Source organism: Pseudomonas sp. St386 (assembly GCF_018325865.1).
Taxonomy (GTDB): Bacteria; Pseudomonadota; Gammaproteobacteria; order Pseudomonadales; family Pseudomonadaceae; genus Aquipseudomonas; species Aquipseudomonas brassicacearum.
Map to the genome: position 1 here is coordinate 228,752 of NZ_AP021900.1, position 57,671 is coordinate 286,422.

The window sequence follows — 57,671 nt, forward strand, 5'->3', positions numbered from 1 at the left end:
CGGGCATCCTGGCGTTCGCCCTGGCCGGGATGATCGGTTCGGCGCTGCTCTACATCAACGGTCACCTGGCCGGGTGGGCGTGCCTGTTGCTCAACGCGTTTTTCGCGTCCCTGACCCACGAGCTGGAACACGACCTGATCCACAGCATGTATTTTCGCAAGCAGCGCCTGCCCCACAACTTGATGATGGGCCTGGTGTGGCTGGCGCGGCCGAGCACGATCAATCCGTGGATCCGTCGCCACCTGCACCTCAACCATCACAAGGTGTCCGGCAGCGAGGCCGACATGGAAGAGCGGGCCATCACCAACGGCGAGCCCTGGGGACTGGCGCGGTTGCTGATGGTCGGGGACAACGTGATGTCGGCCTTCATCCGCCTGCTGCGGGCCAAGACCTGGGCGCACAAGCGCAGCATTCTCAAGCGTACGCTGAAGGTGTATTTCCCGCTGGCGTTGCTGCACTGGGGCGCCTGGTATGTGTTTCTCGGTTTTCATGGGGCCAACGGCATCGCCAGTCTGCTGGGGACTTCAATTGATTGGTCGTCCACAACGCTGGCGGTTATGCACGTGATCGACATCGCCGCGGTGGTGATCATCGGCCCGAACGTGTTGCGCACCTTTTGCCTGCATTTCGTCAGCTCGAACATGCACTACTACGGCGACATCGAGCCGGGCAATGTCATCCAGCAGACCCAGGTGCTCAACCCCTGGTGGCTGTGGCCGTTGCAGGCGTTCTGCTTCAACTTCGGCAGCAGTCACGGCATTCATCATTTCGTGGTGAAGGAGCCGTTCTACATTCGTCAACTGACGGTGCCGGTGGCGCATGAGGTGATGCGCGAGATGGGTGTGCGGTTCAATGATTTTGGCACGTTTGAACGGGCGAACCGGTTTGTGCGGGAAGAGGGTGTGGTGCGGGAGGAAGGGGATACGGTTCGGGTCTGATCGTTCCCATGCTCTGCGTGGGAACGCATCCCGTGACGCTCCGCGTCACACTCCAGAAGCGGAACGCGGAGCGTCCCTGGCGACGTTCCCACGCGGGAGCGTGGGAACGATCGATCTGAGGAACAGGTTAGAACTGATAACTCACCGTCGCCGCCACATTGCGCTCTTCACCCATGTAGCAATAGCTCAGGCTGGCGCACGAAGCGACGTAGGTTTCGTTGGTCAGGTTGTTCGCGTTCAGGCGCACGTCCACGCCCTTCAAGCCGACCTTGCCCAGGTCATACCCCGCCGAGGCATCGAACAACGTGTAGGACGGCACCTTCATGGTGTTCTCCGCATCGGCCCAGCTGTAGCCGACATAGCGCACGCCGCCACCCAGGCGCAGGCCGTCGAGGGCGCCGCTGTCGAACTTGTAGTCAGCCCAGACCGAAGCCATGTGGCGCGGGGCCTGGGTCGGTGAGTTGCCCTTGTTTTCGATGATGTCGGTGGTGGTGCTCAAGGTGCTGATCATCGATTTCGAGTATTCGATGTCGGTGAAGGTGTAGCTGCCCAGCACTTTGAATTGTTCGGTCAGCTGCAGGTGCGCTTCCAGTTCCAGGCCCTGGGAGCGCACGGCCCCGACGGCGCGGTAGAAGTTTTCCTGGGGCAGTTTGGTCGCCAGGTTTTCCTGGTCGATGCGAAACAGCGAGGCGGTGTACAGGTCATCGGTGCCCGGCGGCTGATACTTCAGGCCCAGTTCCCATTGCTTGCCATCGGTCGGCGGCAGTGGGTTGCCGGCGCTGTCTGCGTAGGAGTTCGGATTGAACGACTCGGAGTAGCTGATGTACGGCGCCAGGCCGTTGTCGAACAGGTACAGCGCCCCGGCGCGGCCCGTGAGCTTGGTGCGTTTGTCGTTGATCTCGGTGCCTTCCGGGCGGCCAAATTCGGCGATGCGGTTTTCATCCGAGGTTCGGACCCAGTCCTGGCGCAGGCCGAGGGAGAAGCGCCATTTGTCCATTTCCACCAGGTCTTGCAGATACACGCCGGTCTGCTCCAGGCGCCGCAGGTAACTGGTGGGGCTGAAGTAGGTGATGGTCGAGTTGCCGTAGGTCGGGTCTAAGGCATTGATCGGCGCGAGGCTGCCGCTGGTCCAGTCGACCACGGTTTTGCGCCGCTGGTAGTCGACCCCCATCAGCACGGTGTGCTTGGTCGCGCCGGTAAAAAATTCGGCTTGCAGCATGTTGTCGACGATGAAGGAGTGGAGCTTTTCTTCGGCGCCGGTGTAGTAGCGGTTCAGCTCGTTGCTGGTGGGCGTGGTCCAGCCATAGGCGTAGACCTGATCGTTGGTGACTTGGGAGTCCAGGTAGCGGAAGTTCTGCCGGGCGGTGAAGACATCGTTGAAACGGTGCTCGAACTGGTAGCCGAACGACTGCTGGTCGCGTTCGTAACCGTCGACGCCAGGCTCGCCTTCGAAGAAGCTTTCGGAGATCCGCCGGCCGTTGCGCTGATGCAAGGTGCCGTCGGCCGGCATGCCACCGTGGTAGCCGCCGTCGGGGTCATGCTGCAGGTAGGCTTGCAGGGTCAGCGAGGTGTCCTCGCTGAAGTCGATGTTCACCGTGGGCGCGAGGGCGAAGCGTTTTTCCTTGTTGTGGTCGAACTGGGTGTCGGAGGTGTCCGCCAGGCCGATCAGGCGATAGGTGATGCGTTTGTCGTCATCCACGGGGCCAGTGAAGTCGAAGCCCATGCCGCGTTGGCCCTGGGTACCGACCGTGGCCTGGATCTGGTGATAGGCCTCGTACTGTGGCTTCTTGCTGGTGAGCGCTACCAGGCCGCCGGGCGAGCTGCGGCCGTAGAGCACCGAGGACGGACCCTTGAGAATGTCGACCCGCTCCAGGAAGTACGGATCGACCTGCATCGAGCTGTAGGTGCCGCTGTCGCCCATGGACTTGAGGCCGTCGAGGTAGATGTTATCCACCGAGCCGTCGTTGAAACCGCGCATCGCCACGTAGTCGTAGCGATGGGTCGCACCGTAGGGGTTGGTCAGCACGCCGGGGGTGTAGCGCATGGCCTGGGACACGGTTTGCGCGCCCTGGTCGTCCATTTGTTCGCGGGTGACCACGGACACGCTCTGGGAGGTTTCGCGCAGGGCGGTACTGGTCTTGGTGGCGACCTGGCTGTGGGTGGCGTTGTAGCCTTCCATGCTGCCCAGGGCGTTACCCAGGGCGAAGCCCTTGATGTCGGTGGTCGGCAGTTCCAGCGTGCTGCCAGCGGTCTGGGTTTGCAGCACGTAGCTGCTGCCATCCTGGCTGACGGCAACCAGCCCCGAGCCGCTGAGCAGTTGGCTCAGGGCCTGGTCGGGCGAGTACTCGCCCTTGAGTCCCGGGGACTGGACGCCGCCGGTTTGCGCCGGCGTGCTTGCCAGGGTGATCCCGGCCTGGCGGGCGAACTGGTTCAGTACGTCGCTCAGTGGGCCGGGGGTGATGTTGTAGCCCTGACGGCTGGCGGTCACGCCGCTTTGTGCGGCGAGCGCGAGCATCGGCACGACGCTGACCCCAAGCGCAGTGGAGAACAGCGCTGCATGGATCGCCTGGCGCAACAGGCCCGGTTGCGCAGAGAAGCCGAAGGGGTTCTTGAGAAGCAAGCGCTCAGTCATTGTAGGTTCCGTTGGAGTCGCTGAAGGCAGATAAGGGGTGCTTACTGTCCTAGCCGGACGCCGGCCTGAAACCCGCCAAAAAAAATCAAGCCAGGCGCTGCACCGTGATCCACCAACGGGTTCGATAACGGACTTGCACGGGGAGCGTGCGTGGCAGGACGGCGAGCAATTTGTCGGTGTCCTCCAAACGAAAAACCCCCGACAAGCGCAGGTCGGCAATCGACGCCGCGCAGTTCAAATAGCCTGGGCGGTAGCGTCCTACTTCGTTGAGAAAGTCTGCCAGGCGCATGTTGCGCGTGACGATCAAGCCGTCGGCCCAGGCGCCTGCGTCCATGTCCAGCGGCGGCGCCAGGGTCGCCGTCGATGTGGTGACCAGGTAGCTTTGCCCGGCCTCGACCTGAATGGGTGTGCCATCGCTGTTTGGGTGCGAACGGATAACCACCCGGCCGCTGGTGACGCTCAAGCGTGTGCAGTCGCTGTCCTGGCGCACGACGAAGCGCCCTTCCAGGCCTTCGAACAGGCCATGGCGGCTTTGTACCCGCAGCGGGCGCCCCGGGTCGCGGCCACAGGTGACCATGATTTCGCCGCGGGCCAGGGTAATCAGGCGCTGCCGGGCGCTGAAATCCAGGTTGGCGGCGCTGTGGGTATTGAGCTCTAGCCGCGTGCCGTCCGGCAGCTGGAAGCCTCGGCGCTCACCGGTGGCGGTGGCGAAATCGGCATTCCACGGCTGCCAGCCCAGGTCCTTGCCCAGCCATGCCGCGCAGCCCACAAGTGCGACGCCCGACAACAACTTCAGGGCCTGGCGACGACTGAGGCGCTGGGCGCTGTTTTCCAGGGTATCCAGGGCGACATGAGCACCGGGCACGGCCCGCAGGTTGGAGGTCAATTCACTGTGCAGCGATTGCACCCGTTGCCAGGCCAGTTCGTGTTCCGGGTGGGCGGCGCGCCAGGTGTCGCACTGTTGGCGCAGGGTCGGGTGGGTGGTGTGATTGCGCAGGCGCAGCAGCCAGTTGATCGCCTGCCTGACCACCTGTTGCGACGGGCCGTTGCGTCGGCTCTGCAAGTGCTCCGCCGGCTCAGCTTTCATAGCGCAACACATAGCAGTGGTACAGCGCATCGGCGACGTAGCGTTCCACCGAGCGCAACGAAATGCCCATCTGTTCGGCAATCTGCTTGTACGTCAGGCCTTCGCACTGGGCCAACAGAAAGGCCCTGCGCACTTTTGGCTTGAGGCCTTCGAGCATCCTGGCGATGGCTTCGAGCAGTTCCAGAATCAGGGCCTGTGCTTCAGCACCAGGGGTTTCGGCTTCCGGCAGGTGAGCTATGGTTTCCAGGTAGGCGCGTTCGATTTCCGCTCGACGCCAATGGTCGATCACCAGGCCTTGGGCGATGGTGCGCAAAAAGGCGCGTGGGGCGCGAAGCTCCAGGCGTTCGCTACGCTGCAACAGGCGCATGAAGGTGTCTTGGGCCAGGTCCGCGGCATCGGCGGCGTTGCCCAGGCGGGTGCGCAGCCACGTATTGAGCCAGCCGTGATGACGGCTGTAGAGCGCCTGTACTGCAAACTCGGGAGATGACATGGACGCAACGGCCTGGATGTTACAAATGATAATAGGTCGCATTGTCATCAGCCGTCGGCGAATTTGCAACCACCGTTCGCTCGCCGTGTCCTCCCGTCGGCTATTTCTTCGCATCCCTAATTATTTGTACAGGTTTGCCGACAGACTTGTACGTGTGCACCAAAGTGGAGCGGATTGATAACCGCTCGCACTGTTACATGGAACGTTGCAAATCTGGAATGCACCCCCACTCCTTGCATAAGAAGCCTCATCAATGAATCTAAAGTTCAGCCACAAAATCCTTCTTGCCGCCTCTGGTGTGGTGGTCCTGGCTTTTGCCCTGTTCACGCTCTACAACGATTATTTGCAGCGCAACACCATCGGCAGCAGCCTTGAGTCGTCCATCGAGCAATCCGGCGACCTGACGGCCAGCAGCATCCAGAACTGGATGAGTGGCCGGATACTGGTACTGGAAAACCTGGCGCAAAACATCGCGCACCAGGGCGCTACTGCCGATCTGCCGGGGCTGGTCGATCAGCCGGCGCTGACCTCGAACTTCCAGTTCACTTATGTGGGCCAGGCCAACGGCGTCTTCACCCAGCGCCCGGACGCCAAAATGCCTGACGGCTACGACCCGCGTCAGCGCCCCTGGTACAAACAGGCGGTGACCGCCGATAAAACCATGCTGACCCCGCCTTACCTGGCGGCGGTGGGTGGCCTGGTGGTGACCGTTGCCCTGCCGGTGAAGCACAACGGCGAACTGCTCGGCGTGGTGGGCGGCGACCTGAGCCTGGAAACCCTGGTGAAAATCATCAACTCCGTGGACTTCGGTGGTATCGGCCATGCGTTCCTGGTCAGCGGCGACGGTCAGGTAATCGTCAGCCCGGATAAAGACCAGGTGATGAAGAACCTCAAGGACATCTACCCCGGTACCCCGGTGCGCATTGGCAAGGGTATCCAGGAGGTTGAGCTGAACGGGCAGGACCGTATCCTTTCGTTCACCCCGGTTACCGGCCTGCCGAACGCCGAGTGGTACATCGGCCTGTCGATCGACAAGGCCAAGGCCTACGCGCCGTTGAGCCAGTTCCGTACGTCTGCGCTGATTGCGATGTTTGTCGCGGTGGCGGCCATTGCGTTGCTGCTGAGCCTGTTGATCCAGGTGCTGATGCGTCCGTTGACCACCATGGGCCGTGCCATGCAGGACATCGCCCAGGGCGAAGGCGACCTGACCCGGCGCCTGGTGGTGCAGGGCAAGGATGAGTTCGCGGTGCTGGGTGGCTCGTTCAACCAGTTCGTGGAGCGGATTCACGCGTCGATCTCGGAAGTGTCTTCCGCCACTCGCCAGGTGCATGACCTGTCGCAGCGGGTGATGACCTCGTCCAACGCTTCGCTCGTCGGCTCGGATGAGCAGAGCGCTCGCACCAACAGCGTGGCTGCGGCCATCAACGAGTTGGGCGCCGCGACCCAGGAAATCGCCCGCAATGCCGCCGATGCCTCGCAACATGCCAGCGGTGCCAGCGAGCAGGCCGATGACGGTCGCCAGGTGGTGGAAAAAACCATCCAGGCCATGACCGAGCTATCGCAGAAAATCAGCCTTTCGTGCACCCAGATCGAAACCCTGAACGCCAGCACCGACAACATCGGCCACATCCTGGACGTGATCAAGGGCATCTCCCAGCAAACCAACCTGCTGGCCCTGAACGCGGCCATCGAAGCGGCCCGTGCCGGTGAAGCCGGGCGTGGTTTTGCGGTGGTGGCCGATGAAGTGCGCAACCTGGCGCATCGCACCCAGGAGTCGGCGGAAGAAATCCACAAGATGATTACCTCGCTTCAAATCGGCTCCCGTGAAGCGGTGACTACGATGAACGCCAGCCAGACGTCCAGCGAAGAAAGCGTGGAAGTGGCCAACCAGGCCGGCCTGCGACTGGTCAGCGTGACGCAGCGTATCGGTGAGATCGACGGCATGAACCAGTCGGTGGCTGCTGCGACCGAAGAGCAGACCGCTGTGGTTGAAACCCTCAACATGGACGTCAGCCACATCAACCTGCTGAACCAGCAAAGCGTGGCCAACCTCAATGAAACCCTGAAGGATTGCGATGCCTTGTCGCAACAGGCCAATCGACTGAAGCAACTGGTGGACAGCTTCAAGATCTGACCCAGTCGCAAGCCGACCCACCGCCATCGCGAGCAAGCTCGCTCCCACAGGGGACTGGCGGTGGGTCGGCATTTTGCATTCAACCCCGGAACCAAAACTGTGGGAGCGAGCCTGCTCGCGATGGCGGCCATCCAGTCAACATCGCCGACACAGACCCACCGCTTTCGCGAGCAAGCCCACACACATAGGTTTGGTGGTGGCCCTGAGTCTCAAGGCCACCCTGGAGCAGGTTATGCCTCGGGGAACATCCCCTGCACATTCCCCATCGCCTCATCGGCGAAGCCCTGGAGGAAATCCCGGAAGCCCGCCGGCGTGTGGGCGTCGGTGTGGTCGGCGATGATGGTCCAGGTGGCACGGCAGCGGTTGTCCGCCAGGGGTTCGACGCGCATGGCTGCCCACAGGTTGTCGATGCCCAGGGTGTTGTAGATCAGCGTCCAGGTCATGTGCATGGCCTGGTCGTCGCGGCTGTTGAGCTGTTCCACCACCAGGTTCTGCCCATCGCGGAAGAATTTCTTGCGCAGGGACCTCACACCCTCGCCGGTCATTTCGATGTGCTCCAGTGCCGGAATGAAATGGTTGAATCCGCCAAAATCACCCACCACGTCCCAGACGCGCGCCGCGTCGGCCGCGACCTCCACCGAGGTTTCGACCTGGCAGGCTTGGGGGTTTTTGATCAGGGTGTCGGGTTGAAATGCACTCATGGTCTTGCTCCTTGCTTTGGGTTGAGGGTGTTTCAGATGAAGTCGATGGCCTTGAGGTAATCGGCGCCGCGACGCAGCAGGGCCGGGGACTTTTCCGGGTAGCTGGCGCCCATCTGCCGCACGCCGGCGCGGGCGTTGTCGTGGCTGATCAGCGAGATATCGCCGATGTCTTCCTCGAAGCCGTTGAGGTAGAAACCCAATACGCCAAACAACGCGTTGTCGGCATCGACCCGAGCCAATTGCCGTTGCCACTCGGCAACGCTGACCAACGAAAATTCCCGGCCGCTGTCGCGAAACGAGGCGACGTAAGCGTCCCAGCTCAAAGGCTGCGGGTTGTGCAGGTTGAACACCGCTTGCGTCGGCTGGTAGCGGCTGGCGTGGAAGGCGATGAAGCGGGCCAGGAAATCCACCGGCATCAGGTCGAAATTGAGGGACAGCTCCGGCACCTGGCCGAGCTGGATCGAGCCTTTGAGCATCAGCATCAACCGATTTTTATGGGGCTGGCAGACCCCGGTCAGGCTGTTGAAACTGATGTTGCCGGGGCGGAACAGATTGACCGACACCCCGCGATCCCGGGCCCGTTGCAGGATCCGTTCGCCGACCCATTTGGACAGGTTGTAGCCGTTCTTGATGTAGATCGGCGGCGTCTTGGCGGCTGGCTGTTCCAGCACCTGGCCGTCGGCGTCCAGGGCACTGGAGGCGGAAAGCGTGGAGACGAAGTTGAAGATCTTCTTGCTGCGCCCTTCACACAGGCGCAGGCATTCGAAGATCGGCTCCACGTTGTCCCGCGCCAGGGACTCGTAGTCGAGCACATGGTTGACGTGGGCGGCGTTGTGCACCAGCGCGCCGAAGGTACGGTCGATGCGGGCGTAGACGTCGTCCGGCAAACCCAGTTGCGGTTGAGTAATGTCGGCGGCGTACACACTGACGCGGTCCAGGTCCAGGTGGGTCAGGTGATTGTCCTGAAGGGCTTGGGAGAAGCGCTCGGCCGCGCTTTGTTCCGCGCTCGCGCGCACCAGGCACGCGACTTCGGTGGCGCCCCAGGCCAGCAGTGCCTCGACGATGTGCACGCCGAGAAAACTGTTGGCGCCGGTCACCACCACCTTGTGCACATCGCCGCATTGGCTGATGGGCAATGGATCGAGGTTGAGCTCGGCCTCGGCATCGATGAAGGCCTGGGGGCTGAGGATCGATGCACTGTTTTGATCAGGATCGTCCAGCAACTTGGCCAAGGTCATCAGCGTCGGTGCTTCGATGAAGCGATTGATCGACAGGCTGCGGCCGAACGTCTGGCGGATGCTCAACAGCAGTCGCGACAGCAGGATCGAATGCCCACCGAGGTTGAAGAAACTTTCGTCGGTGGCGATGTCCTCGACCGGCAGTTCAAGCAGTTCGGCCCACAGTTGCTGCAGTTGTGTCTCGAGGGCGTTCTGCGGCTGCCGGCGTTGGCCGTCGACCTGCACCTGCACCGCCATGGCGAGCAAGGCCCGGCGATCGACCTTGCCGTTGCTGGTGTACGGCAGGCTCGGCAATTCGACGTAGGCGGCCGGGTGCATGTAGCTGGGCAAGCTGTTCTGCACATGCTCGCGTAACGCCTGGAGGGCGTCACCGGAGTGCTCGGGATGAACCAGGAACGCCAGGATCCGCCGCCGTTCATCGACCCCCACCGCCACTTGGCGAAACAACTGGCTATCGCGCAGGCAGTGCTCGATTTCCTCGGGCTCGACCCGAAAACCGCGGATCTTCACCTGGTTATCGCGCCGACCACACAGTTCGATGCCGTTGTCGGTCCACTGGCCGATATCACCCGTGCGATAGACCCGCAGCGTTTGCCCGGTGGGCAGCGTCAGGTCGAGGTAACGTGTCGCGGTCAGCGTCGGGTCGTTCAGATAACCCAGCCCGACGCCCGGGCCGGCGATGTACAGCTCGCCGGGAACACCCTGGGGAACCGGCTGCAACTGTTCGTCCAGGATCAGCACCCGGCCATTGGCGATGGGCACGCCGAGGTTGCGGTTGTTGTCGCCGACGCCGAACTGTCGTGTGGTCGCCAGCACCGTGGTTTCGGTCGGGCCGTAGATGTTGTGGAACTGGCATTGTGGCGCGAGCTGTTCGATCACGAACGGTTCGCAGACATCGCCACCGGTGATCAGGTGCGCCAGGCCCAACGGTGTATCAAGGGGCATGACGCTCAGCAGCGCAGGCGGCAGGAAGGCATGGCTGATGTGCTGCTGGTGAATCAACGCGACCAATTGCTGCGGATCGCGGCGCTGGTCTTCGCTGGGCACCACCAGCAGGGCGCCGTGGATGAAGGTCGGGAGGATATCCAGCAGCGACGCGTCGAAGTTGATGGTGGAAAACTGCAACGCCCGGCTGTCTCGTTGCAACCCGACGTAGTCGCCGTACCAGGCACAGAAGTGACTGAGGTTGCGGTGGCTGAGCAACACGCCCTTGGGCTGGCCGGTGGTGCCGGAGGTGTAGATCGCCACGGCTGGTTCGTCGCTGTCCACTGTGCGGCGGATCAACGAGGTCGGGATGCCGGGCTTGGGCGATGGCAGTTGCTGGACATTGAGCGTTGGCAACGACAGGTCGCCCAGATCGCTGTCGCCGTCGTGCAGCAGCAGGTCGGCCTGGGCATTTTCCAGGATGAAGCGCCGACGTTGCGCCGGGTGCTGCGGGTCCAGTGGCAGGTACACTGCCCCACAGCCCAGCACTGCCAGGATCGCCGCATACAGGTGCGCGGACTTGGGCAGGCAGACACCGATCACCTTGTGGGAGGAAGGCCTGTGGGAGGAAGGCCTGTGGGAGGAAGGCCTGTGGGAGGAAGGCTTGCCCCCGATGAACGATGACGCGGTTGGGTTGAGAACCTCGGTGTCCTCATCGCGGGCAAGCCTTGCTCCCACAGGTTCTCCAGCAGATCCTTTCTCATGTTCTGCTCGGTGCAGTATTTCCAGCATCGGTTGCTGCAACCTCAGCGCCAGGCGGCGCAAGGATTTGTAGTCGATGAGTTGTCCATCGACCCACAGGGCCGGTTGCGTCGCGTCGTCGAGCATGCGCTGTTCGATGCTGTGCATCACCGGCACATCGGCGGCGGCCAGCAGCCAGTGCACTGGCGGCCGATTGAGGCCGTGCTCGAACGCCAGCGGCTCCAGTGCATCGAGCCCGAGCAGAGGTTGGTCGACAGCGTCAGCGTGCACCGTCGGCCAGTGATCGAAGCAGGTGTCATCCCGGGATAACTGGCTGACCAGCCGTGCGCCGGTCTCGACCACGGTCGCCAGGGTACGCAACCGCAGGGACTGACCGCTGCCATCGCTTTGCGGCGCAATCACTTCCTGGCATAACAGCCGCTGCGCGCCGTCGCGGAATATCACCACCGGTTGCGGCAATACCTCGCCGGGTAGCGTGCGCAGCGCCACGCGGACCTGGAGGCATGAGAGGGCTTCAATGGCCCGCGGTGTCGTACCGTCGTCGATCAACAGGTCGACCGCGCCGTGGTTGGCCGGCGATTGCCGATCCACGATGCCATGGCCGTGCAGCTCCAGTTCCCGGGCCAGTTCGGCCATGGCCTGGCTGGTGCCAGACACTGCAATTTCGAGGCGTTTCATCGAAAGGTCCTCATGGAGTCAGATAATCAGCGAGGGCGTCGCGTACGCAGGGGGACGCGAGCATCGAGCTGCTGCGGAAAAAGCGCGTGATGTTGCCCACCAACGGGTGAAAACGATTGATGGGGTAGGCCAGCGCACTGGCCTCTTCACGCAGCGACTGGCGTACCGATTCGTCGACGGGCAGGTGGGCGATCAGCTCGAAGTCGAACGCTTGCTGCAGGTCGCTCGCCAGGTACTGGACGATGAAACCGGGCATCAAGCGCGCAATCGCCGCGCGGTCCTCTTCGGGCGCGGTGCGCCAGTAAATCTGCACCAGTCGCGTCCAGAAACCGGAGTGCCGGCCCTCGTCGAGCAAGTGATCGGCCATCAGCCCCTTGATCGAGGCCTTGACCGAGTCGTCCCGGGCGAAGGCCGCCACTTCGTTGGTGACGGTGTTCTCTGCGATGGCGATGCAGATCAGTTCCACGGCGCTGAGCAGATGTTCCGGCGCCTGGGCCAGGGTCGCCGGTATCGCGCGGCTGAGTTCGATCTGCCCCGGCAACGGGATCGGTTCGATGCCGGTCATATCGATGGTCTGCTGCATGAAGTCCATCGCCACCAGCGCGTGATAATCCTCATCCACCACCACGGTCATCGCGTCGTAGCGGCAGGCGAACGGGAATTCGATGCCGAAGCGGTTCTTGGCGATGCGGCGGGCGGTGTGGTCCACCAGTTCGGTCTCGAAAATCACCACGTCGTTGATGAACTTGTAGAGGCTCTGCACCAGCACAAAGTCGCGCAATTGCGGACAGTGGCTGAGGAAGGTCTGGCTGTGCACCAGCGGCTGGCGGCTCATGGGGAAGATCAGTTTGTCGTCGTCTTCGACCCGGCGCCGTGGCCGGGTACGGATCGTCGCGCGGCTTTCCCAGGCGTCGGCGAAAGATTGGTATTCGACAGCGTTCATGGCGTCACCTGTGCAACCGGCTGGGCCATGCTCTGGCGCAAGCCATCCCACAAGGCCGCGCGGCTGTGGACAGCGGCGAGCGCGGCGACCAGTACTTCGGTTTCGCGCTGCGGGTCGCCATCGATCAGCCGGGCCAACAACTTTTCTGCCGCCGGGCCATGGTCTTCGGAATCGACTTCGATGTGCCGCTGCAGGTAATAACGAAAGGTCGGCGCCTGATCCAGGCCAATGCCCCAAGCGTCGAGCATGCGCTGGAACATCTGCGGGATGACACTCTCGCGACCATGCACGAAGGCCGCTGCCACGCTGTGGGCCGGGGCGTGCAGGGCGGTGTGCAAGGTCTGGCGGACAAACCGTGCCGCCGCCGGTTCGACCTCGACGCTGTCCAGCGCAGTTTCGGGGCTGACGCCTTCCTGTTGCAGGGTGATGAATTGCTCGATCGCGCGGGTATCGGCACCGATTTCCCGCATGGCGTCCAGGTACAGTTCGAAGTGGCTGCAATAGCCTGCGCCGGGGCGGTCATCCGACTCTTCTCCCAGCACGATTTCATTGATCAGGCGTGCCGCGTGCGGGTCGGCCGGCGGCAGCCAGGGCAGGTGGACGCAGGTGAGCTCGCGTTGCAGCCGCTTGGTCAGCGACATGAAGTCCCAGACGGCAAAGACATGGCTTTCCATAAAGCGGCGTAACAGATCGATTGATGTAATCTCGGAAAAAACCGGGTGTTGGCCAAGTTCGTGTTTTTTTAGAGATAGTTGTTCTTTGGTTGGCTGCATCGGAACGTCCTCATCAATGATATTTTGTCCGGAAGGTTGCTCGTTATTTAATTAAGGCGAGCGGGTGCCTGAACCGGAATCCATGAATTGCCCAAGGGGCTTAAGTATTCTCTTTTAATCGTAATTTCGGCTTTGGATGCCAGTATTTGCTTGGCTTGTCGCAAGTCGAAAGGGTCGCCAGTAACGCGACGAATAAAAAACTAATACATGAAACAAGTAAGCGGCAAGTACTTTTTTAATTATTTAAAGTTAGTGTTTTATTGGGCGCGAAGAGGGCTGTTAAAACTTTTTATATAAGTTTTATTTGGGCGAAGAAGCTCCTTCCGATTTAGGGGTATCAGAATCGAATAGTTCGAGTGAATGCCTCACTCGGAGCACTTCAGGGATCGGGGAGTTAAGAAGTTTTATGTTATGGGCAGGACGTCGGTCGGACATCCGATCATCCCGCCGGTTGGACGACGCTCCTTGCGTATTGGCTTCGATTCGTCTGGCCTCAGCCAGGCGTTGACTTCTTCAGGTCTGTTTTGAATCGACAAGCGCAAGAGTGAGCCCAAATCGATGGCAGTGCCATTGAACTGATGGGACGACGAGTCGCGGCCACGGCCAAGCCGCGCCGCGCAGGCGACAAGTGAGTCGGAAGGATATGTAAGAAGTTTTTACGCCGGCTGGACCGTCGAGGTGGGATCAAAGATTCGACGACTGTTCCAGGTACCGGCGCATGGTGACCGAGGCTTTTTCCAGGTGTCGCTCCAGCAATACGACGGCGTTATCGATGTCCTTGGCACGCGCGGCGTCGAGCAGCGCGCGATGATCGTCCTGGCTCAACTTGCCCAGCCCCATGGATGACAGATGAAAACGCAGGAAGCGCTCTTCTTCATTGAGCTCGCGCTCGATCAGGTCCAGCAGCTTGCTGTTGGGTGCCTTGTGATAAAGCGACATGTGGAACAGCCGGTTGAGCTTGCCGATCTGGGCGTGATCGGTTTCCGTTTCCAGCTGTTCGATGTACTGGGCGGCCAGTGCCAGGTCGTTGTCATCTAGCAGTGGAATGGACAGGCGCAAGGCGAACGATTCCAGGACCGAGCGCAGGGCGTAGGTTTCTACCGCATTGTTGGTGATCAACGGCGCCACCACGGCGCCCTTGTGCTGAACCACATTGAGCAGTGACTGCGCTTCGAGCTGGCGCAATGCCTCGCGCACCGGCATGCGGCTCACGCCGAACAGGTCGGCCAGTTCCTGCTGGCGCAGGGCGGTGCCGCAAGGCAGGCGTCCATCGAGGATGGCCTCGCGCAGAGACTCTTCGATGATCGAGCGAGCCTGGTCAGCCGGGATGGGGCCGTTGACCTGGATAGTGCTGAGTGGTTTGGGCTTTTGTGTCACGACAACACCTGACTGATAGTAACGACAATTGGATCCAAGCCAACGTTAGTTACAGATTGCCAAGCCGTCAAAATCTCGCGGCCCCAGTTCCTGAACTAAAGTTTAGTCTGCTTGCGGTGATTGCAACCTGCCATTGTTTTTTACCCGGCCAGGCTTCACCATCCAACGAATTTCCAACGGCCCTTTTCGGACGTATTCCCTTGGCTGCACCTTTCCCTGTTCTCAGGTCCTTGCGCTGGCTGTGTTCGGCATTGTTGCTGGCCGGCCTGATGCTGGGTGGCTTGCAGGCTGACTGGGACTTTGCGCAGATCAGCCGACGGGCGCAAGCGTTATATGGTCCCTTGGGCGAAGGTCAGCAACGGATCGACGCATGGCAGCAACTGTTGGCGACCCAGAAACAGATCCCGGAACTGGAACAGCTCAAGGTGGTGAACCTGTTTTTCAACAAACAGGTGCGCTACGTGGAAGACATCGACCTGTGGCGCGAGGTCGACTACTGGGAGACCCCGATCCAGGCCCTGTGGAAGGGCGCCGGCGATTGTGAAGACTACGCCATCGCCAAGTATTTCAGCCTGCGCCATCTCGGGGTGTCCAGTGACAAGCTGCGCATCACCTACGTCAAGGCCTTGCGGCAGAACCGTGCGCACATGGTGCTCACCTATTACGCCACGCCCGAGGCGATGCCGCTGGTACTCGACAGCCTGATCGACGGCATCCTGCCGGCCAGCCAGCGAACCGACTTGCTCCCGGTCTACTCTTTCAATGCCGAAGGGCTGTGGCTGCCGGGCGCCAAGGGCAACAAGAAAGTGGGTGACACCAAGCGCCTGTCCCGGTGGCAGGATGTGTTGAAGAAAATGCAGGCCGAAGGTTTTCCGGTCGAGACGACTAACTAGGAGCGCGCGCTCAGATGTCCTTGTTCAAACAGCTGTTGATCGCTATCTGTCTGTTCCTGGTGGTTGCCTTCAGCGGCAGCTTCATGGTCAGCCTGGAGAGTTCGCGGGCCCAGTACGTCAATCAGTTGCGCTCCCACGCCCAGGACGCGGCCACGGCGCTGGCGTTGTCGCTGACGCCGAACATCGACGACCCGGCGATGGTGGAGCTGATGGTCAGCTCGATCTTCGACAGCGGCTACTACGCCAGCATCCGCGTGGTCGACGTGGCCACCGACAAGACCCTCGTCGAGCGCACCGGCACGCCGGACGCCGGCAGCGTGCCGCAATGGTTCGTCAAGCTGATCGGCCTGGAACCGGCCGGAGGCGATGCCATCGTCAGCCGCGGCTGGGAACAGGCGGCCCGGGTTGAAGTGGTCAGCCACCCGATGTTCGCCCTCGCCAAGCTGTGGCAGAGCGCGTTGGGCAGCCTGGGTTGGCTTTTGCTGTGCGGTGCCGTGAGCGCGGTGCTGGGGGCCTTGCTGCTGCGTCGTCAGCTCAAGCCGCTGGACTACATGGTGCACCAGTCCCATGCCATCGCCCGTCGCGAGTTCCTGAGCCTGCCAGAGCTGCCGCGCACGCCTGAACTGCGCCGCGTGGTGCAGGCGATGAACCAGATGGTCGAGAAGCTCAAGGCGCTGTTCCAGGAGCAGGCCGAGCGCAGCGAGAAACTGCGGGTCGAATCCTACCAGGACAACCTCACGGGCCTGGCCAACCGGCGCTACTTCGAAATGCAGCTCAATGCCCGGGTGAGCAACCCGGAGCAGGCCAGCTCCGGTTATCTGCTGTTGCTGCGGGTCAAGGACTTGGCCGGTTTGAACCAGCGGCTGGGCGGGCAGCGCACCGACCAGTTGCTCCAGGCCGTGGGTGAGCAATTGCTGCGTGAGTGCGCGCGGTATCCGGAAACCCACAATCTGGTCACACGTATTCGCGGTGGGGAGTTTGCGGTGCTGGCACCTGGGCTGGTGCGCGAGGAAGCGCTGCAACTGGCGCAGAACCTTGAGGCTGCGTTGGCGAGCCTACATGCGACCGGCGCGACGGATGTGGCGTCGGTGGCCTCCATCGGGCTGGCGCCGTTCGTCCATGGCGACTCGCCGCAAGCGGTGCTCCAGCTCGGCGACCAGGCCCTGGCCCAGGCCGAAAGCCAGGGCGAACCGGGTTGGGCCTGCCTGGATCACAGCGCGGTGGCCAGTGTCGGTGACGATCACCATGCCTGGCACACGTTGCTCGACCAGGCGTTGAATCATCAGCGTTTCGAACTGTACTTCCAGCCGGTGGTGGCCGCCCAGGACACCCAGGTGGTGCTGCATTACAAAGTGCTGTCGCGGCTGCTCGACGAGCATGGCCAGACCATCCCCGCCGGGCGGTTCCTGCCCTGGTTGGAGCGCTTCGGCTGGACTGCGCGCCTGGACCGTTTGATGCTTGAACAGGTGCTCAGGCAAATGGCCGGGCATGAACAGTCTCTGGCGTTGAACCTGTCTTCGGCGACCTTGGCCGATCCGCAGGCGCTGAACAAGATCTTTGAGATCCTGCGGGCGCATTCCAACCTTGGGTCGCGCCTGACCCTGGAGATTGGTGAAGAGCAATTGCCGGAGCAAGCGGTGCTGGAGCAGTTGACCCGGCGTCTGCGTGAGTTGGGCTTCTCCTTGAGCCTGCAGCGTTTTGGTGGGCGGTTCAGCATGATCGGTAACTTGTCGCGTTTGGGGTTGGCTTACTTGAAGATCGATGGCAGTTATATCCGCGCGATTGATCAGGAAAGTGACAAGCGACTGTTCATCGAGGCGATCCAGCGGGCTGCTCACAGTATTGACCTGCCGTTGATTGCTGAGCGGGTTGAGACGGAGGGGGAGTTGGCGGTGATTCGTGAGATGGGGTTGTTTGGGGTTCAGGGGCAATTGGTGGGTGAGCCTAAGCGTTGGGGGTGAGGCGGTCTTTTATCCTTCTGACTGAGTACATATCCGTTTCTGCGGTAACGGCTGCTTAGGGTTCCGCCCTTACGGCGGCTCACTTTTTTTCAAACGCCAAAAAAAGTAAGCAAAAAAGGCTTGCCCCACCACTCGGTGCCTCGCTTAGGCTCGGCATGCCCGAACGCAGGCATTGCTCCGTGGGCCCGCCGCGAGGCGGCCTGGTAGCCGACCTGGCTCTCCCGGTCGTACACCCGTCAGATCTGTTTGAGCAGGACCTGTGGGAGCAAAGCTTGCTCGCGAGGCGGCCTGACAGCCGACCTGGCTCTCCCGGTCGTACACCCGTCAGATCTGTTTGAGCAGGACTTGTGGGAGCAAAGCTTGCTCGCGAAGCGACGGCACATTCAGCATTGATGCAAGCAGACCCACCGCCATCGCGAGCAAGCTTTGCTCCCACAGGGACCGGCGGTGGACACTGATCTTATAAACGACCAAAAACCTATGTGCGAGCTTGCTCGCGATAGCGGTGGTTCAGTCACATGGATGCTGGGTTTGCCGGCCTCTTCGCGAGCAAGCCCGCTCCCACAGGGGAAACGCAGTCCCTCCAAGAACCAGGTCGGCTACCAGGCCGCCTCGTGGTGGACGTTGATCTCGGGCGCCCCATTAACCACGCTGGCCGAACGCAGGCATTGCGCAGTGGGCACCTCGGCATGGATGCCGAGGTAGCCGCCCTGGGCCATGGATGGCCCTTCGCGGCGGCCCACGGAGCAATGCCGGAGTGAGGGCACACCGAGCCTAAGCGAGGTGCCAAGTGGTAGGGCAGAAGCGCTTTGGTTACTTTCGACTGGGCCGGCTTCCGGGCTTCTCAAAAGTGAGCCGCCGTCAGGGCGGAACCCTAAGTGGCCGTTACCGCAGAAACGGATATACACCCCCTCTAAAAGTAAGGTCCTAGGAGATTTCCTTCGAGTTGTAGCGAACGTGGTGAACTTGTCCGGCGTCTGCCTCGTGGCTAGTCTGGGTTTGTCACTGAAAAAACGGTGACACGGACGTGCAAGTCCGAAATATCTGTTTAGGGCGAAACGGCCCATGCCATTCAGCGATCTCATTTGGACTCGCTGTGTAGCAAAGGCTCCTTACTAGTCGTTTAGGAGTTCTCCAATGACAACAGCGGAAACGAAAAACACCTCACGCAGCTCCACCACACTCGACGAAGCCGCCGAACGCGTCCTCGACTACTACCTCAATCCCAAACCCACCGATGAAGCCTCGGGAAAAAACCAAACTGCCCAGCTCTTCATGGTCTCCCCGGACATCGACACCGAAACCCTCCTGGCCAATGCCTCCGAAGACCTGCTGTCCATCAGCGCCATCGCCGCCGACCTGGCTGACGACGTCGACGGCTCGCGCCGCAGCGTGATCCTGGCGATCAGTCGAATGGCCGATGGGGTGCATCTGTTGGTGGAGGGGGCGATGGATCGGCTTGAAGTGCAAGCGTCGAATTGACAGACCTGCGGTGAATTGACGATTGTCATCGCGAGCAAGCTCGCTCCCACAAGGGATCTGTTGGCGAATGGAAAATAGCGCCCTGACACAGATCCACTGTGGGAGCGAGCTTGCTCGCGATGAGGGCAGCCCGACACCGATGAAACCAGGGCTAGATCAACCCCTTCTCATCATCATCGATCAACCGGCTCAACCCGCCCAAGGCTTCCCGGGCCTGGGTGCGGTCCATCAGCTTGGCCTGGGCCGCCGGTGGCAGGTCGGTGACGCGGATCACGCCTTTGCTGGTCAGCACCTGGATCAAGTCATCGAGTACCCGGATCATCTCCAGGTCGCTTTGCTTGAGCTGCTTGAGGCTGTTTTCCACCGCCTGGTTGGCGAACCAGTCCTGGATCTCGTGGTTGTCGGCCGGCAAGGTTTCGGTGGCCTCGGCGTAAGCGGTGGCTTCTACGCGCACCAGCAGGCCTTGTGCATCGCGTTGCACATAAAACATCGGGCATCCCTCATGTATGAAGCGGCATCATGCTGGGCAGCATAGGCCAACTGTGGGGGAGTATGGAGGGTGGAGACGAAATCGTCATCCTGGGAGCAGCCATGCACGACCGCCCTGTGAAGGGCGGTCGTGAGGGCCCGGTCAGCTGTTGTTGTGATCGACCTTGATGGTCGGGTCGCTGCCGGCGATCAACGAGTTCAGGTTCACGTTCGACCAGTTGTTGCCTTCGAGCTTGATCGTCACGTCCGGGGTCGCGGCGCCGCCGTTGGCCCCATTGAACTGACCGGAGGTGCTGACCTGCAGCGACGATACGCCATCGACCGTGCTGATTTTCAGGAAGTGGTCGATGGTGCTGCCGCTTTCGCCCTGCAACAGATCCCGCAGGTCGATCCGGTCGCCTTCGCTGGCCTTGAAATCCTTGATCACGTCGGTGCCAGTGTCGCCGGCCTTCCAGACAAAGGTATCGCCGCCCAGGCCGCCGATCAGGGTGTCATTGCCCTGGCCGCCGATCAGTGTGTCGTTACCCGTGCCACCGAGCAGGATGTCATTGCCCTTGCCACCGTCGAGCGTGTCGTTGCCGCCCTGGCCGAAAATGATGTCGTTGCCGGCGCCGCCCAGCAGGGTGTCATTGCCATCGTGGGCACCGGACACATCGAACGCGGTGTAGTGTTCGGTGATGTACTGGTGCACGTTGCTGGTGGTGACCTTGCTGACGTCCACGCCGTTCTGCTGGGCGACGAAAGCCTGGATGGCCTGGTAGCCCTCGCCGGCAACGCCGTTGAAGCTCACCAGGTCGCCGAACAGGATGTCGTTGCCGTTGCCGCCGTTGACCGTATCGGAGCCCGGCAAGGTCGCTTCGGTGTGGCCGATGATCGAGTTGGCCAGGTTGTTCGGGTCGATGTTGGTCTGCGGCGTCGAGTCCGAGTCGTAGGGCTTGAGGTCGTTCAGAGTCACGTCGTTGTTCAGGCCGATGGCCTCGACGGTGCTCAGGCCCTTGAGCAGCGTGAAGCTGTCGGTCGAGCCCGCTGCCGAATCGACATAGTTCCAGTAATCGCCATAACCGGTGCCGCCCTGGTTCGACAATTCAAAGGTGCCATTGCCCTCGGCATGCACGGTGCCGACATAACTGTCGTTCCAATTCTTTCCGCTTTTGGTCGACAGGTACATCTGGCCGTTTTCGTAGATGGTGTACTTGTGCGTGCTGTCGATCGTCTGGGTGTAGTACTTGCCGACGGTGTAGTTGGCTGCGCTCAGCACATCATCGAGCTTGACGTTGCCGTACAAGGTCGGGTTGGTCTGTTCGCCGGTCTGGTAGAAGGTCGGTTTGCCGTCGGTAATGAAATACGTCAGGTTTTTCGCGCCGGTATTGTTCAAGGCCTGGGTGCTGTTGAAGAAGTTCGCCGTGGTCTTGAACACGTCTTCGTAGTTGGTGCCGCCACCGGACACCATCGAGTCGAGCACGCCTTTGAGCAGGGTCAAGGCGTTCGGGTCGTTGAGGTTGACCGCGACGGTCTTGTTCACCTGGTTATCAAAGTCCGCCAGGAAGATATTCACCGTCCCGGCGTTACTGCCCATGCTTTGCTTGAGGGTGTTGAACACCGAGGTCAGCGAGGCCTTGGCCGCTGCGATGGACGAGTCGCTCATGCTGCCAGAGCTGTCGACCATGAAGGCGATGTTGTAGTTGACGCCCGGCACTACGGTCAGCCCGCCAATGTCGGCGACGACGATGTCGTTGCCGTCGGTGCCGGTGACGTTGTCACTGCCCGACGTGGCGGTGATGGCGTTGTAGGTCGCCGGGTACACGATGACTGGGATTTGCGCCGTGGTGGTCGCCGATCCTCCGAGGGCTTCGGTGGAGGTGGAGGTCACGGTCAGATTGAGCTGGCCGTTGTAATAGGTCGGTGGGGTCAGGGTCAGGCTGCCCAGGTTCCAGCCACTGACCGATGCTTCGCCGTTGCTGCCCACGGTCGCGAAGTGGCCCGCGCCGTCGCTCAGCACACTCCCTTCCGGCATGCCGCCAATCTTCACGCTCAGGCTTTCGGAGCCGTCGGTGTCGGTCAGGGCGGTGGTGATTTTCGACAGGTGCACGCTGGTGCCTTCGGCGCCTTCGTTGAGCTTGAAGCCGTCGTAGTAGCCTTCGCCGTTGGTGCCGTGCAGGTCGGAGACGGTCACGCCAGAATTCGCCAGGTCGGTCACGCCGGTATAGAGCGGCACGCCGGCACTGCTCAGGTCGACCGGTGTGCTGCCGTTGACCGACAGGTTCACGTCATAGCTGCCCGGGCCGGTCTGGTTGTGGTGGTAGATGTCCAGGGTGTAGTAGCCGCTGGTGGTCGGCGTGAACGAACCGTTCAACTGGCCGCCCGCCCCCCAAGTGGTGGCCGCGGCGGTTTTGCCGCCGATGGTCACCAGCAGGCTGTCGTCGCCGGTACCGCTGAAGGTGTAGGTCTTGCCGGCTTCGAGGAAGATCAGGCCCGAGGTTTTCGACGCGGTGCCCGGGTTGACGTTGCTGTCGGACTGCACGTTGGTCACGGTGCTGCTGCTGTTCGGCGTGCCGGCGGCATCGATCACCGACTTGAGCGTGCCGGACGGCGCGCCGCTGCCATCGGTGCCCAGGCCCGACAGGCCGGTCCAGACTTCCTTGATCAAACCGGTGGAGGTCACGTTGTTGCCGGCCACGTTGAGAGTCGGTGCGTCGGCGACTGGGGTGATGTCGATCTTCACGGTGCTGGTATTGCCCAGCGCCTGGCCGTCGGTTGGCTGGAACTTGACCTGTGCGTAGTCGGCCTGGTTGTTGCCCGTGCTGCTGCCAACATAACCATTGGCGCCGGATTCGTTGGCGTCCGGAGTGAAGCGCAGCTTGCCGGCGTCGATGTCAGCCTTGGTGAAGGTCTGGTTGTTGGCCACGTCTTTCCAGGTTGCACCGTCCAGATACTGCAACTTGCCATCGGCCGGCAGCTCGGTGATTTTCACACCCAGGCTGGTGGCGGAACTGTCCACGTCGCTGATGCCGAACGTCGACCAGCCGAGGACCAGTGAAGTGTCTTCGGTACCGGTCACCGCGCCGCCAGTGGCCACTGGCGCGTCGTTGACCCCGACCACGTTCACGGTGGTGGTGGCAGTGTTGGAGTAGCTCGTGCCGTCAGTCACTGTCACGGTGATGATGCGCGGTACGGTGCTCGGATCTTCGCTGTTGTTGATGAAGCTGATGTTCTTGATCTGCTGCATGTAGTCGGCCAGCGTCGCATTGCCCGTCAGCGTCAGGACGACCTTGCCGTCGGTGCTGTTGGCGTTGATGCTGATGCCGTTGACGCTGTTGCCCAGGTTCAGCGCATCGCCAGGCTGACGGTTGGTCAGCACGATGGTCGCGCCGGTCAGCATGGTGCTGTCCGGGTCAGTGATGCTCAGGTCGGTGTCGGCGATGGACACGCCCGGACCGGTGGTGCCTTCGGTGAAGGTCACCTGGTAATCGGCGCCGGTCTTGCCGCTGGAGTTGTTGGCGTCCAGGTCGAGTGCCGGTGGCGCATCGTTGTCGATGATCGAGGTACTGACGCTGCCATTGGTGCCGCTGACCGCCAGGTGCTCGAAGTTGCCACCGGTGGCCGAGTCGATCTTGACCACGAAGTTCTCGGTGCCTTCGGTGATCTTGTCGTCCAGCGTCGCCACGTTGAAGGTGGCGCTGGTAGCGTTGGCCGGGATCTTCACGGTGTAGACACCGGTGAAGTCCGTGCCATCGGCGGCGGTGCCGCTGTAGACGATCTTGAGCGTCACCTCTGTTTGCGCCGGGTTCGTCAGGCTGACGGTATAGGTGGCCGCCTGGCCTTCGGTGACCGACGTGCTGCCGGTGATGCTGACGGTGGTGTTGTCGATGGTGTCGGTGACATCGGTCACTGCTGGCGTGGTGCTCGGAACCAGGTTCTCGAAGTTACCACCAGTGGCTTTATCGATGCTGACTTCAACTTTGCCAGCGTCTTTGTAGACGTCGTCTTTTGGCGCATCGACAGTGACGGTGCCGGTGGTGGCGCCTGCTGCGATGTTGATGACGGCGCCGTTGCTCAAGGTGACGGTCACTGGTGAGCCGGCGGCGTTGGTCAGGGTGGCGGTGTAGACGATCGAGCCGCCTTCGGCTACTTCGGTAGACGCGGACAGACTCAGGCCAGTGGTGTCCTGAGTGTCTGTGACGGTGGTTTCGGCAGGCTTGCCGTCGATGTCCAGTTTTTCGTAGTTGCCGCCCTTGGCGTCGTCGATCTTCACGCTCAGGTTATCGCCGCCCGCGAGGGCGTCGTTTGGCGTGACGAAGTTCACGGTGCCGCTGCTGGCGCCAACCGGAATGGTGATGGTCTGGCCGTTCGACAGGGTGATAACCAACGGAGCGTCGGTCACGGGTGCGTTGACCGAGGCGGTGTAAACCACGGTCCCACCTTCGGCCACCGTCGAAGTCGCTGTGAGCGAAACGGTGCTGGTGTCGATGGTGTCGGTAACGTCGGTCACCGCTGGGGTGGTGCTCGGAACCAGGTTCTCGAAGTTACCGCCAGTGGCTTTATCGATGCTGACTTCGACTTTACCAGCGTCTTTGTAGACGTCGTCTTTTGGCGCATCGACGGTCACGGTGCCAGTGGTGGCGCCTGCGGCGATGTTAATGACGGCGCCGTTGCTCAAGGTGACTGTCACTGGTGAGCCAGCGGCGTTGGTCAATGTTGCGGTGTAAACGATGGAGCCGCCTTCGGCGACAGTGTCAGTTGCCGAGAGCGTCAGGCCAGTGGTGTCCTGTACATCGGTAACGGTGGTATTCGCCGGAGTGGCGTCGATGTCCAGTTTTTCGTAGTTGCCGCCCTTGGCGTCGTCGATCTTCACGCTCAGGTTATCGCCGCCCGCGAGGGCGTCGTTCGGCGTAACGAAGTTCACCGAAGCGGAGCTGGCGCCAACCGGAATGGTGATGGTCTGGCCGTTGCTCAACGTCACGACGAGCGGGGCATCAGTGACCGGTGCGTTGACCGACGCCGTGTAAACCACGGTCCCACCTTCCGCGACGGTGGACGTTGCGGTCAGGCTGACAGTCGAGGTGTCGATGGTGTCGGTGACATCAGTCACCGCAGGCGTGGTGCTCGGAACCAGGTTCTCGAAGTTACCGCCAGTGGCTTTATCGATGCTGACTTCAACTTTGCCAGCGTCTTTGTAGACGTCGTCTTTTGGCGCATCGACAGTGACGGTGCCGGTGGTGGCGCCTGCGGCGATGTTGATGACGACGCCGTTGCTCAAAGTCACAGTGACAGGCGAGCCAGCGGCGTTGGTCAGGGTGGCGGTGTAAACGATCGAGCCGCCTTCGGCGACGCTATCGGTTGCACTCAAGGTCAGGCCAGTGGTGTCCTGAGTGTCTGTGACGGTGGTTTCGGCAGGCTTGCCGTCGATGTCCAGTTTTTCGTAGTTGCCGCCCTTGGCGTCGTCGATCTTTACGCTCAGGTTATCGCCGCCCGCGAGGGCGTCGTTTGGCGTGACGAAGTTCACGGTGCCGCTGCTGGCGCCAACCGGAATGGTGATGGTCTGGCCGTTCGACAGGGTAATAACCAACGGAGCGTCGGTCACGGGTGCGTTAACCGAGGCGGTGTAAACGACAGTCCCACCTTCGGCCACAGTCGAAGTCGCAGTGAGCGAAACGGTGCTGGTGTCGATGGTGTCAGTGACATCGGTCACTGCTGGCGTGGTACTCGGAACCAGGTTCTCGAAGTTACCGCCAGTAGCCTTGTCGATGCTGACTTCAACTTTGCCAGCGTCTTTGTAGACGTCGTCTTTTGGTGCGTCGACGGTCACGGTGCCGGTGGTGGCGCCCGCAGCGATGTTGATGACGGCGCCGTTGCTCAGGGTCACAGTGACAGGTGAGCCAGCGGCGTTGGTCAGGGTGGCGGTGTAAACGATGGAGCCGCCTTCAGCAACGCTATCGGTTGCACTCAAGGTCAGGCCGGTAGTGTCCTGTACATCGGTAACGGTGGTGTCGGCAGGCTTGCCGTCGATGGCAAGGTTCTCGTAATTGCCACCCTTGGCGTCGTCGATTTTGACGCTCAGGTTATCGCCGCCCGCGAGGGCGTCGTTTGGCGTGACGAAGTTCACGGTGCCGCTGCTGGCGCCAACCGGAATGGTGATGGTCTGGCCGTTGCTCAACGTCACGACGAGCGGGGCATCAGTGACCGGTGCATTGACCGAGGCGGTGTACACCACGGTGCCGCCTTCCGCGACGGTGGACGTTGCGGTCAGGCTGACAGTCGAGGTGTCGATGGTATCGGTAACGTCAGTCACCGCAGGCGTGGTGCTCGGAACCAGGTTCTCGAAGTTACCGCCAGTAGCCTTGTCGATGCTGACTTCAACTTTACCAGCGTCTTTGTAGACGTCGTCTTTTGGCGCATCGACGGTCACGGTGCCGGTAGTGGCGCCCGCAGCGATGTTGATCACCGCGCCGTTGCTCAAGGTGACGGTCACTGGCGAGCCAGCGGCGTTGGTCAATGTTGCGGTGTAAACGATGGAACCGCCTTCGGTGACAGTGTCAGTTGCCGAGAGCGTCAGGCCAGTGGTGTCCTGTACATCGGTAACGGTGGTATTCGCCGGAGTGGCGTCGATGTCCAGTTTTTCGTAGTTGCCGCCCTTGGCGTCGTCGATCTTCACGCTCAGGTTATCGCCGCCTGCGAGGGCGTCGTTTGGTGTCACGAAGTTCACCGAAGCGGAGCTGGCACCGACCGGAATGGTGATGGTCTGGCCGTTGCTCAACGTCACGACGAGCGGGGCATCAGTGACCGGTGCATTGACCGAGGCGGTGTACACCACGGTGCCGCCTTCGGCGACGGTGGACGTTGCGGTCAGGCTGACAGTCGAGGTGTCGATGGTATCGGTAACGTCAGTCACCGCAGGCGTGGTGCTAGGAACCAGGTTCTCGAAGTTACCGCCAGTGGCTTTATCGATGCTGACTTCAACTTTGCCAGCGTCTTTGTAGACGTCGTCTTTTGGCGCATCGACGGTCACGGTGCCAGTGGTGGCGCCTGCAGCGATGTTGATGACGGCGCCGTTGCTCAAGGTGACGGTCACTGGCGAGCCAGCGGCGTTGGTCAATGTTGCGGTGTAAACGATGGAACCGCCTTCGGCGACAGTGTCAGTTGCCGAGAGCGTCAGGCCAGTGGTGTCCTGGGTGTCTGTGACGATGGTATCGGCAGGCTTGCCGTCGATGTCCAGTTTTTCGTAGTTGCCGCCCTTGGCGTCGTCGATCTTCACGCTCAGGTTATCGCCGCCCGCGAGGGCGTCGTTTGGCGTGACGAAGTTCACGGTGCCGCTGCTGGCGCCAACCGGAATGGTGATGGTCTGGCCGTTCGACAGGGTGATAACCAACGGAGCGTCGGTCACGGGTGCGTTGACCGAGGCGGTGTAAACCACGGTCCCACCTTCGGCCACCGTCGAAGTCGCTGTGAGCGAAACGGTGCTGGTGTCGATGGTGTCGGTAACGTCGGTCACCGCTGGGGTGGTGCTCGGAACCAGGTTCTCGAAGTTGCCGCCAGTGGCTTTATCGATGCTGACTTCGACTTTGCCAGCGTCTTTGTAGACGTCGTCTTTTGGTGCATCGACAGTGACGGTGCCGGTGGTGGCGCCTGCTGCGATGTTGATGACGGCGCCGTTGCTCAAGGTGACGGTCACTGGTGAGCCGGCGGCGTTGGTCAGGGTGGCGGTGTAGACGATCGAGCCGCCTTCGGCTACTTCGGTAGACGCGGACAGACTCAGGCCAGTGGTGTCCTGAGTGTCTGTGACGGTGGTTTCGGCAGGCTTGCCGTCGATGTCCAGTTTTTCGTAGTTGCCGCCCTTGGCGTCGTCGATCTTCACGCTCAGGTTATCGCCGCCCGCGAGGGCGTCGTTCGGCGTAACGAAGTTCACCGAAGCGGAGCTGGCGCCAACCGGAATGGTGATGGTCTGGCCGTTGCTCAACGTCACGACGAGCGGGGCATCAGTGACCGGTGCGTTGACCGACGCCGTGTAAACCACGGTCCCACCTTCCGCGACGGTGGACGTTGCGGTCAGGCTGACAGTCGAGGTGTCGATGGTGTCGGTGACATCAGTCACCGCAGGCGTGGTGCTCGGAACCAGGTTCTCGAAGTTACCGCCAGTGGCTTTATCGATGCTGACTTCAACTTTGCCAGCGTCTTTGTAGACGTCGTCTTTTGGCGCATCGACAGTGACGGTGCCGGTGGTGGCGCCTGCGGCGATGTTGATGACGACGCCGTTGCTCAAAGTCACAGTGACAGGCGAGCCAGCGGCGTTGGTCAGGGTGGCGGTGTAAACGATCGAGCCGCCTTCAGCAACGCTATCGGTTGCACTCAAGGTCAGGCCGGTAGTGTCCTGTACATCGGTAACGGTGGTGTCGGCAGGCTTGCCGTCGATGGCAAGGTTCTCGTAATTGCCACCCTTGGCGTCGTCGATTTTGACGCTCAGGTTATCGCCGCCCGCGAGGGCGTCGTTTGGTGTAACGAAGTTCACGGTGCCGCTGCTGGCGCCAACCGGAATGGTGATGGTCTGGCCGTTCGACAGGGTGATAACCAACGGAGCGTCGGTCACGGGTGCGTTAACCGAGGCGGTGTAAACGACAGTCCCACCTTCGGCCACAGTCGAAGTCGCAGTGAGCGAAACGGTGCTGGTGTCGATGGTGTCAGTGACATCGGTCACTGCTGGCGTGGTACTCGGAACCAGGTTCTCGAAGTTACCGCCAGTAGCCTTGTCGATGCTGACTTCAACTTTACCAGCGTCTTTGTAGACGTCGTCTTTTGGTGCATCGACAGTGACGGTGCCGGTGGTGGCGCCCGCAGCGATGTTGATCACGGCGCCGTTGCTCAGGGTCACAGTGACAGGTGAGCCAGCGGCGTTGGTCAGGGTGGCGGTGTAAACGATGGAGCCGCCTTCAGCAACGCTATCGGTTGCACTCAAGGTCAGGCCGGTAGTGTCCTGTACATCGGTAACGGTGGTGTCGGCAGGCTTGCCGTCGATGGCAAGGTTCTCGTAATTGCCACCCTTGGCGTCGTCGATTTTGACGCTCAGGTTATCGCCGCCTGCGAGGGCGTCGTTTGGTGTCACGAAGTTCACGGTGCCGCTGCTGGCGCCAACCGGAATGGTGATGGTCTGGCCGTTGCTCAACGTCACGACGAGCGGGGCATCAGTGACCGGTGCATTGACCGAGGCGGTGTACACCACGGTGCCGCCTTCCGCGACGGTGGACGTTGCGGTCAGGCTGACAGTCGAGGTGTCGATGGTATCGGTAACGTCAGTCACCGCAGGCGTGGTGCTCGGAACCAGGTTCTCGAAGTTACCACCAGTGGCTTTATCGATGCTGACTTCAACTTTGCCAGCGTCTTTGTAGACGTCGTCTTTTGGTGCGTCGACGGTCACGGTGCCAGTGGTGGCGCCCGCAGCGATGTTGATGACGGCGCCGTTGCTCAGGGTCACAGTGACAGGTGAGCCAGCGGCGTTGGTCAGGGTGGCGGTGTAAACGATGGAGCCGCCTTCAGCAACGCTATCGGTTGCACTCAAGGTCAGGCCGGTAGTGTCCTGTACATCGGTAACGGTGGTGTCGGCAGGCTTGCCGTCGATGGCAAGGTTCTCGTAATTGCCACCCTTGGCGTCGTCGATTTTGACGCTCAGGTTATCGCCGCCCGCGAGGGCGTCGTTTGGCGTGACGAAGTTCACGGTGCCGCTGCTGGCGCCAACCGGAATGGTGATGGTCTGGCCGTTGCTCAACGTCACGACGAGCGGGGCATCAGTGACCGGTGCATTGACCGAGGCGGTGTACACCACGGTGCCGCCTTCCGCGACGGTGGACGTTGCGGTCAGGCTGACAGTCGAGGTGTCGATGGTATCGGTAACGTCAGTCACCGCAGGCGTGGTGCTCGGAACCAGGTTCTCGAAGTTGCCGCCAGTGGCTTTATCGATGCTGACTTCAACTTTGCCAGCGTCTTTGTAGACGTCGTCTTTTGGCGCATCGACAGTGACGGTGCCGGTAGTGGCGCCCGCAGCGATGTTGATTACAGCGCCGTTGCTCAAGGTGACGGTCACTGGTGAGCCGGCGGCGTTGGTCAGGGTGGCGGTGTAAACGATGGAACCGCCTTCAGCTACTTCGGTAGACGCGGACAGGCTCAGGTCAGTGGTGTCCACCGAATCGGTAATCGTGGTGACCGCAGGCGCGGTGCTCGGCACCAGATTTTCGAAGTTGCCACCTGTCGCACCGGTAATGGTGGTGCTGACGGTGCTGCCGTTGTTGTAGACGTCATTAGCCGGCGTCTCGACGTTGACGGTGCCAGTGGTCTGGCCGGCGGCGATGGTGATGATCGAGCCATTGCTCAGGGTCACGGTTACGGGAGTCTGGGCCGGGTTGGTCAGCGTCGCGGTATAAACAATCGAACCGCCTTCGGTGATGGTGTCGCTGGCGGTCAGGGTCAGGCCAGTGCTGTCCACCGAATCGGTAATCGTGGTGACCGCAGGCGTCGTGCTCGGCACCAGATTTTCGAAGTTGCCGCCGGTTGCGCCGGTGATCGTAGTGCTGACCGTGCTGCCGTTGTTATAGACGTCATTAGCTGGCGTCTCGACGTTAACGGTGCCAGTGGTCTGGCCGGCGGCGATGGTGATGACCGAGCCGTTGCTCAAGGTCACCGTCACCGGGGTCTGGGCCGGGTTGGTCAGCGTCGCGGTGTAGGTAATCTGGCCGCCTTCGGTGATGGTGTTGCTGGCGGTCAGGGTCAGGCCGGTGGTGTCGGCCGAATCGGTAATCGTAGTAACCGCAGGCGTCGTGCTCGGCACCAGATTTTCGAAGTTGCCACCGGTCGCACCGGTAATGGTGGTGCTGACCGTGCTGCCGTTGTTGTAGACGTCATTAGCCGGCGTCTCGACGTTGACGGTCCCGGTAGTCTGGCCGGCGGCGATGGTGATGACCGAGCCGTTGCTCAGGGTCACGGTCACCGGAGTCTGGGCCGGGTTGGTCAGGGTGGCGGTGTAGGTAATCTGGCCGCCTTCGGTGATGGTGTTGCTGGCCGTCAGAGTCAGGCCAGTGGTATCCGCCGAATCGGTAATCGTGGTGACTGCAGGCGCCGTGCTCGGCACCAGGTTTTCGAAGTTGCCACCGGTCGCACCGGTAATGGTGGTGCTGACCGTGCTGCCGTTGTTATAGACGTCATTGGCTGGCGTCTCGACGTTGACGGTCCCGGTAGTCTGGCCAGCAGCGATGGTAATGACCGAGCCGTTGCTCAAGGTCACCGTCACCGGGGTCTGGGCCGGGTTGGTCAGGGTGGCGGTGTAAACAATCGAACCGCCTTCGGTGATGGTGTTGCTGGCGGTCAGGGTCAGGCCAGTGCTGTCCACCGAATCGGTAATTGTGGTGACCGCAGGCGTCGTGCTCGGCACCAGATTTTCGAAGTTGCCGCCGGTTGCGCCGGTGATCGTAGTGCTGACCGTGCTGCCGTTGTTATAGACGTCATTAGCTGGCGTCTCGACGTTAACGGTGCCAGTGGTCTGGCCGGCGGCGATGGTGATGACCGAGCCGTTGCTCAGGGTCACGGTCACCGGAGTCTGGGCCGGGTTGGTCAGGGTGGCGGTGTAGGTAATCTGGCCGCCTTCGGTGATGGTGTTGCTGGCCGTCAGAGTCAGGCCAGTGGTATCCGCCGAATCGGTAATCGTGGTGACTGCAGGCGCCGTGCTCGGCACCAGGTTTTCGAAGTTGCCACCTGTCGCACCGGTAATGGTGGTGCTGACGGTGCTGCCGTTGTTGTAGACGTCATTAGCCGGCGTCTCGACATTAACGGTGCCAGAGGTCTGGCCGGCGGCGATGGTGATGACCGAGCCGTTGCTCAAGGTCACCGTCACCGGGGTCTGGGCCGGGTTGGTCAGGGTAGCGGTGTAGGTAATCTGGCCGCCTTCGGTGATGGTGTTGCTGGCGGTCAGGGTCAGGCCAGTGGTGTCCACCGAATCGGTAATCGTAGTAACCGCAGGCGTCGTGCTCGGGACCAGGTTTTCGAAGTTACCGCCGGTTGCTCCGGTAATGGTGGTGCTGACCGTGCTGCCGTTGTTGTAGACGTCATTAGCCGGCGTCTCGACGTTGACGGTCCCGGTAGTCTGGCCGGCGGCGATGGTGATGACCGAGCCGTTGCTCAGGGTCACGGTCACCGGAGTTTGTGCCGGGTTGGTCAGGGTGGCGGTGTAGGTGATCTGGCCGCCTTCGGTGACGGTATTGCCCGCGCTCAGGGTGACGGTGGTGGTGTCGATGGTGTCGGTGATCTGGGTCACGGCCGGCGTGGTGGGCACGGTCACGGCAATGCCAGTGCCACCGGTGGTGCCAGTGACGGTCACGCTGATCTGGCTTGGGTCGTTGTAGACCGTGTCATTCGGCGCGAGTGGAACGTTGACGCTACCGGTCAGCTGACCCGCCGGGATCACGATGACCGCGCCGTTGGACAAGGTCACGGTCAAGGCGGTTTGCGGGGCCTGGGTCACGGTCGCGGTGTAGACCAGCACGCCGCCGGCTTCGGTCAGGGTCGGCGTGGCGCTCAGGGTCATCGTCGCATTGAGGACAGCGTTGGCGGTCGTATCCGTAGTATCGCCACCCAGGGTGTTGTTATCGGTGGCAGCCGCCGCAGCGAGACCTTCAGTTGGGAAACCGACAGTAGGGTCGACGCTACCAGCGGTGGCATCCAGCACCACAAAGCTGTGGCCGCCACCGGCGGCGCCGCCCGTACCTGCGGCAGTGGCGCCGGCGGCGGTGGCTTCCAGGGCGGTCGTCGGGTCGACACCCGCGGCGATGGCTTGTTGCAGCTCTTCTACCGACGGCGCGGCCTGGGCAGTGGCTTGTGCCAGGTCGGTGGAAGAGTCCGGGGCATTGGCGCTCCACTGGGTGTCGCGGCCCAGGTCCAGGGTGCGGCCATCGGCCAGATCCAATGTGACGGCGCCAGAAGGGCCAGTGTCCAACTGATCGCCCGTGTACAGGCGATCGCCTTCAATGAGTACGCGCCGGATGCCCTCTGGGGATACGACGAAAACCTGACCAACAATGCTTTTGACAACGGCAATAACACTGCTCATTGAAGACTCTCCGGGTGTCACGCTCAGTAGACTTCCATGGACCCGTCAGCTTGTAGGCTGCAGCGGTCTGGACGTACATGTTCACAAAGTAAGGTTATTTGACGCTTTTACATGTCAATATTTTGGCTGTGTTTTCTCAATTATTTTGTTTGTGCCAAACTATTGACCTTCTGCCGGCCATCCTAAACAATCGCCGAGGTAATGTCACATTGATATTTAAGCGGCGACCTGTTCTTTCAGTGCGTGTTCCAGCTCCTGTTTTGAACTTTCCGACATACGGTCATTCCGGTTGCCATCATCCGATGCAGCGCCACGTTTCGCTGTGATCCAAGACAAGTGTTTCAGGAAGAAATCCATCATGCGTCTGTACCTGTTCAAGGCTTTACCCTTTGCTCTCGCCGCCAGTTTCGTACAAGCACAAACCTTGCCGCAGGCCATGCAACAGGCGCTGGATGTCCATCCTGAAATCCAGGCTGGCGTGAACAGTCGCCTCGCGGCGGATTACCAACTCAAGGCGGCCAAGGGCGGCTACCTGCCTAGAGTGGACCTTGCAGCCGGATACGGCCGTGAAGGCACCGACAGCGTCACCACCCGGTCGGGCGGGACCAATCATTGGGAAACCCTGAACCGTAGCGAGTCGAGCCTGCGCCTGTCGCAAATGGTTTTTGACGGTTTTGCGACGTCCAGCGAAGTGGGGCGTCAGCAAGCCACCGTCAATGCCCGTGCCTACTCGTTGCTGGACGCGTCCGAGCGCACCGGGTTGACAGTGGCCCAGGTCTACCTGGACGTGCTGACCCGTCGCGAGTTCGTGCGCCTGGCCGAGGAAAACCTCAAGAGCCACGAGCGCATCTTCGACCAGATCAAGCTGCGTACTTCCCGCGGCGTGGGCAGCGGCGCCGACCTGGACCAGGCCGAAGCGCGCATGGCTCAGGCCCGCAACAACCTGATCACCGAACAAACCAACCTGGCCGATGCCGAGACCAACTACCTCAGCGCCGTTGGACAACTGCCCGATCAACTGGAACGTCCTGCTGATTTTCTGGCGTTGCTGCCGGCCAACCTGACCGAAGCCCGTGCCCAGATGCTGGAAAACAGCCCGGTGCTGCGTTCGGCCGAAGCCGACATCGCCGCTGCCGAGCAGCAGTACGAAGCAGCCAAGTCGAGCTTCTACCCACGCTTCGACGCCGAGCTGGGCCGCACTGCCGACAACGACCTGGACGGCCAGAACGGTCACAACAATGAATGGCAAGCCATGCTGCGCATGCGTTTCAACCTGTATGCCGGCGGCAGCAACAAGGCGGACCTGGAATCCAAGTCGTACCTGTCCAACCAGGCCCTGGACATTCGCAACAACGCGCTGCGCCAGTTGAACGAAGAGCTGGGCCTGGCCTGGAACGCCTTGAACAACGCCAATGCCCAGGTGCCGGTCGCCCAGCAATACGTGGATCGCAGCGCTAACGTGCGCACCGCCTACCAGAAGCAGTTCAGCCTCGGCGAGCGGACCCTGCTCGACTTGCTCGACAGCGAAAACGAGCTGTTCAGCGCTTCCCGTCGCCTGGCGGAAATCAAGAATGTGCAGCTGTTCACCCAGTACCGGATCAAGGCAACCATGGGCCAGCTGTTGAAAAGCCAGGGTGTGGTCGCGCCGTTGGCATCGGTTGTGCAGAACGACATGAAGCCCAAGGTCCAGTTGCCTGGGATGAATTGAGTCCTACCACCCGTTTTAATCAGTCAGAGTGCCGAGCGTGGAATCAGAAGTCAGTCCAGTCGAACTAGTTCATGACCCGCGCACGCTGCACGACGACCCGCTGCTGGACGGCTTGCTGGCGCTCTGCATGCTGCATCAGAAGCCGGCCAGCGCGGCGATGCTCACCACCGGCCTGCCGCTGCCCAAGCAGCGGCTGAGCGTCGAATTATTGTCGCGCGCGGCGGCCCGTGCCGGTCTGCAAGGTCGGGTGCTGCAACGCAAGCTTGAGCAGATCCCGACCATCGCCATGCCAGCGCTGTTGTTGCTCAAGGACGGCCGCAGTGCCGTGCTGCTGGGCTGGGTTGGCGACGACCAGGCGCGGTTGCTGCTCAGCGAAAGCGACGGCGGTGAGGTGACCATCAGCCGTGAACTGCTGGCCGATGACTACAGCGGCAAGGTGTTCTTCGCCCAGCCGCAGCATAAATTTGACGTTAACCACGGCACGCTGATCCCTCGGGCGCGTTCGTGGTTTCGCGACACCCTCAAACGGTCCCGCTGGCTGTACGCCGATGCCATCGCGGCGAGCCTGCTGATCAACATCATCGCCATGGCCGCGCCGCTGTTCGTGATGAACGTCTACGACCGCGTGGTGCCGAACCAGGCCGAATCGACTCTGTGGGTATTGGCCGTTGGTATCACCGGCGCCTATGTCTTCGACCTGATCCTCAAGATGCTGCGCAGCCTGTGCCTGGACCTGGCGGGCAAGAAAACCGACCTGATCATCTCGGCGACGCTGTTCGAGCGCATCGTCGGCATGTCCATGAAATACCGCCCGGCGCGGGTCGGCAGCTTTGCCCAGAACATCCATGAGTTCCAGAGCCTGCGGGACTTCCTTGCTTCGCTGACCCTCACCAGCCTGATCGACCTGCCGTTCACCCTGCTGATCTTCATGGTCATCGCGATTATCGGCGGGCACCTGGTGTGGATTCCGGTGCTGGCGTTCCCGATTGCCCTGCTGATCGGCTATGCGCTGCAGAAGCCTTTGGTGGCGACCATGGAGCGAACCATGGCCTTGGGCGCCGAGCGCCAATCCAGCCTGATCGAAACCCTGGCCGGCCTGGACGCGGTGAAGGTCAACAACGCCGAGAGCGAACGCCAATACCAGTGGGAACAGACCATCGGCACCCTCAGCCGCCTCGAACTGCGGGTGAAGATGCTGTCCGGCCTGGCAATGAACATCACCTTGCTGATCCAGCAACTGGCCGGGGTGGTCATGATCGTCTTCGGCGTTTACCTGATCATCGCCGGTAGCCTGAGCATGGGTGGGCTGGTTGCCTGCTACATGCTCAGCGGTCGCGCCCTCAGCCCGTTGGCTTCGCTGTCGGGCCTGCTGACCCGCTACCAACAGGCGCGGGTGACCATGACGTCCGTCGACCAGATGATGGAGCTGCCCCAAGAGCGCAATTTCGACGAGCGCCCCCTGAGCCGCAAGGTCCTGCAGGGTGCCGTCGAATGCCGTCAGTTGAATTTCACTTATCCGAACCAGCAGAACCCCGCGCTGAAGAACATCAACCTGGTGATCAAGCCGGGCGAGAAAATCGGCATCATCGGCCGCAGCGGCTCGGGCAAGAGTTCCCTGGCCAAGTTGCTGGTGGGGCTTTACCAACCCGACGACGGCGCCTTGCTGGTGGACGGCGTGGACATCCGCCAGATCGACGTCAGCGAGCTGCGCTACAACATTGGCTACGTGCCCCAGGACATCCAGCTGCTGGCCGGTACCCTGCGGGACAACCTGACCTCCGGCGCCCGTTACGTCGAAGATGAACTGGTGCTCCAGGCCGCTGAACTGGCGGGCGTGCATGAATTTGCCCGCCTGCATCCGCAAGGCTATGAACTGCAAGTCGGTGAGCGCGGACAGAACCTGTCCGGTGGTCAGCGCCAGAACGTCGCCCTGGCCCGCGCGCTGCTGCTCAACCCGCCGATCCTGTTGCTGGATGAACCCACCAGCGCCATGGACAACACCGGTGAAGAACGCTTGAAACAGCGCTTGGCTGCCGTGGTGGAAAACAAGACCGTGTTGCTGGTGACGCACCGTGCATCCTTGCTGTCGCTGGTGGACCGCCTGTTGGTGATCGACCGTGGACAGATCCTCGCCGACGGCCCGAAAGCCGCTGTCATGGAAGCGTTGAAGAAGGGGCAGATCAGTGTTGCTTAAATCCGGTTTCAAGGGCGCGGTGGGCCGTTATTTCAAAGGTTCCGACTCGCTGCACGGCCAACCGCTGCCCGAGGTCAACAAAGCCCTGATCGAGGACGCTCCGCGGGTGGTGCGTTTGACGATCTGGGGCATCATCGGCTTCTTTGTGTTCCTGATGCTGTGGGCCAACTTCGCCGAGATCGACGAAGTGACCAAGGGCGACGGCAAGGCGATCCCATCGTCCAAGATCCAGAAGATCCAGAACCTGGAAGGCGGCATCGTCGCCGAGCTGTTCGTAAAGGAAGGGCAGATCGTCGATGCCGGCGCGTCGTTGATTCGCCTGGACGACACCCGGTTTGTCTCCAACGTCGGCGAAACCGAGGCCGATCGCCTGTCCATGCTGTTGCGGGTCGAGCGCCTGAGTGCCGAGGTCGACGACCGGCCGCTCAACTTCCCGGCCGATGTGCTCAAGGCGGTGCCGGGCCAGGCCGCCAGCGAGGAGTCGCTGTACCTCAGCCGCCGCCAGCAGTTGCACGATGAAATCGGCGGCTTGCAGGAGCAGTTGATCCAGCGCCAGCAGGAACTGCGCGAATTCGTGTCCAAGCAGGCGCAGTACCGCTCCGGCCTGGCGCTGCAACGCCAGGAAATCAACATGTCCGAGCCGCTGGTGGCACAGGGCGCGGTGTCGCCAGTGGAAGTGCTGCGGCTCAAGCGCGCCGAGGTCGAGACCCGTGGGCAACTGGACGCCACGACGTTGGCGATCCCGCGTGCCGAATCGGCGATCAAGGAAGTACAGCGCAAGATCGACGAGACCCGTGGCAAGTTCCGCAGCGAAGCCTTGACGCAGCTCAACGAAGCTCGCACCGACCTGAACAAGGCCCAGGCCACTGGCAAAGCCCTGGAAGATCGGGTGAGCCGGACCCTGGTGACGTCGCCCGTGCGCGGCATCGTCAACAAGTTGCTGGTGAACACCATCGGCGGCGTGATCCAGCCCGGCAGCGACCTAGTGGAAATCGTGCCGCTGGACGACACCATCCTGGTGGAAGCGAAAATCCGTCCTCAGGACATCGCCTTCCTGCACCCCGGCCAGGACGCCACGGTGAAATTCACCGCGTACGACTACACCATCTACGGCGGGATGAAAGCCAAGCTGGAACAGATCGGCGCCGACACCATCACCGATGAAGACAAGAAAACCACCTACTACGTCATCAAGCTGCGCACCGAACGCAGCCACCTGGGCACCGATGAAAAACCGCTGCTGATCATTCCGGGCATGGTGGCGTCGGTGGACATCATCACCGGCAAGAAAACCGTGCTCAGCTACCTGCTCAAGCCCATCATCAAGGCCCGGTCCGAGGCGTTGCACGAGCGGTAGCGCCCTGGTTGATCGTTGGTTGATCGTTCCCACGCTCCGCGTGGGAATGCCTCCTGTGACGCTCCGCGTCACGCTTTTCGGAGCGCAGAGCATCCTTGGCTACATTCCCATGTGTGGGGGCAAAGCTTGCTCGCTAAACAGGCGCCTCGGATCGCGTTGTCTTCATCGCGGGCAAGCCTTGCTCCCACAGCGGTGCGGTGCAAAACTCCAGGTCATATCGTTATTCGTTAACGGTATTTAAATTACTGTTCTTATGCCTTTAAAGTCATCCCCCTGCGTACCTGCCGACCAATCGGCGCGCCGCACGACACAAACCAACACGGTAACGCCGTGAGTTTTGATCGATTGCGCGCCTGTTCAAGCGCGCTGTGCGTGGGAGTGATGTATGTCAGCCGTCTCTTATTCTCCAGATTCACCTATCGCGAACATTGCCCCGCAGTCGTTCGAAATCCGTCCGTTGCGCGATGCCGTAGGCGCCGAAATCGTCGGGCTGGACCTGTCCCGACCGGTCAACGACCAGGATTTCGCCCGCATCCACCGCGCACACCTGGACTATCACGTCGTGGTGTTCCGCGACCAACGCATCACCCCGGAACAACAGATCGCCTTCAGCCGCCGTTTTGGCGTGCTGCAGATCCATGTGCTCAAGCAGTTCCTGTTGGCCGGACATCCGGAAATCCTCATCGTCTCCAACATCATCGAAAACGGCCAATCCGTCGGTCTCGGCGATGCTGGCAAGTTCTGGCATTCGGACCTCTCCTATAAAGAACTGCCCAGCCTCGGCTCGATGCTCCACGCCCAGGAACTGCCGAGCGAAGGCGGCGACACGCTGTTCGCCGACATGCACAAAGCCTGGGACGCTCTGCCCGAAGCGCTGCGTAAAGCCGTGGAAGGCCGTTCGGCGGCGCACTCCTACACGGCGCGCTACAGCGAAACCAAATTCGAAGGCAACTGGCGCCCGACGCTCACGCCGGAGCAACTGGCCCAGGTCGCCGAAGTGGTGCATCCGATCGTACGCACCCACCCGGAAACCGGGCGCAAGGCGTTGTTCGTCAGCGAGGGGTTCACCACCCGCATCGTCGGTCTGCCGGAGGACGAAAGCGCAGCGCTGCTGGCCGAACTGTATGCCCACAGCGTGCTGCCGCAGAACATCTATCGCCATCAATGGCAGCCCCATGACCTGGTGTTCTGGGACAACCGCTCGCTGATCCACTTGGCCGCCGGTTGCCCGAGTCATCTGCGCCGCAAGCTGTATCGCACCACCATCCAGGGCGACGCCCCTTTCTGATCGGCTGCGCCTCGCGCAAAGAGCCCGGAGAATCTCCATGTCCAAACGCATTGCTTTTGCACCGCTGGCCGCCATCGGCCTGGGGTTCAGCTTGCTGGCCGGCAGCCTGGTCGCGCCGGCCAGCGCCCACGCCGAGGGCGAGATTCGTATCGCCGAGCAGTTCGGCATCGTTTACCTGTTGCTGAACGTGGTCCGCGATCAACAATTGATCGAAAAATACGGCAAACAGGAGGGCATCGAGATAAAGGTCGACTGGACCCAATTGTCGGGCGGCGCGGCGGTCAACGATGCGTTGCTGTCGGGCTCTATCGATATTGCCGGGGCCGGCGTCGGGCCGTTGCTGACGGTCTGGGACCGCACCCGCGGCAAACAGAACGTCAAGGCCGTGGCCTCCCTGGGCAACTTCCCTTATTACCTGTTGAGCAACAACCCGAACGTCAAGACCATCGCCGACTTCACCGAGCAGGACCGCATCGCGGTGCCGGCGGTGGGCGTTTCGGTGCAGTCGCGTTTGCTGCAATACGCCGCCGCGAAACAGTGGGGCGACAAGGACTTCAATCGCCTCGACAAGTACACCCTGGCGGTTCCGCATCCGGACGCCACGGCGGCGTTGATTGCCGGCGGCACCGAGTTGACCGGGCACTTTTCCAACCCGCCGTTCCAGGATCAGGCCCTGCAAAACCCCAACGTCCACGTGGTGCTCAACTCCTATGACGTGCTCGGGCCGAATTCGCCCACGGTGCTGTTCGCCACCGAGAAATTCCGCGATGAAAACCCGAAAACCTACAAGGCATTCGTCGAGGCGCTGACCGAAGCGGCCGAATTCGCTCAGAAGGACAAAGGCGCGGCGGCGGACACTTACCTGCGGGTAACCAAGGCCAAGATCGACCGGGCGACGTTGCTGAAGATCATCGACAACCCGCAGATCGAATTTACCGTCAGCCCGAAAAATACCTACCCGCTGGCCGAGTTCCTCTACCGCGTCGGCGCGATCAAGAACAAACCGGCGTCGTGGGAAGATTATTTCTTCCAGGACGCCAAACCGCTGCAGGGGAGCTGATTGTCATGAACGCGCTTTTGCAAGGCCACGCGGCCAGCAACCCCACTTCCACCGGCACCGCGTTGTTGTCCGTGGATAATGTCAGCCTTGAATACCGCACCCCGCAGCGGGTGGTGCGGGCCACTCACCAAGTGAGTTTCGAAGTCGATCCGGCGGACCGTTTCGTACTGCTCGGCCCATCGGGCTGCGGCAAGTCCACTTTGCTCAAGGCCATTGGCGGCTTCATCACGCCGTGCGAAGGCGAGATTCGTTTGCAAGGCCAGACTGTCAGCGCGCCGGGACCGGATCGGATCGTGGTGTTCCAGGAGTTCGATCAACTGCCGCCCTGGAAAACCGTGAAGCAGAACGTGATGTTCGCGTTGCTGGCATCCGGCACGCTTAAGCGTCGCGAGGCCGAGGAGCGGGCACTGCACTATCTCGACAAAGTCGGCCTGGCGGCGTTTGCCGATGCCTACCCACACACCTTGTCCGGTGGGATGAAGGCCCGCGTCGCGATTGCCCGAGCGCTGGCGATGCAACCGAAAATCCTGCTGATGGACGAGCCCTTCGCCGCCCTCGATGCCCTGACCCGACGCAAGATGCAGGAAGAGTTGCTGCTGCTTTGGGAAGAGGTGCGTTTCACCCTGCTTTTCGTCACTCACTCCATCGAAGAAGCGTTGGTGGTGGGCAATCGCATCCTGCTGCTGTCACCGCACCCAGGAAGGGTACGGGCGGAAATCCACAGCCATCAATACGATCTGCACAGCCTCGGCGGCGTGGGGTTCCAGCACACGGCGCGGCGGATTCATCGGTTGCTGTTCGATGAAAGCCAGTCGCCGGAAATCGAGCGTGAGCTGGATTTCACCGACATCCGCATCGCGTATTAAGGGGAGCGTTCCATGAGCCAGTTATCGCCTGCGCGCGAAGAGTACGAAGTCGATCTGCAACCCCTGACCCACGTGCCACTGGAGCGCGAGTTGCCCTTGGGCCAGCGCCTCTGGCAACAGGGTTGGTTGCGCAAAAGCCTGATCCTGTTGCTGCTGGCGCTGGTGTGGGAGGGCGTGGCCCGATACCAGAATAACGACCTGCTGCTGCCGAGCTTCTTGCAGACCGCCAGCGCGTTGTACGACGGTTTGCTCAGCGGCGAGCTGCTGAGCAAGGTGTGGATTTCCCTGGTGGTGCTGCTCAAGGGCTATCTGCTGGGGATCGTCCTGGCGTTTGGCTTGACCACGCTGGCCGTGTCGACCCAGTTCGGTCGCGACTTGCTCAGCACCCTGACGTCGATGTTCAATCCATTGCCGGCCATCGCCCTGTTGCCGCTGGCCCTCTTGTGGTTTGGCCTGGGGCAGAACAGCCTGATTTTCGTGCTGGTGCATTCGGTGCTGTGGGCACTGGCGTTGAACATGTATTCGGGGTTTCTCGGTGTGTCGGAAACGCTGCGCATGGCCGGGCGCAACTACGGGCTCAAGGGCCTGCGTTTTGTGCTGTTCATCCTGATTCCGGCGGCGCTGCCGTCGATCCTCGCCGGGCTGAAGATCGGCTGGGCCTTCGCCTGGCGTACCCTGATCGCCGCCGAACTGGTGTTCGGCGCCACCAGCGGCAAAGGAGGCCTGGGTTGGTACATCTTCCAGAACCGCAACGAGCTGTACACCGACAAGGTCTTTGCCGGGTTGGCGGTGGTGATTCTGATCGGGTTGCTGGTGGAGAATCTGGTGTTCGACAGTCTGGAGCGGGTGACGGTGAAGCGCTGGGGGATGCAGCGGTGATTCGGTAGTACACCTTTGTGGCGAGGGAGCTTGCTCCCGCTCGGCTGCGCAGCAGTCGCAAACCGGGCCATGCGGGTTGCCTGAAGGAATGCTGGGGGCCTGCTTCGCAGGCCAGCGGGAGCAAGCTCCCTCGCCACGGGTTATGGGTTGTCTGGGCTGACGCCATCGCGAGCAAGCTCGCTCCCACAGTGGGGTGGTGTTGTGTCTCGATATTGGGTTCGACACAAAACCCATGTGGGAGCGAGCTTGCTCGCGATGGCAATCTTCAGCTCACCACAGGCCTGTCAGCCCGCCGCTTGAACCTCAAGCCGATCCATCGCCCTTTCCACCAACAAATGCACCCCATCAGCCATCCGGCTGATCGCCAGGATGACGCTGCGGCGCGAACCGTCGACATCATCAGCCAGGTCGGCGGCGATGGCGCTGATGGACAGCAGATCTTCGGAGGCATTGGCCAACAGGATTTCGGTGTCGATATCAGGGGCGACCATGAAGAGTTGGGCGGTTTGGGTTTTGCCCGAGGCTTCATCGGTGGGTTTGGGATTGAGGTAGTAGTCGAGGACGCGCTCGGCGGCTTCGTCGAGTTTTTTGGTTTTTGAGGACTTGTCGGAGTTGCCAGGGCTTCCTGGCGGATTCGGAGTTACCTTGAACATGTTTTGGCTTCCTATTCAATCAGAGCCGCCCTAGCTCGCTTGCACGCGATATAAGGGTGGCAGCTATGTGAGGGTGTGCAAGACCGAGTAGGAACCACCAAAAAAACCTCGGCAGACCCGAAGGTCTCCCCACACACAGCCGCCATAAAACACGGGCACGAATGCTCATTGAATGGCTGGTGGCATTATTTGGCGTTCTTTTACCCGGACTTGCACGTCCGTGTCACCGTTTTTTCAGTGACAAACCCAGACTAGCGGTGAGCCCCGAGTCGGACAAGTTCACCAACATCGCCGCAACTTGAAGGAAATCTCCTAGGACCTTGCTGTATGCAAGCTGCACACCGCTCCGCTGGGCTGCACCCTGTAGGAACTGACGAGTGCAACGAGGCTGCGATCTTGGGACTCAAGTGTCTAGGGAAAGATCGCAGCCTCGTTGCACTCGACAGCTCCTACACAGCTCCTACGGTCCAGAGGGCGGTGTGACATTTCGCTAAATCCCCACGCCACAATTAGCCAAGTAAAGCCCTCTCCATTTCCTTTAGACTGGCCGCCCTCAAGCAAGCCTTCAGGACATGGAATGCCACCCCCTCACAGTCCCCTTCGCAAAGCCCTGGTCGTTTGGTTGTACGCGGCGGCCCTGATGCACCTGCTCGCCGGCGTCACGCTGACCTGGGCCGGTCATTCGGGCTTGCTCGACGGTTATCTGCAGACTATCGAACAGGCTTTCTGGGGCGCCGGCTCGGTGCCCGTCACGGCCCGCGCGCAACAAGTCTGGTGGCTGGCCTTGTTCGGCGCCACATTGCAGAGCTATGGGCTGTACATGCTCGCCCTCGTCCATATCGGCAATCGCCTGAAGAGCGCCATGCCGTGGGGCTGGCTGATCGCCGGCATCCTGCTCTGGGCGCCCCAGGACATGCTGATTTCCGCCCAGGCACGGGTCTGGTCTCACCTATGGTTCGACAGCCTGGCTCTGCTCGTTTTATTGCCGCCGCTGTTCTGGCTCTATCGCCACGACCGCCGCACCTCCCTGACTGACTACGCGTCGAGTGATTCAAACCATGCCTGACTTTTCACTGCTGGACTGGGCCATCACCCTGCTGATTGCCCAAGCGATCCTCGGTGCGCTGGATACCCTGTATCACCACGAACTCACCGTCGCCTTGCCCTATCGCCACAGTGCCCGGCTGGAGCTCTCCATCCACGCCCTGCGCTCGTGCTTCTACGGGATCCTGTTCCTGGGCATGGCGCACTTGGCCTTCGAGGGGACTTGGGCGATCGTCATTGCGTTGCTGTTCGCACTGGAGATCGGCCTGACGCTCTGGGATTTCGTGGTCGAGGACCGTAGCCGCAAGCTGCCCGCCATCGAGCGCATCATGCACACGGTGCTGGCGGTCAACGGCGGGGCCTTCTTCGCGCTGTACGGCGTGCAACTGGCGCAGTGGGCGAGTTTGCCCACCGGCCTGAGCGCGATCGACCTGGGCTGGCGCGGTTGGCTGCTGACCTTGTTCGCCATCGGGGTCACGGCCTCGGGGATTCGCGACGGCTTGGCGGCCTTGCGCATGCAGCGCGCGGGCAAACCCGCCAACCCGTTTGCCGGTGGCGCCTACAAGCGCGTGCTGGTCACGGGTGGCACCGGGTTTATCGGCGAGACGCTGGTCAATCAATTGCTCGACGCCGGGCACACAGTCAGCGTGCTGGCTCGCGATCCATTGAAAGCGGCCTATCTGTTTGATGGCCGCGCCCGTTGCCTGCGCTCCCTGGGCAAGCTGGGTCATGACGAAACCTTCGATGTGGTGATCAACCTGGCAGGCGCACCGGTGGCCGGGCCGCGCTGGAGCCCCGCGCGCCAGGCGCAACTCATCGCCAGCCGGGTCAATACCACCGAAGCCTTGATGACCTGGTTGAAAAACGCCCGGCACAAACCGGCGTTGTGGATACAGGCGTCGGCCGTCGGTTTTTATGGCGTGCGTGACGCCAGTGAAAGTCTCGATGAAAGCGCCACCCAGGGCGATGGCTTCATGGCTGAACTCTGTGTGCGTTGGGAAGCCTCAGCCCGGCCCGCCACCGAATTGGGTGTGCGGCAGGTGGTGATGCGCCTGGGCGTGGTGTTTGGTCCGGGCGGTGCGTTGTTGCCGTTGCTGATTCCATTTCGCCTGGGGTTTGGCGGGCGGATGGGTGATGGTCGGCAAATCATGAGTTGGGTGCATCGCGACGACGTGATCCAAGTGATCGCCCGGGCCTTCGATGACGAAAGCCTGAGCGGCACCTACAACCTGGTGGCGCCAGAAACGGTCAGTCAGGCGCTGTTCGCCGAAAGCGTCGGCAAGGTGCTCAAGCGCCCGGTGTGGTTCCACATTCCCGCCGCGCCGGTGCGTGCTTTGGCAGGCGAAATGGCTCAGTTGTTTTTCGACGGCCAACGTGTGCTGCCAAGTCGTCTCGTCGAGGCGGGCTATACGTTCCGTTACCCGACGCTTGACGCTGCCCTGCGCGACCTGGCCTGAGGAGCGCCCATGAGCAAGCCCCGGATGTACCTGCTGGCTGGCAACGGAAGCGCTGCCGATTGGTGGGACGATGCGTTGCCGCACTTTCAACACCATGACGTGGTGCCGCTGGAACTGCCCGGCTTCGGCAACAACCCTCAGGCTCCCTGCGAAGACTTGGCGGCCTACGCCCAGGCGTTGCTGGCGGCAACGGACAAGGGCAGCGCGATCATGGCGGTCGGGGTCAACGCCTTGCTGGTGCTGCACGCCTTGCAACGTCAGCCGGGGCATTTTTGTCGCAGTGTGTTGTTGGCGCCGGTGGGTGCGTTTTTGTGGCAGCGACGGCTGCCGGCGTTGATGTCGCCGCTGTCGATTCGCAAGACCATTCACTGGCTGCTGGCGAACAAACCGACGCTGTTTGCCCGCAAATTTTCCAGCCAGTCCTGGACGCCCGCGCAGTACCAGCGCATGGGCGCCGGCTATGCTCGCTGCCGCGCCTTTGTGCCGCACTGGGACTTGGTGCGTGCCGACACCGCCTTGCCATTGCTGGAGTGGATAACCGACCCGGTCGAACTGGTGTGGGGCGATCAGGACAAGGTGCTGGGCGTCGCGCAGGCGGCGGCCTGGTCGGCCATTCTCGCCCGTGCCGATCTGACCATCAGCCTGAAACCCGGCTGGGGGCATTACCCGTGGATCGATTCACCCGCTGAATTCGCGGCGTGGCTGGAATCCGGCGAACGTGGTTTCGTCGCGCATACCAAAGGCGGCCGCTTGCGTCTGGCGGCGTTGGCTGGGCAGCCGGTGCCTGCGGCGCTGTCGCTCAACGATTGTGATGATCCGCGTTTGCCAAACTTTCTGGAGAGCCAGCCGGACGCTCTCTGGGCAGTGCGTTCCTCCAGTTACGGGGAGGATCAGGCCGATGCGGCCAATGCCGGCTTGAGCACCACGTTCCTGCGCGAGCCGACGCACAACGTGCCGGCGCGCATTGCCGAGTTGAGTGCGGCAGGTGTCGAGGAAGTGGTGGTGCAGCGCTTCATCACGCCACGGCTGTCCGGGATCGCCTTCGTGCGTCACCTGTCCGTTGAATTGGAATGGGTCGAAGGGCATCTGGAATCGTTGGCCGATGGCAAGGTGAGCCCCGAGCGCGCGATCATTTCCCGCCTCGGCGCGTCGTGGAACAGCGACACCTTCAAGCCCGCCCATGGCCTGACTGCAGACCTGCTGTGGCGTTTTCTCCAAGGCGTGCTGCGGGTCTTCCACTACGTACCCGGCGATGTTGAATGGGCCTGGGACGGCACGCAACTCTGGCTGTTGCAGTACCGACCGATCAGCGACTATGGCTGGCGCCGCCACCTGACCGCCGCCAACATCGCCGAGATCCTGCCGCCGCAACCCAGCGTGTTGGTGGAGTACGCCCAGCGCCGCGCGGCGGCGAGCATTCCGGCGATCATGGCGCGTTGGGACTCGCGGGTGCTGCAAGACAACGAGCCTTTCACGGCGGTGTTTGGCGGCGCTTCGTATATCAACAATGATTTGTTTCTCGCCAGGCTGGCCGACTGGGGCATCAGCGCCAGCAGCTACGCCGGCGAGGTCGGCGGCGCGACTCCGCACCTGCCTTGGCGGCCGCTGCGCCTGCTGCGTTCGCTGCCGTTGTTCCTGCGCATGCAACGCGTTGCCCGCGGGCATTTGCTGACGCTGGAAAACGGCTTGCGACGTTTTGACCGAGAGCTGCAGGAACTGACCGGACAAGGCGCAGACGGCCAGCAACTGGCCGACTGGTTTACCCGTTTCTACGTGTTCGTGGTGCAAGGCAACCTGTGCATCGCCAGTGCCCTGGCCAGCAGTGGCGGCGACTGGCTGGGCCGGCCACCGACCGCCTACGACAATCTTGAACACAGTCCGCATCGGCTGCCCTGGGAAACCGATCCAGCGACGCCACGCCCGGCACCGACCGAACTGCCGTTGCAGACCTTCCCACAATGGCCCCTGACGATTCGCCTGGCCCATTCGACCGGTCTGCCAGGCTTGCGCGGTTACTACTTGCAGGTGCGCGAATGGTATCGCGACAACCTGATGCGGATTTTCTTTCGCTTGCATCACGCCATGCCGGCGGTGGACCGGGCGCATTGGTTCGCGCCGCACCCGGACATCCGCAGCCGCGACGGCAGCTTCTGGCAGGACGGGCGTGAAGGCACCGAGCAGGCGAGTGGGTTCTTGATCTACCCGGGTCAGGCCCAAGGCATTTTGGGTGAGGACATCCTGCTGGAAGACACCCTCGACCCTGGCCGCCACGCCCACTATCAAAGCTCCCGTGCCGTGATCGCGCGCATGGGCGGACGCTTGTCCCACGGCTCGACGTTGCTGCGTGAATTGCGCAAACCTTCGGCGGTATTGCCTCAGGTGGATGTGGGGTGGTTGGGGCGTGAGGTGGTGTATTGCGATGGGGTGTTGAGGTTGGTGGAGTAGGCAGCGCGATGTCTGCCAACCACATAACCTGTGGCGAGGGGATTTATCCCGTTAGGCTGCGTAGCAGCCTCGAAACCTGACGCCTCGGTACTTCAGGGAGATTGAATACATGCTTGGGACTGCTGCGCAGTCCAGCGGGGATAAATCCCCTCGCCACAGAGATTTCTCCTTGCTTCACGGTTACTCCCTTGACGCCCCCCACCGCTGTCGTAGACTCCGCCCATCCGTCAGGGAGTAACGGTCATGCGACGTTTAAGTAGTTGGGTTGTGGGATTGGCCTTTGTAGCGTGCGGTGTCCAGGCGCAAACGCCTGTAGCAGACGATCCATTGCTTGAGAGTAACGCCACGGCCAGTGCGTCTGGCAACGAGGCTCGAGGGGTGCTTCGGGCGCGGGATCAGGCGGTGCTGGCCAGCGAGTTGGCCGGGCGTATCGTCGAGTTGCCGTTCAGTGAGGGTGAGTCGTTCAAGAAGGGCGACACCCTGGCGCGTTTCGATTGCTCGGCCTATCAGGCCCAGCTCAATGCGGCCCAGGCGGCCAGCCGTGGTGCCAGTGAGGAACTGGCGCATAACCGGCAGTTGGCGGCGTTGAAGTCAGTCGGGCGGTTTGAAGTGTCGCGGGCCGAGGCCCGGCTCAACGAGACCCAGGCGCAGTCCCAGGTGTACCAGGTCCAGGTCAAGCGCTGCAGCGTGGTCGCACCCTTCGATGGTCAGGTGGTGGCACGCAAGGTCCAGCGTTATGAAAGCGTCGCGGCCGGCGCGCCGTTGCTGGATGTGGTCGACAACCGCACCCTGGAGATCCATTTGCTGGTGCCTTCACGCTGGATGGACAGGCTCAAGCCCGGTCAGCCCTTTACGTTTATCCCCGATGAAACCGGCAAGCCGTTGCAAGCGACGGTCAAGCGCCTGGGCGCGCGCATCGATGAGGGCAGCCAGACCCTGCTGCTGGTGGCGAACGTGCCGGATGCCAGCGGCCTGCTGTCGGGCATGAGCGGCACGGCGCGTTTCGCGGAGCCCAAGTGAACGCGCCGATATCGGGCAGCGCCGAGCAGGTGTTTGCCCGCTTCCTCGACCTGGAGCGTCATACGCGGGCCGCACGAACGCCGGCGCAATTGAGCTACAGCCTGGTCAACGACGGCCAGGCGCTGTTCGGGTTTCGCCACGCCGCGTTGTTGATCGCCGGCAAGGTCCAGGCGGTGACCGGCGTCAGCACCGTGGAGCCGAATGCGCCGTTCGTGGCGTTCGTCGAGCAGGCCGTGGCGCAGTTGTTCAAGCAGGGGGTGCTGAAGCAGGCCCGGGTGATTGCCGCCGATGGGGTAAGCGAATCCGTTCGGGAAGACTGGCGAAGCTTGTCGGCCGGACAAGTGTTCTGGCTGCCATTGATCGATCATCAGGCCCAGGTGTTCGGTGGTTTGTGGCTGGCCCGCGACCTGCCTTGGACCCCGCCTGAACAAGTACTGCTGTCGCAACTGGGCGACACCTACAGCCATGCGTGGCTGGCGCTGCAACCGCGCAAGCCGTGGCGCCTGCGCTGGACTCGCAAGCGCCAGGTCGCCCTGGTGGCGGTGTTGTTGCTGGGCTTGCTGATCCCTGTGCGCCAGTCCGTGTTGGCCCCGGCCGAAGTGGTGCCGCTGGGCGGGCAGGTGGTGGCGGCGCCGTTGGATGGGGTGATCGCCGAGTTCCAGGTCAAGCCTAACCAGGCCGTCAAGAACGGTGACCTGCTGCTGCGTTTCGAAAGCACCAGCCTCAAGGCCCAGGCCGATGTGGCCGAGCGTGCGTTGGGCGTGGCCGAGGCAGAACTCAAGGCCAATTCCCAGCGCTCGTTTGCCGACGCGGAATCGAGTTCGAAGATCGACCTGCTGGCCGCCCGAGTCGAACAGAAACGCGCCGAGCGCAACTACGCGCTTGAACTGCTCAAGCGCAGCGAAGTACGCGCCGAGCGCGACGGCATCGCGGTGTTCGCCGACGCCGAGCGCTGGCTCGGCAAGCCTGTGCAGACTGGCGAGCGGCTGATGGAGATCGCCGATCCGAACCAGGCCGAGTTGCGTATTGAATTGGCGGTGGGCGACGCGATTGCCCTGGAACCCGGTGCGCAAGTGGCGTTGTTTCTCGACAGCGACCCGTTGCAGCGGCACCTGGCCTGGCTCGAGCGCTCGGCGTATGAAGCGCAGCCTACCGCCGCCGGGCAACTGGCGTATCGGTTGGATGCGCGTTTCGATGCTCAAGCGCCGCGTATCGGCCTGCGAGGTACGGCGAAGGTCTTCGGCGACCGTGCTCCGCTGGCGTTGTACCTGTTGCGTAGACCACTGGCCGGCCTGCGCCAGAGCGTAGGCCTGTAGCATGGAGCTGCCGAGCCTGCGGCCGGACCTGCAACTGTCCCCGGCGGCGCCGGACCCGGACGGTTCGCCGCAGTGGACCTTGGCCGATCCGGTGCGCGGGCGCTATTTCAAGCTTGGCGCGGCGGCGATGCGCATGTTGCGACACTGGTCCCTGGGTGATCCGGAGCAGGTGCTGCAAGCCGCGAACCGCGAGCCAGGCCTGCCACTCAATAGTGAATCGCTGGAGCAGTTGCTGGGTTTCTTGCGCGGTCATGATCTGATCAGCGCGATGGACCCGCAACAGCGCGACAGCTATCTCTTCAAGACCGCCGCGCAGCGCCAGAGCCTGTGGCAGATCCTGCTGCATCAATACCTGTTTTTTCGCATTCCGCTGTGGCGCCCGGACGCTTTTCTCAATCGTGCCTGGCCCTGGTTGGCGCGGTTCGGCCCCGGGATCCTGCGCTATGGTCTGCCGCTGACCTTGGGTGCCGGCATTTTCCTGGTGTCGCGGGACTGGCAGCGATTCATCGCGACGTTTCCGCACCTGTTCAGCCTGGGCGGTGCGCTGGCGTTCGGGACGGCGTTGCTCTTCGCCAAGCTGTGCCACGAATTCGGCCATGCATTCATGGCCAAGCGTGCGGGCTGTCGTGTGCAAAGCATGGGCGTGGCATTCATGGTGCTGTTGCCGATGTTCTACACCGACGTCAGCGATGCCTGGCGGATCAATGACCGCCGCGCGCGGTTGCTGATCGGTGCCGGCGGGGTCCTGGCCGAGCTGGTGCTGGCGTGCATCGCGTTGCTGGCCTGGTCGCTGCTGCCCGACGGGCCGGCGCGCACCGCGGCGTTCATGCTGGCCAGCGCCACCTGGATCACCACGCTGGTCATCAACCTGAACCCCTTCATGCGCTTCGATGGGTATTTCCTGCTCAGTGATTTCTGGGCGGTGGATAACCTTCAGGGGCGTGCGTTCGCCCTGTGCCGCTGGCGCCTGCGTGAAGCCTTGTTCGGTTATGGCGCGGCGGCGCCGGAACCCTGGTCGCCGAAGATGCGGCGCCGTTTGCTGGTGTGGGGCTATGGCTCCTGGCTGTGGCGGGCGTTGTTGTTTTTCGGGATTGCCCTGGCGGTCTATCACCTGTTCTTCAAGGTGCTGGGCATTTTTCTGATGATGGTGGAATTGGTGTGGTTCATTTTTATGCCCATCGTGAATGAATGGCGGCAATGGTGGAGTCGCCGTGAGCAGGCCCACGGCGTTAGGGTGCTCCTGAGCAGCCTGGTGGTGCTGGCTTTGCTGTTGGTGCTGTTGCTGCCCTGGCGCAGCGCGGTGGAAGTGCCGGCCATGCTCGAGGCCGGGCGTGCCAGTGCCTTGCACGCGCCGGTGGCGGCCCGGGTCAAGCAGGTGAATGTGCGCGACGGCCAGACTGTGGCACAGGGCGATGTGTTGATTGAGCTGGAGTCGCCGGACATGGCGTCGCGCCTGACCATCGTGCGCCGGGAAATCGAGATCCAGCAGTTGCAGATGCGGCGTCAGGCCGGGCGCAGCGAAACCGCTGCCGATGCCGGCATCATCGAACAGCGATTGGCCGAAGCGGTGGCCGAATACCGGGGCCTGGTCGCCCAGCGTGAACGCCTGTTGCTGCGCGCTCCCCATGCCGGCCAAGTGCGCGACTTGTTGCCGCAACTGTCGGTAGGGCGCTGGTTGTCGCCCACGCAGGCGCTGGCGCGGGTGGTGCAGACCGATTCGCGGCTGCGCGGGTACTTGACCGAAGCCGAGCTTTGGCGGGTCGAGCCGGGGGCCACGGGACGGTTCATTGCGGACGATCCGATGCACACCTCCATCGCCGTGCAACTGAATGAAATCGATACCAACGGCGTGGCCTGGGTCGAACAGCAAGCGTTGACGTCTGATCATCACGGACCGATTGCGGTGCGCCGCGACTCGCAGCAACGGGCCGAGCCGGTGCAGGCGCAATACGGCGTGCGCCTGAGTGCGGTGGGCGATACCTCTGCCCCGGTGCAACCGCTGCGTGGGGTGGCGGTGTTGCAGGGCAAGGGCGAGTCGGTGTTGGGAGCGGCCTGGCGTCGGTTGGCGGCGTTGGGTGTCAGGGAAAGCGGGTTCTAAGGGGCGAGCATGGATTCAGTGGCAGCAGAGGGATTGGTGGTGCGTCCATCGCGGGTCAGCGATGGACCGTTCTTGCAGGGCCTGTACCAGGCGGCGCGACCGGACCTGCAGTGGATCGACGGTGAGCACGAGCAAGTGCAACAGGTGCTTGCCCAGCAGTTCCAGGTGCAGGAGCAAGGGTTGGGCGAGAACTTTCCCAATGCCATGCATTACGTCGTGGAAAAACTCGGCACCGCCATCGGCGCCTTGAGCACGGATTTCGGCCCCAATGAAATTCGCGTGCTGTACCTGGCCTTCATCCCCCAGGCGCGTGGGCAAGGTTATGGCCGGACGGTGCTGCAAGGGGTGCAGAAAGCCGCGCAACAGATCCGTTGCCCGGTGGCGACCGTGGTCTGGACCAGCAATCCCCATGCCCGCCGGCACTACCTGGCGCTGGGTTTCGAAGTACAAGAGCGCAGCCCGGCGGCGGAGCGGTTGGTCTGGTATCCGAAAGGCAACTGAGCAAGTCTTGCAGGCACTATAAATTCCTGTGGGAGCGGGCTGTGTGGGAGCAAGGCTTGCCCGCGATGAAAACGCCGCGGTCTCTTGAGGACCGCTGCGCCTGGATCGCGAGCAAGCTTTGCTCCCACACAGCCCGCTCCGACAATAGGTCTGTTTTGAACTCGGGTTTTGTGTGATCAGTTAAACGCGATGTAGAAATACCCCAGCGCCGGATCCCGTCCCATGGGTGGCATCCGTGACACGAATACCCCCTCGATCTTGCCCAGTTCCGGCACTTCCAGCTCGCAGAGGCCGTCCACGAACGCCGTACTTTCCAGGCTGTTGAGTTCCACACTGAAGGGCATGCGCTCGGTGTTCGGCAGCTTTGCCCGAGGTGTTTCTTCGAGGGTTTCGAAGCGCACCGGCAGGCGACTGCCGTCGGGCAGGGTCAGGCTGCCGGTCTGGCCCAGCAGCGGTTGGAAATGGCGGCTATGAACCTGTTGCAGCATGTCGAGACTCCAAAAGGCCGGAGGACCGTAGCCCTCCGGCGATTCATCAGTTACGGGACGGGAAGAGGCCATTCAGCGCGACGCTGAAGTTGATCGCCAGGAACGGGTTCATTATCTCCATTGGCAAACCGTTGCCTGTGGCGGAAATCGTGCCGTTAACGGTGGTGGTCACCCCCTGCAACGGCACCGGCGAGGCGCCTATCTTGTCGGAATAGATCGCCGCCGATCCCGGCCCGGTGCCTGAGGTGCCGATGAACGAGTTGGTGGCCGTTGGGGTATTCACCGGGTTGCTGGCCGGGTTGGCCAGTTGCAGGGTGGTCGAGGCACTGATGCCTGCGAGCGTGTGGGTGTGGTTGGGCAGGTTGTTGATCGTTGCTGTGACGTTTTCGGTACCGGAAACTTCGCCGATGACCCGCGGAGTCAGGCCCAGGCCGTTGCCTTGCCCCAAGGGCAGGCGGCCTTGCAAGTTGGGCAGCATGAAGTTGGTGGTGCCGTTGCCTCCGTAGTAGGTGCCGAGCAGGGAGAACAACGCCTGGTATTGGGAGATGCCGAGTGTCTGCCCGTTGCACAGCGCCCAGCCATTGGGCGCGAAGTTAAAGGCGAATGACTGGATAGTGCCCATAAATACTTCCATAGATTCCTCATCCCTTCAGATTGTTGGTATGGCGACGCGGGCAGGGTCTGGGGGAGGAGAGGTGCGATCAGTCCTACTCCTTAACCCCTGGCCTGGTCACGCACGCTGAGCGTAGACGCGGTTGTTTCATTCTGCTGGGTGAAAAGGGCATGAAAATACTTCGAGTTCGCTTAATCGATTCACGTATGCCGTGGGCCTGTACCGTCCATCTTTTTTACGGTTCAAGGTGTATTTGATGTCAAAGTACTACTAGTCGGCGATTATTTCCTCGGCTACGCTTGGCGATACAAAGGGACTACAAACAGGTGAAGGGATTGCCGCAGTTTCACTTTATCTCCGGTTTACCGCGCTCGGGCTCGACCCTGCTTTCTGCCATTTTGTTGCAGAACCCGCGCTTTCATGCCGGCATGACCAGTCCCGTCGGTTCGCTGTTCAGCAGCGTCCTGCAGCAATGCAGCGCCGGCAGCGAGTTCGGCTCGGTCATCGACACCGACCTGCGCCGCCGCCTGCTGCGCGGTCTCTTCGACTCCTACTACGCCGACAAATCCGACAAGCCTGTCATCTTCGATACGAACCGCCAGTGGTGCGCCCGCTTGCCTGCCTTGCAGGATCTGTTTCCCCAAGCCAAGACCATCGCCTGTGTGCGCAACGTCGCCTGGGTGCTCGACAGCCTGGAGCGGCTCTACCGCGCCAATCCGTTCGAAAACACCAAGCTGTTCAACGACGATGACGAGCGCAACACCGTCTACAGCCGCTGCGAAACCCTGGCCCAGCGCAACCGCCTGGTGGGGTTCGCCTGGACGGCGCTCAAAGAGGCCTATTACGGTGAGAACGCCGAGTCGCTGCTGATCGTTGATTACGATTTGTTGAGCCAGGCCCCGGAGCGGGTGATGCGCCTGGTGTACGACTTCATCGGCGAACCCTGGTTCGAGCACGATTTCAATCACTTGACCTACGACGCGCCGGCCTTCGACCAGGCCCTGGGCGTTGCCGGCCTGCACAAGGTCAAGCCCAAGGTCGCGTCGCAAGCCCGGCGGACCTTGCTGCCGCCGGATCTGTTTGAAAAGTATGCCGAGTTGTCGTTCTGGCGCGATGGGTCCGCAAGCGCCGCCAATGTCATTCGTATGAAAACCGACGCCGCGATCAGCTGATTGCGGTTTTTTTCATTTGCGTGTTCAAGAAGTTCGAGTCCAGGTGATCGTCATGTGGTGGAGTAAAGGCAAATCGCGGGTAACCGAGGGCGCACAGGCCCTGGCATCGCCAATGATCATGTCCCTGGAGCCGCGAATGCTATTCGACGGCGCGGTGGCGGCAACCGTGGCCGACGCTGCTCAACCGGATGCACATCCGACGGCCGATGCGGCCAAGACGCCCACGGCGGACCAGCCGGCCGACACCCATGCACCCCAGGGCCAGGTCGATGCCACCGAGGCTGCCGTGCCGGGCAAGTCTGTGGTGTTCGTCGATTCCCGGGTCAAGGATTCCGCCAGCCTGCTCGAAGGCGTGGCGCCTGGTACCCAGGTCGTGCAACTGGATGCCAGCAAGGACGGCTTGCAACAGATCGCCGATTACCTGGACACCCACCAGGGCATCAGCTCGGTGCAGATCATCGCCCACGGTAACGCTGGTGATTTGTGGCTGGGCAACAGCTACCTGTCGGCGGATAACGTCCAGGCCCGCAGCGAAGTGCTCGCGCAGATCGGCCAGGACATGAATGCCGGTGGCGATATCCTGATCTATGGCTGCTATACCGCCGAAGGCGAACGTGGCTTGAGCCTGGTCGATTCATTGGCGCAGTTGACCGGCCGCGATGTAGCGGCGTCCGACGACCGTACCGGCCTGGGCGGCGACTGGGACCTGGAAATCGCCACCGGCAACATCGAAAGCGCCAACGTGCTCTCGAACTCCGCCATGAGCGAGTACCAATGGGGCCTGGCCACCTGGACCGCCACCAATAACCTCAATTCGGGTATCGGTTCTTTGCGCGCAGCCCTGGGTTCGGCGCAGAACGGTGACATTGTCACGTTCAATACCAGCATGACCGTCGCGCTGACCCAAGTGCTGGTGGTCGATAGAAACGTCACCATCGATGGCGACCTCAACAACGACAACGTCGCCGATGTGACCCTGGATGGGCAATATCGCACCCAGATCATCAACGTGACGTCGGGTACCACCGCCACCCTCGATGGCCTGGTCATTACCCGGGGCATGGTGGCAGGCAACGGTGGTAACGGCGGCGACGATGCGCTGGTGTCCCAGGGCGGCGGCATCTACAACGCCGGCACCTTGACCCTGAGAAACGTCACGGTGACCGCGAACGCCGCTTCGGGCGGCGGCGGTGGCGGTGGTGTAACGCCGCAGTACGCCGGTGGCGGCGGTGGTGGCGGTGGCGCGATCACTGGCGGTACCGGTGGCAAGGGCGGCGACACGCTCAACTCCACGGGCTCCAACGGCACGGCCGGACAAGGGGGCGCGGGCGGCGGCTTCTTCAACATTGGCGGGCGTGGCGGTTCCACCACGGGTGGCGCGGGCGGTGCGGCTTATCCAGGCTACAGCACCGGTTCGGCCGGCGGCACGGCCACCAGCGGAGGCTTGTCCATCGGCGGTGGCGGCGGTGGCGATGGTTATGACGACATCGGCGGCGCTGGCGGCGGCGCGGTGGGGGGTATCTACAACGATACCGGCGCAACCCTGCGGATCATCGGCAACTCGGTCATCTCCAACAACGTCGGTGCCGGCGGTGGTGGTGGTGGCGGCGGGGCTGGCGGTAGCTATCTCCAGGCGGGTGGTGCGGGTGGTGTCGGTGTCGGCGCCATCTGGAACAAAGGCTCGATCCTGATCACGGCTGCCAACTTCGCGGCCCTGGCCGGTAACGTCGGTGGCAGCGGCGTGGGAGGGACAAGCGCTGGCAGCGCTGGCGTTTCGCCGGCGTCGGTGGCCAACGTCTACGGGGATGGCGGCACCATCAACACCAACTATGTGCCGGACGAGACGCCGCCCACCGCGACCGTCGTGGTGGCCAATACCAACCTGAACTCCGGTGGTACGTCGACGGTGACCATCACCTTTTCCGAAGCCGTTACCGGCCTTACCGCAGCGGACCTGACGGTGCAGAACGGCAGCGTCGGCACCTTGACCAGTGGCGACGGTGGCATCACCTGGACTGGTACGTTGACCGCGGCCAGCAACATCGCCGACACCACCAACATCATCACCCTGAACAATACCGGCGTCGCCGACCTGGCCGGCAATGCCGGGGTGGGCACCACCGACTCGAACAATTACATCGTCAATGACACCGTGGCACCCACGGCGTCCATCGTGGTGAGCGACACGGCCCTGAGGATTGGCGAGACCTCCACGGTCACCATCACCTTCTCCGAAGCCGTTTCCGGCTTTACCACGGCCGACATGACGGTGGCCAACGGTACGCTTAGCGGCCTGAGCAGCAGCGACGGTGGCATCACTTGGACGGCCACGCTGACGCCGGATGCGGCGATCACCGATACATCCAATCTCATTGTCCTGAACAATACGGGCGTGGCGGACCTCAATGGCAACGCCGGCGTGGGGACGACCAACTCCAACAACTACGCCATCGACACGCAACGCCCGACCGCCACCATCGTGGTGTCTGACACCGCGCTGCGCGTCGGTGAAACCTCCGTGGTGACCATCACGTTCAGCGAGGCGGTGAGTGGTTTTACTACCGCCGACCTGACGGTCGCCAATGGCACGGTCACCGGCCTGAGCAGCAGCGACGGTGGTATCACCTGGACCGGGACGCTCACACCAAGTGCCAGCGTCAGCGACACCACCAACCTGATCACCCTGGATAACACCGGCATTGCCGACCTGTCCGGGAACGCCGGCAGCGGGACCACCGACTCCAACAACTACGCCATCGACACCGCGCGCCCGACCGCCACCATCGTGGTGGCCGATACCGCGCTGAACATCGGCGAAACCTCGCTGGTGACGATCACCTTCAGCGAGGCGGTGACCGGTTTCGCCCTGGCTGACCTCACCGTTGCCAATGGCTCCTTGAGCGGCCTGAGCAGCAGCGACGGCGGCATC

The 57,671-nt window shown here is 62.0% G+C and carries 36 protein-coding genes (2 of these 36 running past the window's edge); 21 read left to right on the plus strand and 15 right to left on the minus strand.

The window, feature by feature from the left end; all coding sequences use genetic code 11:
* On the plus strand, window positions 1-938 hold the 3' portion of the coding sequence (locus KI235_RS01065; RefSeq protein WP_028237215.1) for a fatty acid desaturase. The gene continues 136 nt to the left of window position 1, outside the view; the window shows 938 of its 1,074 coding nt (coding positions 137-1,074); its start codon lies off the left edge, out of view; its stop codon occupies window positions 936-938.
* 127 nt (window positions 939-1,065) lie between these two features.
* Here KI235_RS01065 and KI235_RS01070 read toward each other — a convergent pair whose 3' ends face one another.
* The 3 genes from KI235_RS01070 to KI235_RS01080 form a co-directional block, all read right to left on the minus strand.
* Window positions 1,066-3,570, minus strand: coding sequence for a TonB-dependent siderophore receptor (locus tag KI235_RS01070; RefSeq protein WP_212795441.1), 2,505 nt, complete (start codon window positions 3,568-3,570; stop codon window positions 1,066-1,068).
* Window positions 3,571-3,655: 85 nt separating this feature from the next.
* On the minus strand, window positions 3,656-4,657 hold the full coding sequence (locus KI235_RS01075) for a FecR family protein (RefSeq protein WP_033063711.1): 1,002 nt from the start codon (window positions 4,655-4,657) through the stop codon (window positions 3,656-3,658).
* The gene (locus KI235_RS01080) at window positions 4,647-5,147 is read right to left on the minus strand and encodes a sigma-70 family RNA polymerase sigma factor (RefSeq protein WP_003196525.1); all 501 of its coding nucleotides are present in this window, start codon (window positions 5,145-5,147) and stop codon (window positions 4,647-4,649) included. The genes KI235_RS01075 and KI235_RS01080 overlap by 11 nt, the downstream gene beginning before the upstream one ends.
* Before the next feature lie 253 nt (window positions 5,148-5,400).
* Between KI235_RS01080 and KI235_RS01085 the strand changes: the two genes are divergently transcribed.
* Entirely contained in the window at window positions 5,401-7,281 is a 1,881-nt protein-coding gene (locus KI235_RS01085) for a methyl-accepting chemotaxis protein (protein ID WP_003196528.1), read from the plus strand.
* Between the two features lie 230 nt (window positions 7,282-7,511).
* On the opposite strand, the gene KI235_RS01090 is transcribed toward KI235_RS01085, so the two are convergent.
* The 5 genes from KI235_RS01090 to KI235_RS01110 all read right to left on the minus strand — a co-directional run bounded on the left by KI235_RS01090 (window position 7,512) and on the right by KI235_RS01110 (window position 14,677).
* Window positions 7,512-7,982 (minus strand): SRPBCC family protein, encoded by a 471-nt coding sequence (locus KI235_RS01090; protein ID WP_003196529.1) that lies wholly within the window; start codon window positions 7,980-7,982, stop codon window positions 7,512-7,514.
* Window positions 7,983-8,014: 32 nt separating this feature from the next.
* Window positions 8,015-11,584 carry a non-ribosomal peptide synthetase gene (locus tag KI235_RS01095; RefSeq protein WP_212795442.1) on the minus strand — a complete coding sequence of 1,190 codons (3,570 nt, stop codon included), beginning with the start codon at window positions 11,582-11,584 and terminating at the stop codon, window positions 8,015-8,017.
* Between the two features lie 10 nt (window positions 11,585-11,594).
* Window positions 11,595-12,527 carry a diiron oxygenase gene (locus KI235_RS01100; protein ID WP_003196532.1) on the minus strand — a complete coding sequence of 311 codons (933 nt, stop codon included), beginning with the start codon at window positions 12,525-12,527 and terminating at the stop codon, window positions 11,595-11,597.
* The gene (locus KI235_RS01105; protein ID WP_003196534.1) at window positions 12,524-13,300 is read right to left on the minus strand and encodes a DUF3050 domain-containing protein; all 777 of its coding nucleotides are present in this window, start codon (window positions 13,298-13,300) and stop codon (window positions 12,524-12,526) included. Before KI235_RS01105 ends, KI235_RS01100 begins: the two co-directional genes overlap by 4 nt.
* A 684-nt stretch (window positions 13,301-13,984) precedes the next feature.
* Window positions 13,985-14,677 carry a GntR family transcriptional regulator gene (locus tag KI235_RS01110; protein ID WP_003196536.1) on the minus strand — a complete coding sequence of 231 codons (693 nt, stop codon included), beginning with the start codon at window positions 14,675-14,677 and terminating at the stop codon, window positions 13,985-13,987.
* 200 nt (window positions 14,678-14,877) lie between these two features.
* Here KI235_RS01110 and lapG point away from each other — a divergent pair, with 200 nt between their 5' ends.
* Window positions 14,878-15,570 (plus strand): cysteine protease LapG, encoded by a 693-nt coding sequence (gene lapG / locus KI235_RS01115; protein WP_003196538.1) that lies wholly within the window; start codon window positions 14,878-14,880, stop codon window positions 15,568-15,570.
* A 14-nt stretch (window positions 15,571-15,584) separates the two neighbouring features.
* Window positions 15,585-17,531 (plus strand): cyclic di-GMP receptor LapD, encoded by a 1,947-nt coding sequence (gene lapD, locus KI235_RS01120; protein ID WP_003196539.1) that lies wholly within the window; start codon window positions 15,585-15,587, stop codon window positions 17,529-17,531.
* 599 nt (window positions 17,532-18,130) lie between these two features.
* Here lapD and KI235_RS01125 read toward each other — a convergent pair.
* Window positions 18,131-18,298 carry a hypothetical protein gene (locus tag KI235_RS01125; protein ID WP_157803406.1) on the minus strand — a complete coding sequence of 56 codons (168 nt, stop codon included), beginning with the start codon at window positions 18,296-18,298 and terminating at the stop codon, window positions 18,131-18,133.
* A 370-nt stretch (window positions 18,299-18,668) separates the two neighbouring features.
* Here KI235_RS01125 and KI235_RS01130 point away from each other — a divergent pair, with 370 nt between their 5' ends.
* Complete coding sequence (locus KI235_RS01130) at window positions 18,669-19,013, plus strand: DUF6124 family protein (RefSeq protein ID WP_003196543.1); 345 nt, start codon at window positions 18,669-18,671, stop codon at window positions 19,011-19,013.
* A 151-nt stretch (window positions 19,014-19,164) separates the two neighbouring features.
* Here the strand turns inward: KI235_RS01130 and KI235_RS01135 are convergent, their stop codons facing one another.
* The 3 genes from KI235_RS01135 to KI235_RS01145 form a co-directional block, all read right to left on the minus strand.
* Window positions 19,165-19,503, minus strand: a complete 339-nt coding sequence (locus KI235_RS01135) for a hypothetical protein (RefSeq protein ID WP_003196545.1) — start codon at window positions 19,501-19,503, stop codon at window positions 19,165-19,167.
* Window positions 19,504-19,644: 141 nt separating this feature from the next.
* Window positions 19,645-32,583, minus strand: coding sequence for a retention module-containing protein (locus tag KI235_RS01140; RefSeq protein ID WP_212795443.1), 12,939 nt, complete (start codon window positions 32,581-32,583; stop codon window positions 19,645-19,647).
* A 216-nt stretch (window positions 32,584-32,799) separates the two neighbouring features.
* Entirely contained in the window at window positions 32,800-32,943 is a 144-nt protein-coding gene (locus tag KI235_RS01145; protein WP_155252638.1) for a hypothetical protein, read from the minus strand.
* Between KI235_RS01145 and KI235_RS01150 the strand changes: the two genes are divergently transcribed.
* The 7 genes from KI235_RS01150 (at window position 32,942) to KI235_RS01180 (ending at window position 41,935) form a co-directional block, all read left to right on the plus strand.
* Window positions 32,942-34,291, plus strand: coding sequence for a TolC family outer membrane protein (locus tag KI235_RS01150; protein ID WP_003196552.1), 1,350 nt, complete (start codon window positions 32,942-32,944; stop codon window positions 34,289-34,291). The genes KI235_RS01145 and KI235_RS01150 overlap by 2 nt on opposite strands.
* 37 nt (window positions 34,292-34,328) lie before the next feature.
* Window positions 34,329-36,485 carry a type I secretion system permease/ATPase gene (locus KI235_RS01155; RefSeq protein WP_003196554.1) on the plus strand — a complete coding sequence of 719 codons (2,157 nt, stop codon included), beginning with the start codon at window positions 34,329-34,331 and terminating at the stop codon, window positions 36,483-36,485.
* Window positions 36,475-37,842, plus strand: a complete 1,368-nt coding sequence (locus KI235_RS01160; RefSeq protein ID WP_003196556.1) for an HlyD family type I secretion periplasmic adaptor subunit — start codon at window positions 36,475-36,477, stop codon at window positions 37,840-37,842. Before KI235_RS01155 ends, KI235_RS01160 begins: the two co-directional genes overlap by 11 nt.
* A gap of 385 nt (window positions 37,843-38,227) precedes the next feature.
* Complete coding sequence (locus KI235_RS01165; protein ID WP_003196558.1) at window positions 38,228-39,130, plus strand: TauD/TfdA family dioxygenase; 903 nt, start codon at window positions 38,228-38,230, stop codon at window positions 39,128-39,130.
* A 37-nt stretch (window positions 39,131-39,167) separates the two neighbouring features.
* Window positions 39,168-40,190, plus strand: coding sequence for an ABC transporter substrate-binding protein (locus KI235_RS01170; protein ID WP_003196560.1), 1,023 nt, complete (start codon window positions 39,168-39,170; stop codon window positions 40,188-40,190).
* A gap of 5 nt (window positions 40,191-40,195) precedes the next feature.
* Window positions 40,196-41,056 (plus strand): ABC transporter ATP-binding protein, encoded by an 861-nt coding sequence (locus KI235_RS01175; protein ID WP_003196562.1) that lies wholly within the window; start codon window positions 40,196-40,198, stop codon window positions 41,054-41,056.
* Between the two features lie 12 nt (window positions 41,057-41,068).
* A complete protein-coding gene (locus KI235_RS01180) occupies window positions 41,069-41,935 on the plus strand; it encodes an ABC transporter permease (protein ID WP_212795444.1) in 867 nt (288 codons plus the stop codon).
* A gap of 284 nt (window positions 41,936-42,219) precedes the next feature.
* Here the strand turns inward: KI235_RS01180 and KI235_RS01185 are convergent, their stop codons facing one another.
* The gene (locus KI235_RS01185) at window positions 42,220-42,588 is read right to left on the minus strand and encodes a DUF6124 family protein (RefSeq protein WP_013692018.1); all 369 of its coding nucleotides are present in this window, start codon (window positions 42,586-42,588) and stop codon (window positions 42,220-42,222) included.
* Between the two features lie 577 nt (window positions 42,589-43,165).
* Here KI235_RS01185 and KI235_RS01190 point away from each other — a divergent pair.
* The 7 genes from KI235_RS01190 to KI235_RS01220 all read left to right on the plus strand — a co-directional run bounded on the left by KI235_RS01190 (window position 43,166) and on the right by KI235_RS01220 (window position 52,469).
* Window positions 43,166-43,654 carry a hypothetical protein gene (locus KI235_RS01190; protein ID WP_028237776.1) on the plus strand — a complete coding sequence of 163 codons (489 nt, stop codon included), beginning with the start codon at window positions 43,166-43,168 and terminating at the stop codon, window positions 43,652-43,654.
* A complete protein-coding gene (locus tag KI235_RS01195) occupies window positions 43,647-45,089 on the plus strand; it encodes a TIGR01777 family oxidoreductase (RefSeq protein ID WP_013692020.1) in 1,443 nt (480 codons plus the stop codon). Before KI235_RS01190 ends, KI235_RS01195 begins: the two co-directional genes overlap by 8 nt.
* Window positions 45,090-45,098: 9 nt before the next feature.
* Window positions 45,099-47,534, plus strand: coding sequence for an alpha/beta fold hydrolase (locus KI235_RS01200; RefSeq protein WP_212795445.1), 2,436 nt, complete (start codon window positions 45,099-45,101; stop codon window positions 47,532-47,534).
* Between the two features lie 243 nt (window positions 47,535-47,777).
* Window positions 47,778-48,554, plus strand: coding sequence for an efflux RND transporter periplasmic adaptor subunit (locus tag KI235_RS01205; protein WP_003196573.1), 777 nt, complete (start codon window positions 47,778-47,780; stop codon window positions 48,552-48,554).
* A complete protein-coding gene (locus tag KI235_RS01210; RefSeq protein WP_003196575.1) occupies window positions 48,551-49,870 on the plus strand; it encodes an HlyD family efflux transporter periplasmic adaptor subunit in 1,320 nt (439 codons plus the stop codon). Before KI235_RS01205 ends, KI235_RS01210 begins: the two co-directional genes overlap by 4 nt.
* Before the next feature lies 1 nt (window position 49,871).
* Complete coding sequence (locus KI235_RS01215) at window positions 49,872-51,968, plus strand: biotin/lipoyl-binding protein (RefSeq protein WP_060613164.1); 2,097 nt, start codon at window positions 49,872-49,874, stop codon at window positions 51,966-51,968.
* Between the two features lie 9 nt (window positions 51,969-51,977).
* The gene (locus tag KI235_RS01220) at window positions 51,978-52,469 is read left to right on the plus strand and encodes a GNAT family N-acetyltransferase (RefSeq protein WP_003196579.1); all 492 of its coding nucleotides are present in this window, start codon (window positions 51,978-51,980) and stop codon (window positions 52,467-52,469) included.
* A gap of 176 nt (window positions 52,470-52,645) precedes the next feature.
* Here KI235_RS01220 and KI235_RS01225 read toward each other — a convergent pair whose 3' ends face one another.
* Window positions 52,646-52,957, minus strand: a complete 312-nt coding sequence (locus tag KI235_RS01225) for a hypothetical protein (protein ID WP_027912157.1) — start codon at window positions 52,955-52,957, stop codon at window positions 52,646-52,648.
* 46 nt (window positions 52,958-53,003) lie between these two features.
* Entirely contained in the window at window positions 53,004-53,591 is a 588-nt protein-coding gene (locus KI235_RS01230) for a tail fiber protein (protein ID WP_003196583.1), read from the minus strand.
* A 305-nt stretch (window positions 53,592-53,896) separates the two neighbouring features.
* On the opposite strand from KI235_RS01230, the gene KI235_RS01235 reads away from it, so the two are divergent.
* Both KI235_RS01235 and KI235_RS01240 read left to right on the plus strand, forming a co-directional pair.
* Window positions 53,897-54,742 (plus strand): sulfotransferase, encoded by an 846-nt coding sequence (locus tag KI235_RS01235; protein ID WP_212795446.1) that lies wholly within the window; start codon window positions 53,897-53,899, stop codon window positions 54,740-54,742.
* Window positions 54,743-54,794: 52 nt separating this feature from the next.
* Window positions 54,795-57,671 carry the beginning of an Ig-like domain-containing protein gene (locus tag KI235_RS01240; protein WP_212795447.1) on the plus strand. The gene runs 4,362 nt beyond the window's last position, so 2,877 of the gene's 7,239 nt are visible here — the first part of the coding sequence; it begins with the start codon at window positions 54,795-54,797; its stop codon lies beyond the right edge, outside the window.

Excerpts from the sequence above, each read along its gene's own strand:
- KI235_RS01070 (WP_212795441.1), bottom strand. The coding sequence starts at position 3,570 with ATGACTGAGCGCTTGCTTCTCAAGAACCCCTTCGGCTTCTCTGCGCAA.
- KI235_RS01075 (WP_033063711.1), bottom strand. The coding sequence starts at position 4,657 with ATGAAAGCTGAGCCGGCGGAGCACTTGCAGAGCCGACGCAACGGCCCG.
- KI235_RS01080 (WP_003196525.1), bottom strand. The coding sequence starts at position 5,147 with ATGTCATCTCCCGAGTTTGCAGTACAGGCGCTCTACAGCCGTCATCAC.
- KI235_RS01085 (WP_003196528.1), top strand. The coding sequence starts at position 5,401 with ATGAATCTAAAGTTCAGCCACAAAATCCTTCTTGCCGCCTCTGGTGTG.
- KI235_RS01090 (WP_003196529.1), bottom strand. The coding sequence starts at position 7,982 with ATGAGTGCATTTCAACCCGACACCCTGATCAAAAACCCCCAAGCCTGC.
- KI235_RS01095 (WP_212795442.1), bottom strand. The coding sequence starts at position 11,584 with ATGAAACGCCTCGAAATTGCAGTGTCTGGCACCAGCCAGGCCATGGCC.
- KI235_RS01100 (WP_003196532.1), bottom strand. The coding sequence starts at position 12,527 with ATGAACGCTGTCGAATACCAATCTTTCGCCGACGCCTGGGAAAGCCGC.
- KI235_RS01105 (WP_003196534.1), bottom strand. The coding sequence starts at position 13,300 with ATGCAGCCAACCAAAGAACAACTATCTCTAAAAAAACACGAACTTGGC.
- lapD (WP_003196539.1), top strand. The coding sequence starts at position 15,585 with ATGTCCTTGTTCAAACAGCTGTTGATCGCTATCTGTCTGTTCCTGGTG.
- KI235_RS01130 (WP_003196543.1), top strand. The coding sequence starts at position 18,669 with ATGACAACAGCGGAAACGAAAAACACCTCACGCAGCTCCACCACACTC.
- KI235_RS01135 (WP_003196545.1), bottom strand. The coding sequence starts at position 19,503 with ATGTTTTATGTGCAACGCGATGCACAAGGCCTGCTGGTGCGCGTAGAA.
- KI235_RS01140 (WP_212795443.1), bottom strand. The coding sequence starts at position 32,583 with ATGAGCAGTGTTATTGCCGTTGTCAAAAGCATTGTTGGTCAGGTTTTC.
- KI235_RS01150 (WP_003196552.1), top strand. The coding sequence starts at position 32,942 with ATGCGTCTGTACCTGTTCAAGGCTTTACCCTTTGCTCTCGCCGCCAGT.
- KI235_RS01145 (WP_155252638.1), bottom strand. The coding sequence starts at position 32,943 with ATGATGGATTTCTTCCTGAAACACTTGTCTTGGATCACAGCGAAACGT.
- KI235_RS01165 (WP_003196558.1), top strand. The coding sequence starts at position 38,228 with ATGTCAGCCGTCTCTTATTCTCCAGATTCACCTATCGCGAACATTGCC.
- KI235_RS01170 (WP_003196560.1), top strand. The coding sequence starts at position 39,168 with ATGTCCAAACGCATTGCTTTTGCACCGCTGGCCGCCATCGGCCTGGGG.
- KI235_RS01175 (WP_003196562.1), top strand. The coding sequence starts at position 40,196 with ATGAACGCGCTTTTGCAAGGCCACGCGGCCAGCAACCCCACTTCCACC.
- KI235_RS01180 (WP_212795444.1), top strand. The coding sequence starts at position 41,069 with ATGAGCCAGTTATCGCCTGCGCGCGAAGAGTACGAAGTCGATCTGCAA.
- KI235_RS01185 (WP_013692018.1), bottom strand. The coding sequence starts at position 42,588 with ATGTTCAAGGTAACTCCGAATCCGCCAGGAAGCCCTGGCAACTCCGAC.
- KI235_RS01190 (WP_028237776.1), top strand. The coding sequence starts at position 43,166 with ATGCCACCCCCTCACAGTCCCCTTCGCAAAGCCCTGGTCGTTTGGTTG.
- KI235_RS01195 (WP_013692020.1), top strand. The coding sequence starts at position 43,647 with ATGCCTGACTTTTCACTGCTGGACTGGGCCATCACCCTGCTGATTGCC.
- KI235_RS01200 (WP_212795445.1), top strand. The coding sequence starts at position 45,099 with ATGAGCAAGCCCCGGATGTACCTGCTGGCTGGCAACGGAAGCGCTGCC.
- KI235_RS01205 (WP_003196573.1), top strand. The coding sequence starts at position 47,778 with ATGCGACGTTTAAGTAGTTGGGTTGTGGGATTGGCCTTTGTAGCGTGC.
- KI235_RS01215 (WP_060613164.1), top strand. The coding sequence starts at position 49,872 with ATGGAGCTGCCGAGCCTGCGGCCGGACCTGCAACTGTCCCCGGCGGCG.
- KI235_RS01220 (WP_003196579.1), top strand. The coding sequence starts at position 51,978 with ATGGATTCAGTGGCAGCAGAGGGATTGGTGGTGCGTCCATCGCGGGTC.
- KI235_RS01225 (WP_027912157.1), bottom strand. The coding sequence starts at position 52,957 with ATGCTGCAACAGGTTCATAGCCGCCATTTCCAACCGCTGCTGGGCCAG.
- KI235_RS01230 (WP_003196583.1), bottom strand. The coding sequence starts at position 53,591 with ATGGAAGTATTTATGGGCACTATCCAGTCATTCGCCTTTAACTTCGCG.